Below are 57,671 nucleotides of genomic sequence, written 5' to 3'. Positions count from 1 at the left end.
GAGACTCAGCTGGCTGCCGGCGACTCCGACCATCGCGCCGAGCTCGTCGAGCGTGTATCCCCGGGCGAGGCGGTGGTGCCGGATGCGATGCCCCAGGGTGGTGAGTTCGAACGACGATGCCATTCCTTGACCATATCGAAAGAATGCCGATTCTTGCTGCTGATTTCGCCGGAAAGAACCCGCACGCACCCGCACCATGGAGGAAGACCACCGATTTCGCTCTCAACCGAGGAGAACGACATGGCACTCGCCGACATCTTCAGCTCCACCCCGCGCAACGCCGCGTCCCCCACCCGCGCCCCTCGTGCCGGTCACGGCGTGCGTCCGGCCGTCGAGGGCCCGGGTCTCGCCGCGCTGACCGCGTGGGTCGACCAGGTCGCCGCCCTCACGCAGCCCGACCGCATCCACTGGGTCGACGGCTCGGCCGCCGAGAACGACGCCCTGCTGCGCGAGATGGTCGACGAGGGCAAGCTCATCAAGCTCAACCCCGAGTGGCGTCCGGGTTCGTACCTGGCCCGCTCGCACCCCGGCGACGTCGCCCGTCTCGAGTCGCGCACCTACATCGCCTCCGAGAGCGAAGAGGATGCCGGGCCCACCAACAACTGGATCGCCCCGGCCGAGATCCGCGAGACGTTGAACGGCGTCTTCGAGGGTTCGATGCGCGGGCGCACGATGTACGTCGTGCCCTTCTCGATGGGCGCGGTCGGCGGCCCCCTCAGCCACATCGGCGTGCAGATCACCGACAGCGCCTACGCCGTGGCATCCATCGGTGTGATGACGCGCGTCGGCACGGCCGTCACCGAGCAGATCGCCGCCGGGGCACCGTGGGTCAAGACCGTGCACTCGGTCGGAGCGCCGCTCACCGCCGGTCAGGACGACGTCGCGTGGCCCTGCAACGACGAGAAGTACATCGTGCACTTCCCCGACACCCTCGAGGTGTGGTCGTTCGGCTCGGGCTACGGCGGGAACGCGATCCTGGCGAAGAAGTGCTTCGCCCTGCGCATCGCGTCGGTCATCGGCCGCGACGAGGGCTGGCTCGCGGAGCACATGCTGCTCATCCGCGTGATCGACCCGAAGGGCAAGGCGTACCACGTGGCCGCCGCTTTCCCCTCGGCCTGCGGCAAGACCAACCTCGCCATGCTCCGCCCCACCATCCCCGGCTGGCGCGTCGAGACCCTCGGTGACGACATCACCTGGATCCGTCCGGGAGAAGACGGGCGCCTCTGGGCCATCAACCCCGAGGCCGGCTTCTTCGGTGTCGCACCGGGCACGGGCGAGTCGACCAACGTCACCGCCATCGAGACGCTCTGGGGCAACACGATCTTCACCAACGTCGCGCTCCGCCCCGACGGAGACGTCTGGTGGGAGGGACTGACCGACGAGGCGCCCCCGCACCTCACCGACTGGGAGGGCAACCCCTGGACGCCCGCCTCGGGCCGACCCGCCGCGCATCCCAACTCCCGCTTCACGGTCGGCGCCGCGCAGTGCCCGCAGATCGCCGAGGACTGGGAGGCTCCCCAGGGCGTGCCGCTCGACGTCATCCTGTTCGGCGGCCGACGCGCCACGAACGTGCCGCTCGTGGTCGAGGCCACCGACTGGTCGCACGGCGTCTTCATCGGCTCGACGGTGTCGTCCGAGAAGACGGCCGCGCAGGAGGGCACGGTCGGCGAGCTGCGTCGCGACCCCTTCGCCATGCTCCCGTTCTGCGGCTACAACATGGGCGACTACTTCGGCCACTGGCTCTCCGTCGGCCAGAAGCTGCGTTTCGACCGCGCACCGCGCATCTTCCAGGTCAACTGGTTCCGCAAGGGCGACGACGGACGCTTCCTCTGGCCCGGCTTCGGAGACAACGCCCGCGTGATCGACTGGATCATCCGCCGCGTCGACGGTCAGGTCGATGCCGTCGAGAGCCCCATCGGTCGCCTTCCGCGCATCGAGGATCTGCAGCTGTCGGGTCTGGACCTGCCGGCCGCCGACCTCGACGAGCTGTTCTCGATCGACCGCGCTTCGTGGCTCGCCGAGGCCGACCTCACCGAGGAGTTCTACGACACGTTCGGCAGCCACCTTCCGGCCGCCCTGCGCGCCGAGCTCGCCGCGCTCCGCTACCGCTTGCAGCGCGCCTGAGCCCCCGCTCGTCCCGCGCCGCGAGACGAGCCCCGACTCCGATGCCCCTCCCGCTCTTGGCGCGCGCGAGGGGCATCGGCATGTGCGCGTGCCGGGGACGCGAGCGGAGGCTCAGGTCTCGGCGCCGGCGGAGCGCTCGCGCACCGCGCCACCGCGCGGAGGGCGACTCCGCTTCCGGCCGAGCCGCCGCCCTCACACCAGCAGCTGGTGCTTCGCCAGATCGCGGTAGAGCGGGGTGGATGCCACCAGCTCGCTGTGCGTGCCCTGTCCGACGACGCGGCCGTTCTCGAGCACCACGATCACGTCGCTGTCGACGACCGTCGACAGGCGGTGCGCGATGACCAGCAGCGTGCGGTCGGTGGCGACGGCGTCGATGGCTTCGCGCATGCGCTGCTCGTTGACGCCGTCGAGCGACGAGGTCGATTCGTCGAGCAGCAGCACCGGGGGAGCGGCCAGCAATGCTCGCGCGATCGCGAGGCGCTGACGCTCGCCGCCCGAGAGCATGACGCCGTCCTCGCCGACGGGCGCGTCGACGCCCAGCGGATTGCGCTCGAGCACGTCGCCGAGGTTCACGGCGTGCAGCACGCGCTCGCAGTCGGCGTCGGAGGCCGACGGCGAGGCGAGGCGCAGGTTGTCGGCGATGGTGCCGGCGAGCGTCGGGGCGTCCTGCTCGACGTAGCCGAAGCGGGCGCGCAGGGCGTCGCGTCCGAGGTCGCGGGCGTCCACGCCGTCGACGAGGATCGCTCCGCCGGTGGGGTCGTAGAAGCGCTCGACGAGCGAGAGGATCGTGCTCTTGCCGGCGCCCGACGGGCCCACCAGGGCGACGCGCGCCCCGCGGGGCACGGTGAACGACACGCCTCGCAGCACCTCGCGGTCGGTGTCGTCGACCTCGGTGCCGGCGTCGGCGGAGGCGGAGTCGAGGTGCACCTCGGCGAGCACCGAGCGTGCTTCTCTCGCCGCGGCCTCGCGGGCCTCGACGACGTGGTCGGGGTAGCGGAACCGCACGTCGCGGAACTCGATCGCCGCGGCATCCGCCACCGGCGACGCCCCGGCGGCGCGGTCGCCGTCGTCCTCGAGAGGCAGGTCGAGCACCTCTTGGATGCGTCCGAGCGCCCCGAGCGCCTGATTGACCGACGTGATGGCCCCGATCGCCGAGGCAAGGGGCTGCACGAGCAGGAACAGGAAGATGACGAACGTCACGAGGGCTGCCACGTCGATGGCTCCGGATGCCACGCGGAACCCGCCGACGCCGAGCACGACGAGCAGTGACACCTGCAGGGCGATCCCCGCGACGGGCACGATGAGGGCCGATACCTTGGCGATGCGCACGCCCGCGGCGTAGGCCTCGGTGGCGGTCTCGGTGACGGTGGCGGTCTCGCGCTCGGTGGCGCCCGCCGCGCGGATGGTGCGGATCGACCCGACCGCGCGCTCGACGCCCGACGACAGCTCGCCGACCTTCTCTTGCTGCACCGCCGATGCCGCGCGGATGCGCGTGCTCAGCCCGACGACCACCGCGATCGAGGCGCCGATCACGACGACGATGAGTCCGAGCAGCAGCGGGTCGATGAAGGCCATCGCGATGACGGCGCCGACCAGGATGAGGGCGTTGCCCACGGCATCCGCGAGTCCCTGCGTGAGTACCGCGTACAGCAGCGTGGTGTCGGTGCCCACGCGCGAGACGAGGTCACCCGTGCGGCGCGCGTCGAACTCGCTGATCGGAAGGCGCAGGATGCGGGCGATCAGGCGCCGACGGCTCGAGTAGACCACGGCGGTGCCGGTGCGCTGCAGCAGGTAGTGCTGGTAGCCCGAGATGAGCGACGACAGCACCACGAAGCCGATGAGCAGCCAGACCAGCGCCCCGAGGGGCACGGTGTTCTGCACGCGTTGGATGACCTCGCCCACCAGCAGCGGCTGCACCAGGGTGGTGGCGGCGCCGAGCACGCTCAAGATAGCGACGACGACGAGGGTGCGCTTGTGCTCGAGAAGGAAGGGCAGCAGCTGCCGGAACGACGCGCGCGGGCCCTGGGGCACGCGGCGGCCGCGCCGACCGCGCGCGGGAGCGGGAACGGACATGCTCACCTCGGGAAGAAGAAAGGGATGCTTCGACCGTACCTCGCGCCACCGACACCGCTCGGCACCTGGTCTCGCCCGTGTACCAAACTCCTGAGAAATCGGCCGCTCCCCCCGCGCACGGGTGCTTCCAGGTCCCGAGGAGCCGGAAACTCAGGAGTACGGCCCGCCCGGCCCGCTCGCCGGCCCGCCGCCCCGCCGCCCGCCCCGCGCAGCGACGACGGATGCCACGAGGCCCAGGCCCCGTGGCATCCGCTCTCCGAATAACCGGCGGTTACGGCGCGGTCGCTCCGGCGGCGATGTTGTCGTCGTAGTCGACGTCCTTGGTCTCGGGCGAGAGCACGAGCGCGATGAGCGTCAGCACACCCATGGCCGAGAGGTAGACGCCGACGAGCCACGGGTTTCCGTCGCCGGCCGCCCACAGGGCGACGGCCACGATCGGTGCCAGAGCCGCGCCGAGGATCGACGAGACGTTGTACGAGATCGCCGAGCCCGTGTACCGCACGTTCGTCGGGAACAGCTCGGGGAGCACGGCGCCCATCGGACCGAAGGTCGCGCCCATGAGCAGGAATCCGACGATGAGGAACGACTGCACGAGCACGCGGGTGAACGCGGGGTCGGCGTGCGGCACGAGGAAGAACGAGAACGTCAGGCCGAACACGATGATCGCGAGTGTCACGCCGATCAGCAGGCGCTTGCGTCCGATGCGGTCGGCGATCGGGCCCGAGAGCATCGTGAAGATGCCGAAGAACACCACGCCGATGATCTGCATGATCACGAAGTCGGTGTAGCCGAAGCCCAAGCCGGGAACGTAGGCGGCGGCGTCGAACGGCGTGCCGGCCTTCTCGGCCGCGGCCTGCGCGCCCTCGAGGGTCGCCTTGGTCCCGTACGACAGCGTGAAGCTCGTCATCAGATAGAACAGCACGTACGTCGCCAGCATGATGAACGTGCCGAGGATGAGCTGCTTCCAGTTGCGGCGCAGCGCTTCGCCGAGCGGGAACTTCTTGATCGCGCCGGTCTTCTCGGCCTTGGCGAACGACTCGCTCTCGACGAGGCGCAGGCGCACCCACAGGCCCACGATCACCATGACGGCCGAGAAGAGGAACGGCACGCGCCAGCCCCACGCGAGGAACTCGGCCGAGCGCTGCGCGGTGCCGTCGGGGTGCGGCAGAGCGAAGTTGATGAAGAGGAACACGCCGTTGGCGATGATGAAGCCGATCGGGGCACCCAGCTGCGGGAAGGTGCCGAACAGCGCGCGCTTGCCCTTCGGGGCGTTCTCGGTCGCGACCAGCGCCGCACCCGACCACTCGCCGCCGAGGGCGAAGCCCTGGGCGAGGCGCATCACCAGCAGCAGGATGGCCGCCCACACACCGATGTCGTTGAACGTGGGGAGCAGGCCGATGAGGAAGGTCGCGACACCCATCGTCAGCAGGGATGCCACGAGGGTGGCCTTGCGGCCGAACCGGTCGCCGAAGTGGCCGAACACCACCGCGCCGAGGGGACGCGCGACCATGGCCGCGCCGAAGACGCTGAACGACAGCAGGAGCGACGTGGTCTCGTTGCCGGTGGGGAAGAAGAGGATCGGGAAGACGAGCACCGCCGCGGTGGCATACGCGTAGAAATCGTAGAACTCGATCGTCGTTCCGATGAGGCTCGCGGTGATGACGCGCGAGCGCGGGTTCGCCGGAGTCGAGGAGGAACGGGTGGAGGGGGAAGAGGTGGTCATGACAGCCTGACGGGAGGGTCGATCGTTCGCGTCCGAGATGGGGCGCAGCGGTGGCGCGGAACGATCGCGGGGGTGTGCGAGATCGAGCGCGCGGCGGGGGCACCGGGAACGTCCCCGTGTGAGGGGCGTGAGGCGAACCAGTCTATGCGTGCGCTGAGCGTTCCTCGGGTTTCGCCTGGCAATGCGTCCCGCCCGTCGCGCGCTCAGCGCCAGATGACACCGTCACCGGCTCACACCGGGGCGGAGAATGTGCACCGGGGCGTCCGTTGACCGCCCCGGTGCACGTTCCGCGCCCCGAACCCGCCGCCCGCCGCGCCGCGAACCAACCGCCCGCCCGCCGCGCCGCGCCCGCCGCGCCCCGCCGCACCGCGCGTCAGCCGCGCAGCTCCCGCAGAACCAGGGCGGTGCGGATCGCCGCGTCGGCGGCCTCTTCGCCCTTGTCCTCCTTCGAACCCTCGAGCCCGGCCCGATCCAGACCCTGCTGCTCGTCGTCGAGGGTCAGCACGCCGAATCCGACGGGCTTGCCCGCGTCGAGGGCGACGCGGGTGAGGCCGTCGGTCGCCGCCGACGACACGAACTCGAAGTGCGGCGTGCCGCCCCGGATGATCACGCCGAGGGCGACGACGGCGTCCGCGCCCCCCTCGAAGGCGGCCCGGGCGGCGACCGGCAGCTCGAAGGAGCCCGGAACCCGCACGACGCGGTACGTCGCACCGGTGGCATCCAGAACGCGCTTCGCGCCCGCGATCAGGCCGTTCGTTATGACCTCGTGCCAGGTGCCGGCGATGACGACGACGTTCAGGTCCGACGCGTCGATGCCGCCGGTCTCGGGTGCTCCACTGCCGGCCATCAGGCGCTCTCTTCCTTCATGTGCGCGAGGGCGTCGCGCAGGTCGTCCTCGGCGATGATGTGACCCATGCGATCGCGCTTGGTCTCGAGGTACTGGTGGTTGTTGGGACCGACGCCCACGAGCAGGGGGACCTGCTCGACGACGTCGAGGCCGAGGGCGCGCAACTGCGACACCTTGTCGGTGTTGTTCGTCAGCAGGCGCACCTTGTCGACACCGAGGTCGGTGAGGATGCCGGCGGCGGCGGCGTAATCGCGGGCGTCGGCGGGCAGGCCGAGCGCGAGGTTGGCGTCGACGGTGTCGAGGCCGCGCTCCTGCAGGTTGTACGCGCGCAGCTTGTTGATGAGGCCGATCCCGCGCCCCTCGTGGCCGCGCATGTAGATGACGATGCCGCCGTCGCGGTCGATCGTGTCGAGGGCGGCGTCGAGCTGCGGGCCGCACTCGCACTTCAGCGAGCCGAAGGCCTCACCGGTCAGGCACTCGGAGTGCACGCGCACGAGCGGGGCCGCCTCGGTCAGATCGCCTGAGACGACCGCGAGGTGGTCGGTCCCGGTCACGCGGTCCTTGTAGGCGAGGAAGCGGAACGTGCCGTGCGAGGTGGGCACGTTGGACTCGGCCCGCAGGCTCACCCGGCGCCGCGCGGGAGCCGTGACCGGCAGCGGGTCGGTCTCGTTCAGGTAGCCGATGAGCTGCTCGATGGTGATGACCGGGATGCCGTCGCGCTCGCCGAGCTCGAAGAGTCCGGGCAGGCGCATCATGCTGCCGTCCTCGGCGACGACCTCGGCGATCGCGCCGACCGGCTCGAGGCCCGCGAGACGCATGAGGTCGACGGCGGCCTCGGTGTGACCGGCGCGCTCGCGCACACCGCCGTCGACGGCCCGCAGCGGCAGCACGTGCCCCGGACGGATGACGCTGGTCGGCACCGACGCGGGGTCGGCGAGCACGTTGAGCGTGCGCGCGCGGTCCGAGGCGCTGATGCCGGTGGTCACGCCGGAGGCGGCGTCGACGCTCACGGTGTAGGCGGTACCCCGGGCGTCTTCGTTCACCGCCACCATGGGCGGCAGATCCAGGCGGTCGGCCCACTCGCCCGGCATGGGGGCGCAGACGTAGCCGCTCGACCAGCGGACGGTCCAGGCGAGGGCCTCGGGGGTCGCGAGCTGGGCCGACAGGATCACGTCGCCCTCGTTCTCGCGGTCCTCATCGTCGGCGACCAGGATCGGTCGGCCCTGACGCAGGGCCTCCAGGGCCTCGGGGATGGTGGACAGGCTCATGCGGAGCCCCTCTCGGTCGATGCGGCCGCAGCCGCGGGATTCTCGGTCGTACGGAAGGCGAGCATGCGCTGCACGTGGCGCGCGAGGATGTCGGTCTCGAGGTTGACGGGGGTGCCGGCCTCAGCGCGGCCCAGGGTCGTCGCCTCGAGCGTCTCGGGGATGAGCGAGACCTCGAGCCACGGGTCGGACTCCGCGGCGTCGCTGACCGCGCTGACGGTGAGCGAGACGCCGTCGATCGCGATGGAGCCCTTGTCGACGACCAGGGGGGCGAGGTGAGCCGGGATGCCGACCCGCACGACGCTCCACTGCGCACCCGGACGCACCTCGCGCACCACCCCGGTGCCGTCGATGTGGCCCTGCACGATGTGACCGCCCAGGCGCCCGTGCGCGGCGGTGGCGCGCTCGAGGTTGACGGCGAGACCGGGGGCGACGCCGGCCAGCGTCGACATGTCGAGCGTCTGCTTCATGACGTCGGCGGTGAACCAGTCGTCGCCCTGGTCGACGACGGTGAGGCACACGCCGCTGACCGAGATCGAGTCGCCGTGGCCGGCATCCGATACCGACAGCGGCGCGCGCAGCGTCAGCCGCACCCCGTCGCCCGAGGGCTCGACGGCGGTGACGGCGCCGATCTCTTCCACGATTCCGGTGAACATCAGGATTGTCCCTCTCGATCAGAGCTGGGGTGGGCGACGATCAGCAGGTCGTCGCCGAGGTTCTGGATGGATGCCACGCTCAACCGACGGGCGTCGGCGATGGTCGGTACGCCCACGTCGCCGAGCGCGAGGCGCGATCCGCCGAGCAGCACGGGGGCGACGTAGACGAGCAGCTCGTCGGCGAGGCCCGCGCCGACGACCGCGCTCGCGAGCGTCGGACCGCCCTCGACGAACACCCGCTGAACGCCTCGCGCTCCGAGGTCGGCCATCACGGCGGTCACATCGTGGGTGGCGTAGAACAGGGGCTCCCGCGGGTGGCGGCGCACCGCGGCATCCGGGGCCGTGTCGCGTCGTCCGACGATCACGGGCGTGGGCTGCGCGTCGAGCAGCGAGCCGTCGTCGGCGCGGGCGGTGAGGGCGGGATCGTCGGCGTGCACGGTGCCGGTTCCGGCGACGATCGCGTCGGCGGCCGCGCGTCGCGCGTGCACGTCTCGCCGGGCGGCGGGGCCGGTGATCCACTGGCTCGTGCCGTCGTCGGCGGCGGCACGACCGTCGAGGCTCTGCGCCCACTTGACCGTGACGTGCGGGCGACCGGTGCGCGTGAGCGAGATCCAGTCGTGCACGACGGATTCGGCGGCATCGCGCTCGATCCCGGACTCGACGTCGACGCCCGCCCGGCGCAGGCGATCGGCTCCGCCCGATGCGGCGTCGGTGGGGTCGTCGAGGGCGTAGACGACGCGGGTCACACCGGCGTCGATGAGGGCGAGCGCGCACGGACCGGTACGGCCGGTGTGATTGCACGGCTCGAGGGTCACCACGGCGGTCGCGCCGCGGGCCGCGCCCGGGGCGAGCTGCGAGAGCGCGTCGACCTCGGCGTGCGCGGTTCCCGCGCCACGGTGGAAGCCCTCCGCCAGCACCTCGCCGGCGGGGGAGAGGATCACGGCGCCCACCTGGGGGTTCAGCCCGCGCGGGCCGCGCCGGGCGAGCTGCAGCGCTCGCCTCATGGCGTCGATCTCGACGGCGGATGCCATTCCCTTGTCCTTCCCGCGAAGTCGGGGCAGGGCCAGCGGGAAGGCGTGTCACGCCGTCCGTGCCGCCTCCTATCCGGACTAGCGACGGATACCCGTCGCATCACCGTCGGTCCCGGAATTCCACCGGATCGGCCCCACCACCGAGGTGGAGGGGTTCGCGGACTGTCACCGCCGGTTCGGATTCTCACCGACCCCGGAGCACGTTGTTGCTCTTCGAAGTCTAGTCAACGCAGCGTTTCGAGGTTCATTCCCGAAACGCAGGGACACGCGACGGGGGCTCCTCCGTGCCTCTACTTGAGCAGTCGCGACAGGCGCCGGTCGGCGAGGAGCTTGCCGCCGGTCTGGCACGTGGGGCAGTACTCGAGCGAGTTGTCGGCGAAGAACACACTGCGCACCTCGTCGCCGCAGACCGGGCATTCTTCGCCGCGCCGGCCGTGCACGCGCATGCCGCGGCGCTTCGCATCCTTCAGCTGGGCGGGCGGTTTGCCCCGAGCTTCGTGGATCGCCTCGGCCAGGGTCTCGGTCATCGCGGTGAAGAGGCGGTCGACCTCGTCGTCGGTGAGGGTCGCCGCCAGAGCATAGGGAGACATTCTCGCGGCGTGGAGGATCTCGTCGGAGTACGCGTTGCCGACGCCGGCGATGATCGACTGGTCGCGCAGCACGCCCTTGATCTGCGTGCGTCGCCCGGCGATCAGCGCGCCGAAGGCGGCGCGGTCGAAGCCCTCGCCGAGGGGGTCGGGGCCGAGCCGTGCGATGCCCGGCACCTCGTCGGGCGTGCGCACCGCGTACACAGCCAGCGACTTCTTGGTGCCGGCCTCGGTGAGATCGAACCCCGAGCCGTCGTCGAAGCCCACGCGCAGCGCGATCGGCGTCTTGCCGGGCTTGATGATCGTCGTCGGCAGGGCGTCGTACCACCGCAGCCACCCGGCCTTGGCGAGATGGAACACGAGATGGAGCCCGGCATCGGTCGTGACGTCGAGGAACTTGCCGTGACGATCGACGGCGGTGACCGTGGACCCCACCAGCGCGGTGAGCGGCGGGTCGTAGGTCTTCAGCGCGTTGATCGCCGACACGGTGGCTTTGTCGACGCGCAGCCCCGTGATGCGTCCGCGCAGGAACTCGACGAGTCCTTCGACCTCTGGCATCTCCGGCATGGGGCCATCGTGTCACGCAGCCCCGACATCGCGGGCGGGTCTTGCGCGCGGGCAGGATGCCGTGCGGCCGCTCCCCGCGGTCACCGGCGTCCGGTGACCGCCGCGTCGCTGCCGTTTCGCCGACGCCTGCGGGCGCGCACGACGACGAGTCCCGCGATCAGGCTCAGCACGCCGGCGCCGAGGGCGACGCCGTCGATCGACGTCCCGCTCTCGGCGAGCCGGCCCGGGGGAGGCGCCGCGGCCGGCGCGGCGGTCGGGTCGGGCGCGGGCACGGCGGTCGGTGTGGGAACGGACGTCGGCGTGGGCACGGACGTCGGCACGGGCGTGGGCGTCGGCGTCGGCGCGGGCGGCAGGACGGCGGCGACCGTCGCGACCGCGTCGGTCAAGCCGGCCCCCGAGAAGCGCGACGCCTCGAGCGTCGACGGCCACGGCGAGGCGAACGCGTCGGCGCGGGCACCGTCGACGAGCGCGGCACGCAAGGCAGCCGGCGTCGTGCCGGGTGCCGCCTGCACAGCGAGAGCGGCGACGGCGGCGACCGTGGGAGCGGCGGCAGACGTGCCGAAGAAGAGGTTCTGCTCACCGTCCATCGGCAGACTCACGGGCAGGCCGTCTACTCCCGCGAGCGCGGGACCGGGCACCGTCGTCGCCGTCGGCACGCCGAACAGGGTGGTGGCCGGGCCGGCCGACGAATAGGTGCCGAGCGTGAGGTCGGAGGCGTTGACCGCGGCCACGGCCAATGTCGCGGGGTCGGCCTCGTGGCCGATCAGGCTCGCCCCGATGTCGTCGGTCTCGGTGGAGTGGAAATACTCCAGAGCGGCGACCGCGAGGAACCTCACGACGTTCGGCATCACGATGCTGACCGCCGGCGTCGACGCCTCGGGTGTCACCCGACGCACGATCGACACCTCCCATTCGGTCGGATCCGCCGATCCGAGGCCCGACAACGCCGAGGGAACGAGCGGCCGCTCCGGATCGGAGGCCCAGACGACCTTCAGCTCTCCGGTCGAGAGGTTCTTGACGCCCAACCCCAGGTGCGTCGTGACGGAACCCGCTTTCTGCGCCCAGTGCAGGTTGGACAGGGTGGCGAAGCCCGGCAAGAGCGTCACCCCCAGACCCGGATCGCTCCCGGGGCCGGGGTCGACATCCATGCAGTCCACCGCGGTGATCTCCGGGGCCGAAGCGAGGGCGGACTGCTCGACATCGGCGGCGCAGGGCATCGGGCGGTACCGGGTCGAGGACCATCCCGAGACCGGGTAGCCCGCGCTGGGGTATCCCTCCGCGCCGGGACGGCCGAAGTTCCCCGCGGCGGAGACGTACAGGACGCCGGCGTCCACGGCTCGCTGGACGGCGTATCCCGCCGCGAGACGCTCGTACGCGAGATCGTCGTCGGCGGCGAGGTCGTCGACGATGATGTCGGCGCCCGCGTCGCGGAGGGCGTCGATGGCCACGGCGAGGCCCGCGTTGTCGCTCGTGGGGGGAGCGGCGAACATCAGCTCGGCCCCCGGCGCGATGCCGTGGACGAGCTGGGCCATCGCCCGGCCCTCGTCGCTCGCGCTCGTGGAATTATCGAGCACCACCCGCGTGGGCGTGGTCCATCCGCAGGGGTTGCCCGGCCCGGGAAGCCATCCCGCTGCGACGTCGGCGGCGACCACGTCCTCGCCGGCCGTGCCGAACGAGTCCGAGATGACGCCCACTCGCACACCGCTGCCGTCGACCCCGAACGTGCTCCAGGCATCACTGGCACGCAGGATGTCGGCCGCGGGCGTCGGCACGGGGCGACAGTCGGTGCGGGCGGCCGCCTGAGCGGTGGTCGGGACGCTCAGGCCGACCAGCGCGATCAGTGCGATGAGAGCGGCGCGGCGCGAGGACGTCGGCGAGGGCACGGGGACTCCTGTCGGGACGGCGTCCTGCCGTCGCGCCATCGTACCGTCGGCGTGGCGGCACGAACGCCCCGGCTCAGACGCGCCGCAGCAGCCCGATCTTGTCGTACACGTCGGTGAGGGTCTTCTCGGCGACGGATGCCGCCCGCTCGGCGTTCGTGGCGAGTACGCGGTCGAGCTCGGCGGGGTCGGACAGCAGCTCGAGGGCGCGCTCGCGCACCGGCTCGAACTCGTTCACCACGACCTCGGCGAGCCCCTTCTTGAAGTCGCCGTAGCCGCGACCGGAGTACTCGTCTTCGATCGAGGTGATCTCGCGACCGGTGAGGGCCGAGTAGATCACGAGGAGGTTCGAGACGCCGGGCTTCTCGTCGCGGTCGAAGCGCACGGCTCCCTCGGAGTCGGTGACCGCGCGCATGATCTTCTTGGCGCTCACCTTGGGCTCGTCGAGCATCCACAGCACGCCCGCGTCGGACTCGGCCGACTTCGACATCTTCGAGGTCGGGTTCTGCAGGTCGAAGATGCGGGCGGTCTCGCGCTGGATCATCGGCTTCGGCATGGTGAACGTCTGGCCGAAGCGCTGGTTGAAGCGCTCAGCCAGGTCGCGGGTGAGCTCGATGTGCTGCTTCTGGTCGTCGCCGACGGGCACGACATCGGTCTGGTACAGCAGGATGTCGGCGGCCATGAGCACCGGGTAGGTGAAGAGGCCGACGTTCGTGGCATCCGTGCCGTAGCGGGCCGACTTGTCCTTGAACTGCGTCATGCGCCCGGCCTCGCCGAAGCCGGTGAGGGTCGAGAGCACCCACTGCAGTTCGGCGTGCGCGGGGACGTGCGACTGCACGTACAGGGTGGAGCGCGAGGGCTCGATGCCGGCGGCGATGTACTGGGCCGCGGTGCGGCGGGTCTTCTCGCGGCGCTCGGCGGGGTCGCCGGGCTGCGTGAGCGCGTGCAGGTCGACGACCGAGAAGAACGCGTCGTATTCGTCCTGCAGCTCGCGCCACTGCAGCAGCGCACCGATGTAGTTGCCGATCTGGAGGCTGTCGGCGGAGGGCTGCATTCCGGAGTAGAGGCGCTGCTGAGTCACCCCTCGATCCTAGGCGTCGGTGCGGGGAGCACCGTTCGCGGGACGGTGTCGGCGGCGGGTGATGCCCCGAGCGCCACGCGGCGACGACGCGACGGCATCCGGATGCCGGTGAGACCGGCGCCGCTCAGGCGCCGGGCCTCAGGCGCCGAGCGTGTAGTCGACGATCACCGGAGCGTGGTCGCTCCAGCGGGTGTCGTACGAGGCGGCGCGCTCCACGTGATAGCTCGTGACGCGCTCCGCGAGGGCCGGAGTGGCGACGTGGTAGTCGATGCGCCAGCCGCTGTCGGTGTCGAACGCCTTTCCGCGCATCGACCAGAACGTGTACGGGCCGTCGACCTCGCCGACGGCGCGACGACCCACGTCGACCCAGCCGAGGCCCGCACCGGTGGAACCGTCGACGCCCTCGACCTGCTCGCCGGCCGGTCCGAAGAACCGGTCGAAGTACGCGCGCTCACGCGGGAGGAAGCCGGCGTTCTTGCGGTTGCCGCGCCAGTTCTTGATGTCGAGCTCGCGATGGCCGACGTTGAGGTCACCCGTGACGAGAGCCAGCTCGCGCTCCGAAGCCAGATCGGCCAACCGCTGCTCCATGGCATCGAGGAACACCCACTTCGCGTCTTGCTTGGGAGTGTCGACCTCGCCGCTGTGCACGTACGCGCTGACGATGGTGACGGTTTCGCCGTCGATGTCGAAGTCGGTCTCGATCCAGCGGCCCGAGGCGTCGAGCGGCTCGGGCCCGAGGTGGGTGCGCGTCGCGATACCGGGCAGCCGACTGATGATCGCGACACCGGCGCGGCCCTTCTGCAGGGCCTCGTCGTTGACGATCTGCCAGCCGGGCAGCGCCTCGGCCAGCTGTTCGGCGGTCGCCCGCACCTCTTGAAGGGTGACGATGTCGGCGCCGGAGGCGTCGAGCCATTCGGTCATGCCCTTGCGGACGGCGGCACGGATGCCATTGACGTTGACGGAGACGATACGTACGGAACGAGCCACCCGTCGAGCCTAGCCGCGGGGTCCGACATCGCCGCAGGTCTCGACGGGGCGCCCACCTCGCCGCTCTGCGTCAGTCGGGGATCAGCGACATGCGGCGGGGCGCGGGAACGTCCGCCTCGGCCCGGGCGAGGGTCTTCTCGGCCGCGGACAGCGCCCGCTTCGCGCGCCAGCGCCACGGCCACCGGGTGAGTGCCAGGGTCTTCTCGGCCTCGCGCACGCCCACCTGCGCCGCGATCACGAGGGCCGCCTGCTCCATGGCGCGACGGTCCTCGGGCGAGCGCAACGGAACGTCGCGGTCGCCCGCCGCCACCGCGATCCACGCCGCCGAGACCAGGATGACGATCCCGATGAGGCGGAACCACAGAAGGAAGCCGATCAGGACCGCGAACGTGCCGAGCAGCGGGTTCGTGGGGGAGTACACGACGAGGAATCCCGCGCCGACCTGCAGCAGCACCATGCCGGTCGCCCCGACCAGGGCTCCGGGCCAGGCGCGGCGCCACGTGAGGGTCGTGCCGGTGAGGAACCGGAACAGCGCGGCGAGGGCGACGGTGTTCACGGCGAACGCGACGAGCAGCGAGACGACCCGCGCGCCGACGGACCATCCGAGTGTCTCCCGGTCCCACCCGATGAACCCGAACACCAGGTCGACGGCACCGGTCGTGACCGAGCCGAGCAGGGCGCCCACGAGCAGCGCGAGCCCGAAGAGGATCGAGGCGACGAAGTCGCGGGCCTTGAGCAGCACGTAGTTGCGCATGTCGAAGGGAAGGCCGAAGGTGTCGCGCACCGCGCGACGTGTGAAGGTGACGAAGCCGATGGCCGTCCAGACGACGACGATCACGGCGACGATGCCGGTGATGGTGAGAAGCCGTCCGCTTTCCTGGGCGACGGATTCGACCTGCTCGCGATCGACGAGGCCGTTCTTGCTGATGATGCCGGGGATGTAGCTGTTGATGATCCCGATGAGCCCGTCGATGGCGCTCTTGCTGCCGCCGAGCCAGATGCCCACCCCGGCGAAGGCGAGGTACAGCGCCGAGAAGACGGCGAAGATCCCCTGGTAGCTCATACCCGCGGCGAGCAGGAAGCCGTTGTGCTGCAGGAAGTGCCGCCACACCCGGATCGGGAACCAGCGCGCGATTCGGGCGGCGCGGGCGATGGGCTGATCGAGGCGGCTGCGCACGGCGCTCTGCGCGGCCTCGAGCCGATCGCGCAGCGACGTGTCGTCCTCACGGACCGCGGGCAGCGGCCGCGGATCGGAGTGGGTCTCGGTCACCCGTCGAGCCTAATGAATGGATGCCGTGGCGTCGCCGCGCGCGGGGACGCACGCCCGTGACGGCCACCTCCGTCGACGCTGGGCGCCGGGGACGAACGCCGAACGGCGGGGCGCCGAAGCGCACCCGCCGTTCGAGGGGGAGGGGTCAGCGACCGCCGCGGAGGACGGCCTGCTTGACCTCGGCGATGGCCTTGGTGACCTCGATGCCGCGGGGGCACGCCTCGGTGCAGTTGAAGGTGGTGCGGCAACGCCACACGCCCTCTTTGTCGTTCAGGATGTCGAGACGCACGTCGCCGGCGTCGTCGCGCGAGTCGAAGATGAAGCGGTGCGCGTTGACGATCGCGGCGGGGCCGAAGTACTGCCCGTCGGTCCAGAACACGGGGCACGACGAGGTGCACGCGGCGCACAGGATGCACTTGGTGGTGTCGTCGAAGACCTCGCGGTCGACGATCGACTGCACGCGCTCTTTGCCGGCCTCGGGCTTCGAGCTCGAGATCAGGAAGGGCTGCACCTCGCGGTAGGAGGCGAAGAACGGCTCCATGTCGACGATGAGGTCCTTCTCGAGGGGCAGGCCCTTGATCGCCTCGACGTAGATGGGCTGCGAGATGTCAAGATCCTTGATCAGCGTCTTGCAGGCCAGGCGGTTGCGGCCGTTGATGCGCATGGCATCCGATCCGCAGATGCCGTGCGCGCAGGAGCGGCGGAACGACAGCGAGCCGTCGGTCTCCCACTTGATCTTGTGCAGCGCGTCGAGCACGCGGTCGGTGGAGTAGAGCTCCACGTCGTAGTCGACCCAACGCGGCTCGTCGTCGACCTCGGGGTCGAAGCGACGGATGTTGAAGGTGACGAGGAACGACTGGATCCCGGTGTCCTCCGGGGTCTGCTCGACCTTGTCGGAGGTGTCGACGCTCTCGATGACGGTGGATGCCATCTCAGTACTTCCTCTCAAGCGGCGGGTAACGCAACTCGCCCGCCTCGTTCTTGGTGAACACCACGGGCTTCCAGCCCAGCTCGATGTGATCGGCCGGGTGCGACGAGTGGGGGTCGCCCGACAGGTACGCCATGGTGTGCTGCATGTACTTCTCGTCGTCGCGCGTGGGGAAGTCGTCGCGCATGTGACCGCCACGGCTCTCTTCGCGGTTCTGCGCCGAGTAGACGACGACCTCGGCGAGGTCGAGCAGGAAGCCCAGCTCAACCGCTTCGAGCAGGTCGGTGTTGAAGCGCTTGCCCTTGTCGTCGACGTGGATGTTCTTGTAGCGCTCGCGCAGGTCGGCGATCACGTCGAGCACCTTCGAGAGCGAGTCGTGGGTGCGGAACACCTGCGCGCCCTTATCCATCTCGTCCTGCAGCGTCTTGCGCAGGACGGCGATGCGCTCGGTCCCGCTGTTGTTGCGGAGCCCCTCGATGAGTCCGCGCACCTCGGCGGCGGGGTCTTCGGGCAGGGGCACGAAGTCGGCCGTTTTGACGTACTCGACCGCGTTGCGTCCGGCGCGCTTGCCGAACACGTTGATGTCGAGCAGCGAGTTGGTGCCGAGGCGGTTCGAGCCGTGCACCGAGACGCAGGCGCACTCGCCGGCGGCGTAGAGGCCGGGCACGACGGTGTCGTTGTCGGCGAGCACCTCGGCCTTGATGTTGGTCGGGATGCCGCCCATCGCGTAGTGCGCGGTCGGCATGACGGGGACCGGCTCGACGACCGGGTCGACGCCCAGGTACGTGCGGGCGAACTCGGTGATGTCGGGGAGCTTGGTCTCGAGCACCTCGGCACCCAGGTGGGTGCAGTCCAGCAGCACGTAGTCGCGGTGGGGACCGGCGCCGCGGCCCTCCGAGACCTCCTGCACCATGCAGCGCGCGACGATGTCACGGGGCGCGAGGTCCTTGATGGTCGGGGCGTAGCGCTCCATGAAGCGCTCACCGCTGGCGTTGCGCAGGATCGCTCCCTCGCCACGGGCGCCCTCGGTGAGCAGGATGCCGAGACCGGCGAGGCCGGTCGGGTGGAACTGGAAGAACTCCATGTCCTCGAGCGGCAGGCCCTTGCGCCACACGATGCCGACGCCGTCACCGGTGAGGGTGTGCGCGTTGGACGTGGTCTTGAAGATCTTGCCGAAACCGCCGGTGGCGAAGACGACGGCCTTGGACTGGAAGACGTGCAGCTCGCCGGTGGCCAGGTCGTACGCGACGACGCCGGCGACCTGGGTCGCGCCCGCCGCGTCCTTGACCGTGATCAGGTCGAGCACGTAGAACTCGTTGAAGAAGTTGATGCCGAGCTTGACGCAGTTCTGGAACAGCGTCTGAAGGATCATGTGGCCGGTGCGGTCGGCGGCGTAGCAGGCGCGGCGCACGGGCGTCTTGCCGTGGTCGGCGGTGTGACCGCCAAAGCGCCGCTGGTCGATCTTGCCCTCGGGCGTGCGGTTGAACGGCAGGCCCATGTTCTCGAGGTCGATGACGGCGTCGATGGCCTCTTTGGCGAGGATCTCCGCGGCATCCTGGTCGACCAGGTAGTCGCCGCCCTTGATGGTGTCGAAGGTGTGCCACTCCCAGGAGTCCTCTTCGACGTTCGCCAGCGCTGCGGCCATGCCGCCCTGCGCTGCGCCCGTGTGGGAGCGGGTGGGGTAGAGCTTCGAGATGACCGCGGTCTTCGCACCGGGGCCGGCCTCGATCGCCGCGCGCATGCCTGCGCCGCCGGCGCCGACGATGATGACGTCGAACTGGTGGTAGTGGACACCGTCTTTGACGGTGGAGTCCGCGGTGGTCTGAGTGCTCACGTGTGCAATACCTCTGCTGTCGGTCGAAAGAAGGGATGCCGTCGGCTCACGCCGCCTGGCACACGTCCCACAGGGAGCTGCTCTCGGTCACGCCGAGGCAGGGGTCGAAGGTGAAGACCACGAGCGTGCCGAGCACGATCAGGAAGCCCGCCGACAGCCACAGCGACCACACGAGGATCTTGCGGACCGTGGCGTGCGTGACGTAGTCGTTGACGATCGTGCGCATGCCGTTGGCGCCGTGGATGAGGGCCAGCCACAGCATGAGGACGTCCCACCACTGCCAGAACGGCGAGGCGAGCTTGCCCGCGACGAACGCGAAGTCGATCTGGTGGATGCCGTCGCCCGTCATGAGGTTGACGAACAGGTGGCCGAAGATCAGGACGATCAACAGCACGCCCGAGGCGCGCATGTAGAGCCAGCCCCACTTCTCGAGGTTGGCGCCCTTCTTGCGCACACTGGGCGTGCGCGGAGCGGGGATCGTGGCGGCTTCTTGGGCGACGGACATCAGTGGCTCCCGGTGACGGCGCTGAAGACGTTGATCAGGTGGCGCGGCGTGAAGCCGAGCATCGTGACGACCCAGAGGCCGAGCACGCCCCACCACAGCTGGCGCTGGTGGCGCGTGGCCCACGGCCAGAAGTCGACCAGGATGATGCGCAGGCCGTTGAAGGCGTGGTAGGCGATCGCACCGACGAGGGCGACCTCGCCGAGACCCATGATGGGGTTCTTGTACGTGCCGATCACCGCGTCGTACGCCTCGGGGGACACGCGGATGAGCGCCGTGTCGAGGATGTGCACGAGCAGGAAAAAGAAGATCGCCACACCGGTGATGCGGTGCAGAACCCACGACCACATGCCTTCGCGGCCGCGGTACAGCGTTCCGCGCGGCCTCTTCGAGGTGGTCGCTTTCACTGACGGCGTGGCACGTGCTGGTGCTGACACGGTCGTCCTCCCTGATCGAACACGAGGTGAGGCCGACACAGGCCTCGAGCGTCACACGGGCGCTATTGAATACTACGTCCGGGCTATGAACGGCGGGGATTAGGGGCGCCTAACACTCTCTCGATGTCGAGATATCTCCGGTGCTGCGCCGCGCGCCCGGACGAGACCTGCGCCCACCTCACCCGGGTGGCGCTGCGCACCGCTTCTCGGGGGTGCGGGCCCTCGACCGCTAGGGTCGGGGCCATGGCTGACCCCGCTATCGAAGACTTCTACGCCGTGATCCCCGCCGGAGGCATCGGCAGTCGCCTCTGGCCGCTCTCGCGCGCCGACGCACCCAAGTTCCTGCACGACCTCACCGGGTCGGGGCAGACGCTGTTGCGCGACACGTGGGACCGGCTCGCGCCGCTCGCCGGCGAGGACCGCATCGCCGTCGTGACGGGCCGCGCCCACCGCGCCGCCGTCGAGCGGGAGCTCCCGGGCGTGCCCGACCACAACGTGTTCCTCGAGTCGGAGCCCCGCGACTCGTCGGCCGCCATCGGCCTCGCCGCCGCGATCCTCGTGCGCCGCGAACCCGACGTCATCATCGGATCGTTCGCCGCCGACCACGTCATCCGCCAGACCCGGCAGTTCGAGTTCGCCGTGCGCCAGGCCGTCGCCGTCGCGCGCGAGGGGTACATCTGCACCATCGGCATCCAGCCCAGCGAGGCCTCGGTGGGCTTCGGCTACATCAAGCAGGCCGGCGAGCTCATCGTCGACGGCGCCCCCGAGGCCTACATGGTGGAGCGCTTCGTCGAGAAGCCCGACCTCGACACGGCGAAGCAGTACTTCGAAGACCGCGCGTACCTCTGGAACGCCGGCATGTTCATCACCCGCGCCGACGTGCTGCTGGCGGAGCTCGCCGTCAACGAGCCCGAACTGCACGCGTCGTTGATCGAACTCGCCGACGCCTGGGACGACCGCGACCGCCGCGGTCCCGCGGTCGACCGCCTGTGGCCGAGCCTGAAGAAGATCGCCATCGACTACTCGGTCGCCGAGCCGGCCGCCGAGAAGGGGCGCCTCGCCGTGATCCCCGGCCACTTCGACTGGGACGACGTGGGCGACTTCGCCAGCCTGTCCAAGCTGAACTCGCACGGTGGCCGCAACGAGCTCGCCATCCTCGGAGAAGACGCCCGCGTGCTCTCCGACGCTTCGAGCGGCATCGTCGTCTCGCAGACCAAGCGCGTGATCAGCCTCATCGGCGTGCGCGACATCGTCGTCGTCGACACCCCCGACGCCCTCCTGGTCACCACCAGCGAGAACGCGCAGCGGGTCAAGGGCGTCGTCGACGCCCTCAAGCTCACGGGCCGCGGTGACGTGCTCTGAAACCGGATGCCACTGCTCGTGGCATCCGGTTCCGGTCCCCGTTGCTCGTGTGGCGGTCGCGTGACGCGAGATTGCGTCTTTGTAACCATTGGCGCGCACGGCGGCTCCCGGTGCGTGGGCACGACGACACAGTAGGTAACGTGACGGGATCGTCCCCCGAACCCGTTGGGGGCATCCGTCTTGGAGGACCATTCGTGAAGACCACGAAGAAGGCCGTCGTCAGCGGTCTCGCCATGATCGGCGCTGCCGTGCTGCTCGCCGGTTGCGGCGCAGCGCCCGAGAGCAACGGCGCGTCGGGCGGTGCCGGTTCCGGCGCCAGCGACTACCTGCCCTGCATGGTGTCGGACGCCGGCGGCTTCGACGACAAGTCGTTCAACCAGCTCGGTAAAGAGGGCGTCGACGCGGCCGCCACCGAGCTCGGCTCGAAGACCCCCATCGAGGTCGAGTCGCAGGCCGAGACCGACTACGCGTCCAACCTGCAGAACCTGGTCGACCAGGGCTGCAACACGATCGTCACGGTCGGCTTCCTCCTCGCCCCCGCGGCGCTCGAGTCGGCGAAGGCCAACCCCGACCTGCAGTACGTCTCGATCGACGACACCGTCGACAGCGACTTCGACGGCCAGACCGACGCGCCCAACATCAAGCCCATCATCTTCGACACCGCGCAGGCGGCCTACCTCGCCGGTTACCTCGCGGCGGGCACCTCGAAGACCGGCGTCGTCGGCACCTTCGGTGGCCTCAACATCCCGACCGTGAGCATCTTCATGGACGGCTTCGCCCAGGGCGTCGACAAGTACAACACCGACAACGGCACCAGCGTCCGCGTCGTCGGCTGGGACCGCGCCGCCCAGGACGGCTCGTTCACCGGTGGCTTCGAGGCGAACGACACCGCTCGCCAGACCGCGCAGGCGATCATCGACCAGAACGTCGACGTGCTCCTGCCCGTCGGCGGCCCGATCTACCAGTCGGCTGCCGTCGCCATCCGCGACGCCGGTCGCGAGATCGCCCTGGTCGGCGTCGACGCCGACGTGTACGAGACCGACCCCACCGTCGGCGACCTGCTGCTGACCTCGATCCTCAAGGGCATCGACGTCGGTACGAAGGACGCCATCGTCGCCGCCGGCAACGGCTCGTTCGACGCGGCTCCGTTCGTCGGCACGCTCGAGAACGAGGGCGTGGGCATCGCGGACTACCACGACTGGTCCGACCGGGTCCCCGCCGACCTCACGACCAAGATCGACGACCTCAAGGCCCAGATCGTCGACGGTTCGATCACCGTCGAGTCGTACCTCGCCGGCTGAGAGCACGTACTGTCTCGGGGAGGCCGGCGCATGCCGGCCTCCCCTCCCTTTATGGCCGCAGTGACGGCCGCCCCCTGCTCGGGTCGCGCGCGACGCGGCCCTCCTGTCGAACGCCTGCGTCGCGCGGCGTCGAGAACTTAGGATCGGGAACATGAAGCTCGAACTCCGCGGGATCACGAAAACCTTCGGGTCCCTCGTGGCGAACGACCACATCGACCTCACTGTCGAGGCCGGAGAGATCCACTGCCTGCTCGGTGAGAACGGTGCCGGCAAGTCCACCCTGATGAACGTCCTCTACGGCCTCTACCAGGCCGACGGCGGAGAGATCCTGCTCGACGACGCCGTCCAGCACTTCTCCGGCCCCGGCGACGCGATGCGCGCCGGCATCGGCATGGTGCACCAGCACTTCATGCTCGTCCCCGTCTTCACCGTGGCCGAGAACGTCATGCTCGGGCACGAGCCGACGAAAGCCGGCGGTCGCCTCGACATCGCGGCCGCGCGCGCCAAGGTGAAGGAGATCTCCGACCGCTTCGGGTTCGACGTCGATCCCGATGCTCTCGTCGACGACCTGCCGGTCGGCGTGCAGCAGCGCGTCGAGATCGTCAAGGCGCTCTCGCGCGACGCGAAGGTGCTCGTGTTCGATGAGCCCACCGCCGTGCTCACGCCGCAGGAGACCGACGAACTCATGTCGATCATGCGGCAGCTCAAGGCCGCGGGCACCTCGATCGTCTTCATCACCCACAAGCTGCGTGAGGTCCGCGAGGTCGCGGATCGCATCACCGTCATCCGCCTGGGCAAGGTGGTCGGCGAGGCCGAACCCACCGCCTCCAACGCCGAACTCGCCTCGCTCATGGTCGGCCGCGCGGTCGAGCTCACCGTGCAGAAGGACGCGCCCACCCTCGGCGAGGTCGGGCTGTCGGTGAAGGGCCTGACCGTGGTCGACGCGATCGGACAGGTCGTCGTCAACGACGTGAGCTTCGAGGTGCGCCGCGGCGAGGTCCTCGCCATCGCGGGCGTGCAGGGCAACGGCCAGACCGAGCTCACCGAGGCACTCGTCGGGCTGCAGGATCGGGTCGAAGGCTCCATCACGCTCGACGGCAAAGACCTCGCCGGTTCGACCGTCCGCGCGGTGCTCGATGCCGGTGTCGGCTTCGTCCCCGAGGACCGCAAAGAAGACGGCCTCGTGGGCGAGTTCTCGATCGCCGAGAACCTCATGCTCGATCGTGCCGACGGAGCCCCCTTCGTCAAGGGGGGAGCGCTGCAGCTGTCGACGCTGGCGGGCTTCGCCCGCGAGAAGGTGGCGGAGTTCGATGTGCGCACGCCCTCGATCGAGACGCCCGTCGGAAAGCTGTCCGGCGGAAACCAGCAGAAGGTCGTCCTCGCCCGCGAGCTCAGCCGCGAGCTGCGACTGTTCGTGGCGGCACAGCCCACCCGCGGTGTCGACGTGGGCTCGATCGAGTTCATCCACAAGCGCATCATCGAGACGCGCGACACGGGCGTGCCGGTGATCGTCGTCTCCACCGAGCTCGACGAGGTGACCGCGCTCGCTGATCGGATCATGGTCATGTACCGCGGCCGCGTGGTCGGCATCGTACCCGGCGACACCACCCGCGACGTGCTGGGCCTGATGATGGCCGGCGAAACACCCCAGAACGAAGGAGTCGCGGCGTGAGCGATCCGCATAGCCCGCACGACCCGAGTGCCACGCGCGCGGACCGCGCCGCCGAGGTCGCCGATCAGACCTCCGCCGGTGCTGCCCTCGAGGGCGCCGCCGAGGTCGACCCGGCCGCCGGCGCACGCGTCGTCGCCCCCGAGCCCGCCACCGAGGAGAACCGTTGGCGCCGCGCGTTGCGCGAGGTCGCCACCGGCAACGCCATCATCTCGGTCCTCGCCGTCATCCTCGCCCTCCTCGTGGGAGCGGTGATGATCGCGGCGACCGACGAGAACGTCCAGGCATCCGCGGTCTACTTCTTCGCGCGACCGGGCGACACCCTCGTCGCGATCTGGCAGTCCGTGTCGGGTGCCTACGCGTCGTTCTTCCAGGGCGCGATCTACAACTTCCGTCGCCCCGAGTTCGCGACCGGGATCCGTCCTCTGACCGAGACCCTGACCTTCGCGACGCCGCTCATCGCCGCGGGCCTCGGCGTCGCGCTCGCGTTCCGCGTCGGCATGTTCAACATCGGTGGTCGGGGACAGATGCTCGTCGCCGCGGCGGCCGGCGGCTATGTCGCGTTCGCCTTCGACCTCCCCTGGGGCCTGCACGCGCTCGTCGCGCTCGTCGCGGGCGTCGTGGCGGGTGCCCTGTGGGCGGGAATCGCGGGGCTCCTGAAAGCCCGCACCGGAGCGCACGAGGTGATCGTCACGATCATGCTCAACTACGTCGCGTTCTACCTCGTCTACTACCTGCTGCGCACCCCCGGCCTGCTGCAGGCCCCGGGATCCAGTAACCCCACCACGCCGGCGATGAAAGAGACCGCGGTCTTCCCCGACCTCTTCGGCCCCGCGTACAACCTGCACTTCGGGTTCCTCCTCTCCCTCGCCGCCGTCGTCCTGGTGTGGTGGATCCTCGAGCGCTCGTCGCTGGGCTTCCGTTTCCGCGCGGTCGGGCTCAACCCGAACGCCGCGCGCGTGGCCGGCATCAACGTCAAGTCGATGTACGTGGTCGCGATGCTGATCTCCGGCGGCCTCATCGGCCTCGCCGGCGTGGACCAGGTGCTCGGCACCGTGACGACGGGCTTCTCCAGCGGCATCGACGCCGGCATCGGGTTCGACGCCATCACGGTGGCCCTGCTGGGCCGATCCACTCCGGTCGGCGTGCTCGTCGCCGGCATCCTGTTCGGCGCGTTCAAGGCCGGCGGCTTCGCCATGCAGGCCGCGAACGGTGTGCCGATCGACATCGTGCTCGTCGTGCAGTCCCTCATCGTGCTGTTCATCGCCGCACCCCCGCTCGTGCGCGCCATCTTCCGTCTGCCCGCGCCCGGTGCGCGCGCGTCGAAGACCCGCGCCGCCAAGAAGAAGGAGGCGGTCAAGTGAGCACCACCGCACAGCACCACGGGGTGTCACCGCAGCCGGAGGCGCTCGACACGGCCGTCGTCATCAGCTGGAAGGCGCCGATCGTCTACGGCGTCATCACCGTGCTCGCCGCGGTGCTCTTCGTCGTCGCCCGCCAGGACGGCGACGCGGTGTTCCGCATCTCGAGCCCGGGGGAGTTCCTGCAACTGCCCGAGGTGGTGCTCGGAGGGGTCGTCACCGGCGCCGTCTGCACCGTCCTGCTCGCGCTCGTCACCGTCGCCAGCGTCCTGCTGGTGCGCGCGCACCGCCGGCCGCCGCTGTGGCTGGCCGTCATCTTCGCGCTGGTCTTCATGGTCGGCTTCCTCACCTGGGCCGCCGCCGGAGCCACCACCTCGGTGATCCCGTTGACGGGCCTGCTCGCCGGTGGCCTCAGCCTGTCGGTCCCGCTGATCTTCGGGGCGATGGCCGGTGTCCTGAGCGAGCGCGTGGGCGTGGTGAACATCGCGATCGAGGGCCAGCTCCTCGCGGGCGCGTTCACCTCGGCGATCGTCGCCACCGCGACCGGAAACCCGTTCATCGGGCTGCTCGCGGCCGGCGTCTCGGGCGTGCTCGTGTCGTTCGTGCTCGCGGCGTTCGCGATCAAGTACTTCGTCGACCAGGTGATCGTCGGTGTCGTCTTGAACGTGCTCGTGGTGGGGCTCACGAGCTTCCTCTTCTCTCAGCTGCTCGCCCCGAACGCGGCGACGTTGAACGCGCCGCCGCGCTTCCCGCGCCTGCCGATCCCGTTCCTCGCCGACATCCCCCTCCTCGGGCCCATGCTGTTCAACCAGACGATCATCGTGTATCTGATGTACGTCACGGTGGCGCTGGTGTACGTGGGCCTGTTCCACACGCGCTGGGGTCTGCGTCTGCGCGCGGTCGGCGAGCACCCGCAAGCCGCCGACACGGTGGGCATCAACATCGCCAAGACCCGCTTCTGGAACGTGGCGCTGGGCGGCGCGATCGCGGGCGTCGGTGGCGCGTTCTTCACGCTCGGTTCGGTCGGAGCCTTCAACAAAGAGATGACGGCCGGTGCCGGTTACATCGCTCTGGCGGCGGTCATCTTCGGCCAGTGGGACCCGATCCGAGCGACGCTGGCGGCCCTGCTGTTCGGCTTCGCCTCGAACCTGCAGAACACCCTCGGCGTCATCGGGTCGCCCGTGCCGAGCGAGTTCATGCTGATGCTGCCGTACGTCGTGACCATCTTCGCGGTCGCCGGTCTCGTCGGCAAGGTCCGCGGCCCCGCGGCCGCCGGCAAACCATATATCAAGGGCTGAACCCGCCCACTTCGCCTTCACGAGAGGACCCTGCACTCCACGATGACCGACATCGACTGGGATGAGTTGCGCTCCGCCGCGACCGACGCCATGCACCGCGCCTACGCGCCCTACTCCCGCTTCAAGGTGGGCGCCGCGGCGCTCGTCGCCGACGGCCGCATCGTCTCGGGATGCAACGTCGAGAACGCCTCGTACGGGGTGACGCTGTGCGCCGAGTGCGGGCTCGTCTCCGAACTGCACATGAGCGGTGGCGGCCAGCTCGTCGCATTCGTGTGCGTCGACGGCGAGGGCCGCACGCTCATGCCGTGCGGTCGCTGCCGCCAGCTGCTGTTCGAGCACGCCATCCCCGGGATGCTGCTCGAGACCGTCAGCGGCATCCGCACGATCGACGAAGTGCTGCCCGACGCCTTCGGACCCCGCGAGCTCGAGGAGGCGGCACGATGACCACCGTTCACCCGCACGACGCGGTCGAAGTCATCCGCACCAAGCGCGACGGCGGCGCGATCTCGGAGTCCGCGTTGCGCTGGCTCATTGAGCACTACACCAAGGGCTACGTCTCCGACGCGCAGATGGCCTCGTTCGCCATGGCCGTGCTGCTGCGGGGGATGGAACGCGACGAGATCCGCGTGATGACCGATGCCATGATCGCCTCGGGCGAGCGCATGGACTTCTCATCGCTCGGCAAGCCGACGGTCGACAAGCACTCCACGGGCGGGGTCGGCGACAAGATCACGCTTCCGCTGGCGCCCCTCGTGGCCGCGTTCGGCGTCGCCGTGCCGCAGCTCTCGGGTCGCGGCCTCGGACACACCGGCGGCACGCTCGACAAGCTCGAGTCGATCCCCGGCTGGCGCGCAGCGCTGTCGAACGACGAGATCATGGCGCAGCTCGCCGACGTCGGCGCGGTCATCTGCGCCGCGGGCACCGGGCTCGCCCCGGCCGACAAGAAGCTCTACGCCCTCCGCGACGTCACCGGAACGGTTGAGGCGATCCCGCTGATCGCGTCGAGCATCATGTCGAAGAAGATCGCCGAGGGCACCGACTCGCTCGTGCTCGACGTGAAGTTCGGCTCCGGCGCCTTCATGCAGGACATCGACCGCGCACGCGAGCTGGCCCGCACCATGGTGGCCCTGGGCACCGATTCCGGCGTCAACACCACCGCGCTCCTCACCGACATGAACACCCCGCTCGGCCTCGCCATCGGCAACGCCAACGAAGTGCGCGAATCGGTCGAGGTGCTCGCCGGCGGCGGCCCCGCCGACGTCGTGGAGCTCACGGTCTCGCTCGCCCGCGAGATGCTGACGCTCGCCGGTCAGCCCGACGCCGACGTCGAGGCGGCGTTGAACGACGGCCGCGCGATGGACGTCTGGAAGCGCATGATCCGCGCGCAGGACGGCGATCCGGATGCCGCCCTGCCCACGCCGCGCGAGACCCACACGGTCGTCGCCGACCGCTCGGGCATCGTCACGCGCATCGAGGCGTTGCCGTTCGGAATCGGCGCCTGGCGCCTGGGCGCCGGTCGCGCCCGTGCCGAAGACGCGGTCGTGCACGCCGCGGGCATCGACCTGCACGTCGCCGTCGGCCAGCCGATCACCGCCGGTCAGCCCCTGTTCACCCTTTCGGCCGACGACGGGGCCCGTTTCGAGCGGGCACTCGCCTCGGTCGATGGAGCGTGGGAGATCGGCGACACGGCGCCTGCAGCATCCCCGCTCGTGCGCGAGCGCATCACCGCGTGATGGCATCCGACCGAAGGAGCAGCACCATGGCCACCGACGACGTCCGCATCGAGGGTGTGAAGGTGCAGAGCCTGCCCAAGGTGTCGCTGCACGATCACCTCGACGGGGGACTGCGCCCGCAGACCGTCCTCGAGCTGGCCGATGAGATCGACCTCGACCTCCCCGCCGACGACGCGAAGGGCCTCGAGGCCTGGTTCTCGGACCACATCGACGGCGGATCGCTCGAGGACTACCTCGAGAAGTTCTCGGCGACGGTCGGGGTGATGCAGACCCGCGAGGGTCTCGTGCGCACCGCGAAGGAGTTCGTCGAGGATCTCGCCGCCGACGGCGTCGTCTACGGCGAGGTGCGGTGGGCGCCGGAACAGCACCTCACCCGCGGTCTCAGCCTCGACGACGTCGTGGATGCGGTGCAGGAGGGCATCGAAGCGGGGGAAGACGCCGCCGACGCCCGCGGACAGGACATCCGCGTGGGTCAGCTGCTCACGGCGCTGCGCCACAACGACAACTCCCGAGACATCGCCGAACTCGCCGTCTCGTGGCGCGGTCGTGGTGTCGTCGGCTTCGACATCGCCGGTCCCGAAGACGGGTTCCTGCCGTCGCGTCACCGCGAGGCGTTCGACTATCTGGCTGAGCAGTTCTTCCCCACCACGGTGCACGCCGGTGAGGGGGCGGGTCTGGCATCCATTCGTTCCGCACTCATCGACGGACGCGCCCTGCGCCTCGGCCACGGTGTGCGCATCGCCAACGACCTCGACGTCGTCTCGCGCGAGGGCGAAGAGGTGCAGGTCACCTTCGGCGACCTGGCGCGCTGGGTGCGCGACCGCGAGATCACGCTCGAACTGTCGCCGACCTCGAACCTGCAGAGCGGCGCCGTGACGGCCTGGGGCGACACGATGGACGCCCACCCGTTCGACCTGCTGTACCAGCTCGACTTCTCGGTGACGGTGAATGTCGACAACCGCCTCATGAGCGCGACGACGCTCACCCGTGAGCTGGGGCTGCTGGCCCAGGCGTTCGACTACGACCTGGGTGACCTCGAGGCGTTCCAGCTCAACGCCGCCGCCGGCGCATTCCTGCCGGTGGAGGAGCGCGAAGAGCTCATCGAGATCATCTCGGAGGGCTTCCAGGCCTGACGCGACCTCGGGCGCGCGTCGATGCCGGCGTGCGCCCGTCGTCGTTCCCGGGCCCGTTCCGAGGCGCCCGCGGGGGACGACCGGCCCCCCACACGTACGCGGTGGCGGCGAGCACGGACCCCGCGAGCACGAGGATCCACCACGGGAACGTGGGGATCTCGGGGCGGGTTCCTACGCCGTCGAGAGCGCCCTGCGGGGTCGGGATGACACGTTCGCCCGTGACGAGGATGCGGTGGCTGTTCACGCCCAGCGGGGTGCACGTCACGAGGGTGACGAGATCGCGCCCCACCACGGGGACCAGCGACTCGGTGTCTTCGGGTTCGACCACGAGGGTCTGCACGACGCGGTACACCAGCACCTCGCCGAACACCTCGATCGTGACGGTGTCGTCGACGGCTACCCGATCCAAGTGCGTGAACAGTTCCGCGGTGGCGAGCCCGCGATGCGCGGTGAGCACCGAATGGGTGGTCTCGCCGCCCACCGGCAGAGCGGTGCCCTCGAGGTGCCCCACGCCCTCGTAGAGGACCTGCTCGCTGGTGCCGTGGTACACGGGGAGGTCGACGTCGATCGAGGGGATCTTCACCCGTGCCATGAGCCCCGATTGATCGGAGCGAAGTTGCTCGGCGTAATCGGTCTGCTGATCGGCGGAGTTCGCCAGCGGGAGCCGCTCGTTCGCTGCGATCTCGGCGCCGCCGTCGACGAGCCGCGTGTTGTACTCCCGTGCCGCGTCGAGTCGGTCGGCGAGCGTATCGGCGCCGAGGTCGCGGATCTGATCCGAGTAGCCGTCGATGATCTGCGATTGGGCGTACTGGGCGAACCAGCCGGCGACGGTGGGGTACATCAGCAGGCAGACGCCCGCCAGCGCCCCCACCGCCAGAAGCAGCGAGACGATCGAGAGCCGCCAGCGCGGGCGTCGGCGGTCACGTCGTGCGGGTGGAGGGGAGTCCCGCGCATCGGGGCTCCCCTCCGGCGAGGGAGACGAGGCCGCGGCGCCCGGCCGCTGCGTCGTCCCCCCGCTCACCGATCGACCGTCCTCAGGCCGGAGCCTGGGCCGCGCGGGCACGCAGGCGAGCGACGACCAACGCCGAGCCCACCATGACCGTCAGCAGGGCCGCCCCGCCGACGCCGAACCAGAGGCCGCCGTCGCCACCCGTGATGGGCAGGGCGAACGCGGGCACCTGGTTGTGGGCGAACTCGAGGTAGTTGCGCACGGGAGCGGTGGTCGAGGTCGGGCCGGGCACCACGGCGGTCAGGATGCGGTCGGGCGACGGCAGCTGGTAGCCGGTGGGCGCCGTGATCTCGCGCACCCAGTAGTTGCCCGGTGTGATGATCGGGATGAGCACGTTGCCGTTGGCCAGGGTCAGCCAGTTCGTCTCGCCGTTGATCACGATCGGATTGGCACCGTTGATGGCATCCTGCTCCGTGAGGAACACCTGGTACGTCGCGCCGGCGAGCGGGACGCGCGCGCCGTTCGAGGTCGTGTATGCCGACACCGTGAGCTGGCCGATCGGCGTGCTGCCGGTGACCGACTCGGTGCTGCCGTTGATGTTCGCCGTCGCGGTGTTGACGATGACGCCGCTGGCCGGGATGGAGGTGGCCCTGGTCAGCACGTTGAACGTCACGGTGCCGCCGGGGAGTCCGGCGAGGCGGGTGCGTCCGGCCGGCGTGAAGGTCATCGTGAGAGCCCCGGCGGTGTTGGCGACGGTGTAGTCGGTGGTCTCGGTGAAGGTCTGCGCGACACCGGCGGCGTTGGTGACCACGACGTTCGACGGGGTGACCCCGGCCGGGACGGTGGCCGCCGTCAGGTAGGTCAGCTCGGACGGCAGGTTGTCGGTGAGAGTGAACACGTCGATGGCGTCACCGGCGGCGAGCGTCGGGATCGACGAGGCGACGGCCCAGCGGATCAGGTCGGGGTTGCGCTGCTCGACCGACCCGGCGGGTGCCGGAACGCGCGTCTTCGTCAGCTGCGTGACGGCGTTCTTGGGGTAGACGTGGACGTCGTAGATCCACTGGTTGGCCGGGGATCCGGCCGCGCCGGTCGGCGTGGGCAGCGTCACCAGGAAGGGGGCGGCCGGGTTGGTGGCGGTGGCCGGCAGTTGCGTCTCGGTGATGAGGTAGACGCCGATCGGCAGTCCGTTCGGATACAGCGCAGGGTCGGGGGCGAACGTCGCGAGACCGGCGGTGTTCGACAACGACGAGACGAAGCTGACCGTGTTGGGGCGCTGAGCGGCCTGCGCCGGCGTCAGCGTGGCGGCCTGGGACCACCCCGCGGAGGTGGTCAGGTCGACGCCCGACACGAGGGTGGCGGTGAACTGCGCGCCGGAGAGGGGGTCGGCGGGCGGGTTCGCCAGCTCCTGACCCGTCGACGTCGGGTTCAGCGGCGTCGACGGCCCCAGCGCGTGCTTGTGCAGCGTCAGGGTGCGGGTGACGGTGGAGTCGATGTTGCCCGGGAGTGTCACGGCCGATGCCGGTGCGACGGCACCGACGACGGTGAGGGCTCCGAGCGCGAGGACGCTCAGAACGGCGCCTGCTCTCTTTCGGATGGACATGTGCGTGCCTTTCGGAAGGTGGTGAAGGGTGGGAATCGAGAAGTCGTGCAGTCGGCGGTGTCGCGCGACGGGAGAGGTCATAGCGGAAGGCTTCCTCCCTTGCGTCTGCGGTGGATCACGGCGCCCCCGACGGTCAGGGCGAGCAGGAGACCTCCGGAGAGGAGGAAGGTGTCGGCGCCGAGACCGCCCGTCATCGGCAGGGCGGGGCCGGTCACGGGCGCGTTGACGAACCGGTACACGGCGCTCTGTCCCGCGGCGGGCGCGGTGATGCTCCGGCTCGCCACCGTGGTCCAGGTCGCTCCGTCTAGGCGCTCGAGGCGCAGCGTCTGGTACGCCAGGCGGGTTCCCGCGACCGTCGGCGCCTCCGACAGCGTGTAGCCGTGGCCCGGGCGCACCTCGAAGGTGCTCGCGGCGTTCCCGCCGACGGCGTCGTACGCCGCACCCACGCGACTCTGCGTCGGCAGGGACGCCCCGGCCAGCACCGCGGGGGTCGCTGTCACCGTCCACGTGGCCGGGACGAAGCCGGTGCTGGGGGTGAGCACGTCCTTCAGTACCGTCAGGGTCGCCGTCGCGTTGGTGACCGTGCAGGTGACCGCGGCTCCCGTTCGCAGAGTGACGTCGCCGGCCGTCGACACCGCGACGACGGTTCCCGTCGATTCGATGCAACGCCAGGCCCCCACCTGCAGATAGGTGGCGGTGGTCCCGGCTTCCGAGAGGCGGTACGCGCGGCCGGGGCTGACGGGCACGTTCGTCGTGGCGGCCGTTCCGGTGCGTCCGGTGGGGCCGGGCAGGGAACCGGTCGATGCGGCGGCGGTGAGCGTCCAGTCGGTCGCCGCGGCCGCGCCGAACGACACGGACTTCACCAGGGTGAGAGAGGTGACCGGCTGCGTGATGAGCGTGCACGCGACGATCGCGGACGGAGCGACGTTGGGCAGGGTGCCGCTGACCACGCCGCCCGCGGTGGTGAACGTGACGGCGACCGCCGTGCCGTTGACGGTGCACGCTCCGCTGACGAAAGTGAACCGGGTCTGCAACACCTCGGAGATCGTCAGCGTGGCGCGGGACGCCGCCGAGCCGAAGAGGACACTCCACACGGCGTTGCCGGAGGGATCCGAGTTCTGGCGCGGTGCTTCGCTGGGGAGCGCGGTGGCGGTTCCTGCGGTGGCCGCGGCCGCGGTGCCCAGGCTCCACCCGGCGACCGGGGTGGTCTGCCCCGTGGCCGGATCGAGCACGCGTGCGGTGAGAGTCACCGTCGCGACGGGGCTGGGGGAGTTGAAGAACGTGCACACGACGCTCGCGCCGAAGCGCTCGGGCATGGTGACGTCGGCGCTCGCGGAGCTCGCGCTCGTGATCCGGATGCCGTCGCTCCAGCACTCCACGCGGATGGTGTACGCCCCGATCGTCGAGGTCGAGCCCGCCGCCATGGTCTCGGAGACCGTCAGGGTCGTGCCCACCTGCACGGGGAACGGGCCGACCTGGGCCGATTGACGCCCGGTGGCGGCGCCCGTGGTGACGGCGGTGCCCACCGCGCCGCTGGCGTCGGACAGCGAGAGCTGGAACTGGTCGGCGGCCGCGGCGCGTCCCACGACGTTCTTCTGCACGGTGACGCTTCCGGGACCGGTGCAGCTGGCCAGGTCGCTGGCGGCGATGTCGAGGCGCGGCGACCCGGCGATGCGCGTCCACGACGTGGGGTCGAACTCGTAGGCGCTGGTGCTGCTGGCGAGGTAGACGGTGCCGCGCGGCGAGAAGGCGAGTCCTGTGACGCTGCCGAAGGCCGGTGCCGGGGTGGGGTCGATGCCGACGAGCGCGCGGGTGTTGGAGGTGTTCACGGCGAGCGTGCCGCCGCTGGCCGCGGCCAGGGTCTCGGTCGTGACGGTGAAGATGGCGGCGCTGCTGGCGTTGTTGACGGTCGCCGCGCCCAGCACGTAGAGGTTGCCGCGGGAGTCGAAGGCCATGTCGCCGTTGCCGTTGGGGGCGGTGCCCGCCGAGAAGGAGCCGAGGTAGGCGAACCGCGACGCGGTCGGCGCCGACTCGGTGAAGCTCCACAGGTGGAACGCGCCGTTGGTGAACTTGCCGAAGAGGTACCGGCCGGTGGAGAGGTCGACGGCGCCGGTGACGATGCTGCCGGCGACGGCGGTGCCCCCGGGTCCCGCGGTCGTGTACGCGGTGCCCGCGAGGGTTTCGAAGCCTCCGCTCGGCGTCCATTTGAGGATCGACAGCACGTTCGCGCCGTCGGTGGAGCGGTTCAGGGCGTACGCGGTGGTTCCGCCCGCGGAGATGCCGAGCGAGTTCGCGGCCGCGACGTTCGGCCAGGTGCCGACGGTCGTCTGGCCTCCGCCGACGATGTCGCCCTGCACGAGTGCGCCCGTGACGGTCAGGCCGTAGAACAACCCGCTGTCGCAGGCCAGGCGCGTCTGCTGCAGGGTGTTCGTGAAGGTGCAGACGATCTCGGCGCCCGCGTCATCCGGCATCCTGATCGTCCCCGAGCGCGACGTGCCGGTGGCCACGACCGTGCCGTCGCGGGTGCAGTCGTACGAGGCGGCGTAGCCGAGTCCCGTTCCCGAGGTGGGCGATTCACTGATCGTGTAGGTGCCGCCGGGGTTCACGATCAGGCGCGAGATCTGCGCCGACTGCACGCCGGAGCTGTTGCCGGTCGTCGTCGTCGTGGCCAGTGTGGCCGCGGAGGTGCGGATCGAGAGGGTGAACTGATCGGTCGAGGCGCCGCGCGCGGGCAGGTTCTTGCGCAGGGTGAGGCGAGTGGCGGGGGTGACGGCGAGCGTCGTCGCCTCGGTGGCGATGAGCGGGGTGACGACGTTGCCGGGGCCGTTCGTGTACGTGCCCTCGACGGATGCCACGACGTTCACCGTGATCGTGCACGAGGCGTTCGCGCTTCCCGCGGGGAGGTCGCCGCCGACGGCGGCGATGCTCGAGCCCCCTGCGAGGGCGGTGACGACGAAGGCCGTACCGGTGACCTGCGTGCACGTGCCGCCGATCGCCGGTGTCGGGGCGACGGTGAGTCCGGCGGGAAGGGTGTTGGTGAACGACCAGTCGTTCTTCGCCGCGCCCTCGGAGGTGTTGGTGACGGTGTAGGTGAGCGTCGAGGTCGAGCCGACGGCGACGCTGGCGGGCGAGAACGACAGGTCGAGACGGGGGGTGGCGTCGAGCACGCGCAGGTTGTCGATGCCGAAGGCGCTGCCGGCGCCGGTCGTCGTGTTCGTCAGGCGCACCTGGGCGGCGGAGATCTGCGCGGGCGTGAGCAGCGCCGCCGCCGTGCCCGTGTAGGTCGTGGCGCGGGCGGAGGTGCTGATGGTGGGATCGAGGATGCCGCCGATCGAGCCGCCCGGGGCGAGCACGGGCGTCGAGGTGTAGAACACGGGGCCGGTCGCCGCGCACGGGTTCACGGCGGTGGGGAAGGCGCTGAGCAGCGTCGTCGTTCCCGAGAAGAGTCCCGCCGACAGCGCGGGCGTGTTCGCCGAGCACGCGGCGGCGGCGGCGTCGAACCGCACGGTGTAGTAGCGGGATGCGGTCGCGCTCACGCCGATTCCGGCGGTGCTCTGGGCGAGCGTCGTGCCCCCGGTGACGGTGGTGTAGGGGAGGGCCACCACGGCGTGGTTGCCGCGGGTCGCGTCGGTGGAGCCGCTGGCCGGGGTGCCGGCGGCGGTCGATCCGGCGACGCCCGCGCCGAGCTGGCCGAGGACGTCGGCCAAGCGACGGACTTCGCGGGCGGAGAGCGACGAGTTCGAGACGATGCCCTGGTTGGGGCAGACCTGTGCGTTCGGGTAGGGGGCGGCGTACGCCAGCACCACGCCGGTGCAGGTGGAGCCACTCGCCCAGCCGGTCGAGGCGGTGAAGCGCCCGGTGGCGTAGCCGGTGATGGAGGTGAGCGTGGTCGGAGTCAGGCCCTGTTCGAAGCTCTCGGTCCACACCGTGGCGGGTGCCTCGGGAACCCCCGCCGCGAGGGCGTCGATGCGTGCGCTCGGCGGAGCGCGCTCCAGGGGCATGCCGGTGTCGGCGCCGTCGCGTGCCTCGGGGCCGGGGGTCGAGTCGGCGTCGCCGGGCGGGTCGGCCTCGTCGCCGGGTGAGGATTCGGCGGGCGGGTCGGGAGTCTCGCCGCCGTCCGGGGAGGGCGTCGACGGGACGTCGACGGCGTCGTCGTCGTCGGGGGCCGGTGAGGGAAGGGGGCGGTCGACGCCGGGGGTGGGGGCTGCGATCGTCGCCGACGCGCTCGGGCTCGCCGCGGGCGACGGCGTGCGGGGGGCGTCGCTCGGGCTCGGCATCGGTGATGGGGCGACGGTCGACTCACTCGGGTTCCCCGTGGGGGACGGCGGAAGGGGGAGCGCGCTCGCCGGAGCGACACCCGACCCCACCAGCACCGCCATGATCGCCAGCGTCGCCGCCGCGGAAGCGACGAGCGCGCGCGGGCGGCGCGCGCCGGGGGGACGCGAGTGATGCATGGGCCTCTTGCGCGACGCTCAGCGCCGCGGGGTCGCGAATCACCGACCGGGGGGTCGCGGCGATCCGGGGGGACGGGACGATCGGGGTCTCGTCCGCCTCATCTGCCTCGCGAGGACCCGTACGACCGATGCTACGAATCCGCTGAGCGGTCGGGAACAGACCGACTACGGGGTTACTACCGAGGCGACTACGGGGGTCGGTGAGGGGACGCGTCACCCGGCTGAGCCCGTGCGCGAGACGTCTTGCGCACGGCTCAGCTCACGACAGGGTGAGGGCGGGCCGGGGCACCGGACCGCCGCCCCGCGGGCCGCGCCCGTCATGCGCCGGGCTCGCCCCGCGGGCCGCGCCCGTCATGCGCCGGGCAGCGCGAGGTCAGCTCAGGGCCGAGGAAGGAAGCCGGCCAGCTGCTCGGCGATCACCCGGTCGACGTCGTCGGGATCGGCCGTGGGTGTGCCGTCGCCGGGCTGCGGGCCGTACGCGCCGAACGAGGCGTGCGATGCGCCGGGGATCTCGACGAACGTGGCGTTCGCGGGGAGCTCCTTCTTGGCATCCGCGATCTTCTGCGGGGTGCTCAGACCGTCTTCCGATCCCGAGAGGCTGAGGACGGGGAGTCCGGATGCCGTGAGGTCGTTCGCGCAGTACGAGGCGAAGAGCACGAGGGCGTCGGCGTCGGGTGCCAGCTGACAGGCGCGGACACCGCCGAGGGAATGGCCGCCGACCGCCCAGGTCGACACCCCCGGGGCGAGGTCGGTGAAGGTCGACAGCGGCCGCGGGTCGAAGAACGCGAGGTTCAGCCACGGCCGGGTGATGACGACGGTGATGCCGTCGTCGACGACGGTGTCGGCGAACGTGGCGATGTATCCCTCGGCCTCGACCTTGGCGCCCGGGATGAAGACCAGCCCCTGGCCCGTGGCGCCGGCGGTGGGCGAGAGCACGATCCCCGCGCCGTCGTCGGTGATCGTCAGCGCGGGGTCCGCCTCGGCCTCGGCGAGGGGGCCGGGCTCGGCGCCCATGACGCCGACCTGGGTGTAGATCAGGATCCCGGCGATCAGCAGCACCACGAGAGCGCCGATGCCGCCGAGGATCCAGCGCAGAACACGACGACGCCGGCGGGGCGCTCGGGGCGCTCCGCCGGCGTCGGACGGGGTGGTGTCGGTCACCTCACGAGCGTAACGCTGCGTGTCGTGAGGAGATCGGGGTTGTCACGCGGCCAGGGCTGCCTGCCGTGCGGCGACGATCTCGACGATCCGGGCGTGCAGCGGGTGCTCGGGAGTGAGCCCCGTCACCTCTGCCGTGAAGGCCTCGGCGTCGAGCTCGCGCAGCAGACGCTGCAGGTCGACGGCCTGGGTGTCCTCGGTATCCGAGAAGTCGAGGGCGGCGGCCATGGCCGCGACCAGCGCGTCGACCGGGAGACCCCGCTCGATCGCCTCGGCGGCGGGCCCGACGAAGCGCTCGTGCCGCGAGAGCTTGCGCAGCGGCTGGCGACCCACCCGCCAGACGGTGTCGGGAAGCGCCGCGTTGCGGAAGCGGCGCAGGATCGTCGCGCGGTACTCGCCCTGCACGTCGGGGTCGAGCTCGTGCTTCTGGACCAGCAGGGCGCTGGTTTCTTCCAGCGCGGCCTCGACCCGTGCCGAGATCGCAGGGTCTGCCAGCGCGTCGGAGATGCGGTCGATGCCGGCGCGCGCGCCGAAGTACGCCGTCGTGGCGTGGCCCGTGTTCACCGTGAAGAGCTTGCGCTCGATGTAGGGCTCGAGGTCGTCGACGAAGTGCGCACCGGGGATGTGCGGAGGGGTGTCGCCGAAGGGCCCGCGCTCGATCGCCCACTCGTAGAACGGCTCGACGGTGACGTCGACACCGCCCTGCGCCTGGGCGGGAACGATGCGGTCGACCGCCGTGTTGGCGAACACCGCGCGGGCGGCCAGGGCGTCCCACGACTCGCCGGCCAGCTCGACGATGTGCTCGCGCAGCTGGTCGGTCGCGCCGATCGCGTTCTCGCACGCCATGATCTGCAACGGGGCGAGCGAGGGGTCGCGCAGCGCGAGCCCCGCGACGATGTGCGGAGCCACGAACTTCAGGATGGTGGGACCGACGGCGGTGGTGACCACGTCGGCCGTGGCGATCTCGTCGACGAGGGACTCGGCATCCACCGAGCTGTCGATGGCACGGAAACCGGTGACCGTCTTGTCGACGCCGCCGTCTCCCACCTCGTGGACGGTGTACGACGAGGCGTCGTTGATGGCCGCGACCAGAGCCGCCGAGACGTCGGAGAAGACGAGCTCGTAGCCGCCCTCGTGCAGCAGCAGTCCGACGAAGCCGCGACCGATGTTGCCCGCGCCGAAGTGGACGGCCTTCATGCGTTGACGGACCCGGACAGGGCCTGGAAGAGCTCCTCGGGCGAGGAGGCCGCCTTCAGACGCGCGACGTCATCGTCCTCGGAGAAGAGGATGGCGATCTGCGACAGGATCTCGAGGTGCTCGTCGCCCTTGCCGGCGATGCCGATGACGAAGCTGACGGGCTCTCCGCCCCAGTCGACGCCGCCGTCGTAGCGCACGACCGACAGGCCGGACTCGAGGATGGCCTGCTTGGTCTCGTTGGTGCCGTGGGGGATGGCGAGCTCGTTGCCCATGTAGGTCGAGACGGTCTCTTCGCGCTGCTGCATGGCGGCGAAGTACTCGCCCGTGACCGAGCCCGTGGCCTGCAGCAGGTCGGCCGCCTCTTTCATCGCCTCCTCGCGGGTGGCGCTCCCGGGGTGGATGCGGACGGATTCGATGCGGAGGACGTCGTGTGACATGGTTCTCGCCTTTCTCGTCGTGCTGTCCAGCCTCGCAAAGATCGGGCCGGACGGGAAGGCGGAGGGGCCGGCGCATGTGCTCCGGCCCCTCCGTGATAGTGGATTACTTCGCGTCGTGCTGGGCGCGCACCATCTCCACGACCTCGTCGTACTTCGGCGAGTTCATGAAGTTGTCGACCGAGACGTGGATCGAGTCGGGCGACTGCGACTTGGCGCGGTCGGTGAGCTGGTTCTGCGTGATGACCAGGTCGGCCGAGCCGTCGAGGTTCGCGATCGCCTGGTTGGTGACCGTGATGCCGTCGATGCCCGCCTTCTTGATCTTGTTGCGCAGGACGCTCGCGCCCATCGCCGACGAGCCCATGCCCGCGTCGCACGCGAACACGATGTTGTTCAGCTGCTTGGTCGCGACAGCGCCGCCCTCGAGGCCGCCCAGGGCGCCCTCGACGTCGCGGTCCGCCGAGGCGTTGACGTCGTTCGAGGTGCGGGTGCGCAGGGCCCCGAGCGTCGAGGACTCCTTGCCCTTGTTGGCCTGGGTCTGGTCGATGGCGGCGGCGAACTTGTCGTCGCCCCCCTCGGCGGCCAGGTCGCGCTTGCGCGAGGCCCGCAGGATGACGCCCGCGACAAGGAAGGTCACGGCGGCGGCGATGATCACCGAGAGGTAGACCACGAGCACGTTCGCGATGCCGCCACCGGCGGCCGCGGCCGTCACGGCGATGATGCTGCCGGGAGCGGCCGGGAAGAGCAGGCCACCGCCGAAGATCATGTTCGTGGCGACACCGGCAGCGCCACCGGCGATCAGGGCGAGGATCGTCATCGGCTTCGCGAGGGCGTACGGGAAGTAGATCTCGTGGATGCCGCCGAAGAACTGGATGATGATCGCACCGGGAGCCGAAGCCTTCGCCGCGCCGACACCGAAGAAGGTGAACGCGAGCAGCAGGCCGAGGCCGGGGCCGGGGTTCGCCTCGATGAGGAACAGGATCGACTTGCCCGACTCCGCCGCCTGCTCGATGCCGAGCGGGGTGAAGACGCCGTGGTTGATGGCGTTGTTGAGGAACAGCACCTTCGCGGGCTCGACGATGATCGACAGCACCGGCAGCAGGTTGAACTGCACGAGGAAGGCGACGATGCCGCCGAGGAAGGCGCTGATGCCGAGGAACACCGGACCGAAGGCGAAGAAGCCGACGATCGCGAGGATCATGCCGAGGATGCCGGCCGAGAAGTTGTTCACGAGCATCTCGAAGCCGGGGCGGATCTTGCCGTCCCACAGCTTGTCCATCTGCTTGGTGACGTAGGCCGCGAGCGGGCCCATGATCATCGCGCCGAGGAACATCGGGATGTTGGTGCCGGCGATGACGCCCATGACCGCGATCGTGGCGACCACGCCACCGCGCGCACCGTAGACGATGCGTCCACCGGTGTTGGCGATGAGCAGGGGCAGCAGGTAGGTGATCATGACGCTGACCAGGCCGACGTAGCCCTGGTAGGTGCCGGCGTCGCCCTCGGTGAGGGCGGTCATGGCGCCGGGCCAGCCGATCGTGGCGGCGTCACCGCCGCCGCCGAGGATCTCGGCGACCGGCTCCCAGTGCCAGCCGAACGGGCTGCGCGCCCCGAAGAAGCCGTCGGGGATGAAGAGCATGGTGATGAAGCCCCATGCGATGAAGGCCGCGATGTTCGGCATGATCATGCCGGAGAGGAACGTGCCGAATCGCTGTACCGCGACCCGTGCCCCTCCCGGCTTCTTGGTGGGTGACGTCGTCGTCATTGCTGTGTCTCCTTGGTGTGGTGCGCAGCGGGGGCCACGCAGTGGGGAAGCGGCTGGTGCCGCCGGTGTTCGAGGAAGCGACCGGGGTCGTTTCACGTGGTCAGGACAAGGCGGGAGCCGCTTCCCGGGCTGCCGAGACGGCCTGGGCCGCCTCTCGGGCGGAGGCCGCGTCATCGGCGGCCAGGGCGGCCTCGGCGATGCGGAGCGCATCGTCGAGAGTGTGGGTGAGCAGGGTGGCGCGCACGTCGGCGAGGGCGGTGGGGGCCATCGACAGCGTGGTGGCGCCGAGACCGACGAGCACGACGGCGAGCAGCGGGTCGGCCGCGGCCTCACCGCAGATGCCCACGGGCTTGTCGTAGGTGCGTCCGGCGGCGCCGACCTCGCGGATGAGGCGCAGGACGGCCGGATGCCACGGGTCCTGGAACGACGCGACCGAGCCCAGCAGCCGGTCGGCGGCGAGGGTGTACTGCGTCAGGTCGTTGGTGCCGATCGAGGCGAAGTCGGCGATCTGCAGGATGCGGTCGGCCAGCAGCGCCGAGGAGGGGACCTCGACCATGACGCCGGTGGTCTTCAGGCCGTAGTCCTTGGCGAGCGCCGTGAAGTACCGGGTCTCTTCGACCGTCGAAACCATCGGGGCCATGACCCACAGGTCGGCGGGGCCCGCCTCGGTCTTGCGGGTCGCGGCATCCGCTTCGGCCAGGGCCGTGAGCTGCTCGCGCAGGATGTCCTCGCTCGCGCGCAGGGCGCGCAGGCCCCGAAGGCCCAGCGCCGGGTTCTCCTCGTGGGCGTCGTTGAGGAAGGGCAGGGGCTTGTCGGCGCCGGCGTCGAGCACGCGCACGACGACCTTCTTGCCGGGGAACGCCCCGAGCAGCTCGGTGTACGCGGCGCGCTGCTCCTCGACGGTGGGGGCGGAGCTGGAGCTCAGGAAGAGGAACTCGGTGCGGAACAGGCCCACGCCCTCGGCGCCCAGCTCGACGGCTTCGGCGGCTCCGCCGGGCTTTCCGAGGTTGGCCAGCAGGGGCACCTTGGTGCCGTCGGCGAGCGCGCCGTCGGTGATGGGGGCGGATGCCGCGGCGGCACGGGAGGCTGCGCGGGTGAGCGCGCGCGCCTTCTCGTCGTCGGTCGGGTCGAGGGTCACGACACCGGCGGCGGCGTCGACGATCACGGACTGGCCGTCGACGAGGTCTTTGGCGCCGGCCGCGCCGACGACGGCGACGATCGACTTCTCACGGGCGAGGATCGCCGTGTGCGAGGTGGGCCCGCCCTCGGTGGTGACCAGGGCCAGCACCTTGTCGAGGTCGAGCAGCGCGGTGTCGGCGGGGGCGAGGTCCTTGGCGACGAGCACGAACGGGTGGCCGGGGTCGGGGATGCCGGGGGCGGCGACGCCGCGGAGGCGGGCGATGACCCGCTGGGCGACGTCGTCGAGGTCGGCGGCGCGCTCGCCGAGGTAGCCGCCGAGGGCGACGAGCTGCTCACGGAACGAGGCGAAGGCGTCGTGCACGGCGAACTCGCCGGTCTTGCCGGTCGCGAGACGGCTGTCGACCTCGGCCTCGAGGGTGGGGTCTTCGGCGATCATCGCCTGGGCTTCGAGCACGTCACGGGCGGCGCCGCCGGCCTGTGCTCCTCGGGCTTCGAGCTCGCGGGCGACGGCTGCGATGGCCTCGCGCACGCGGGTGGTCTCGGCCTCGACCGACTGCGCGCTCTTCTCGTCCTTCGGGGCGGGCAGGGGCTCGGCCATGCGCGCCACGGGTCCCTGGGCGACGCCCAGTCCGATTCCGACTCCACGGAGTTCCGTCATGGTGCTGTTTCCTTTACTCGGTGTCGTGGTCGGTGGTCAGCAGTTCGCTGAGGCGGTCGATGACGGCCTCGGCGCTGTCGCCGTCGGCGGTGAGGGTGACGTAGTCGCCGTACTCGAGACCCAGCGCGATGATGCCGAGGATGCTGGCGGCGTTGACCGCGGCGCCCGCGTCCTTGGCGATCGTCACGGGGATGCCGGAGTCCTTGGCGGCCTGGGCGAAGAGCTTCGCGGGGCGCGCGTGCAGCCCGTGCGTCGATCCGATGCGGACGGTGCGGGTGAGGTGGGGCATGGGGATCCTTTCCGTCGGTCTCAGATCGTGTCCGCGCCCGGGCGGGCGCGCAGGGCCTCTTCGACGAGCGCGAGCGTGCGGATGCCGCTGCGGTCGGTGAAGACGTCATCGGGGAGCAGGGCGACCAGGACGTCCCGTGCGGCGGCGTCCTGCCGGATGCGCTCCAGGTCTGCGGCCAGGTGAGGTCCGACGAGCACGATGTCGGCCTGGTCGAGGTCGATCGGCAACGAGCGGACGGTTCCCGCCGAGGCGGAATAGGCGAGGCCCTTGTCTTGCGCAGCATGACGAACGCGTTGCGCGACGAACGTGCTCGACGCACCCGCTCCGCACACCACGAGGATCCTCATCGACCGGCCTTTCTCCCTCTCGATTGTCCGCACCGCGCTCCCAGCAGACAACCAGGTTCGTTTCCCACCCCCCGGAACATGGATGCCGCCCACCCGCGCCGGGGGAGGGGGTGCGTGGTTGGATGGAGGGAGCGCTGCCACACTCGGTGCGGCGCGGAGGACGGATCGTGACGACGAAAGCTCGCCAAGACCGCCTGCTGGCCCTGTTGCTGCGGGACGGGGAATGGTCGACCGCCGCGTCCTTGGCCGATGCGTTGGGCGTCACCCCGCGCAGCGTCCGGTCGTACGTGACGGCCGTCAACGCGCGCGTGGCGGGAGGCGCCGCCATCGAATCGGGCCCGCTCGGGTACCGCGCGGGAGCCGACGCGGCCGCCGCGCTGCGGGCGATCTCGGGATCGGATGCCGGAACCCCCCGCGACCGCCTCCACACCCTCGTGCGGCGCCTGCTCGACTCCGCCGACGGCATCGACGTCTACTCGACCGCCGACGCGCTGCACGTGAGCGCCGCGACCCTCGAAGCCGATCTGTCGCGCGTGCGCGGCCTGCTCGGCGGCACCGAACTGACCCTGGAGCGCTCGGCATCCACCGCCCGCCTCCGTGGGACCGAAGTCGCCCAGCGCCGACTGCTCTCGAAGCTCGCGCACGACGAGATGGATGCCGGGCACTTCGACCTCGACGCCCTGCGGCGCACGCTCGGGGAGCGTTCGGTGGGCGCGCGCGCCTTCGGACCGTTCAAGGCCGAGCTGGTGTCGGAACTCGGATCCCTCGGGTACTACGTCAACGAGATCGGCATCGGCGACGTCGTCATGCACATCGCCATCGCCGCCGACCGCACCACCCGCGACCGCGCGCTGGGATCTCCCGGCGGCGATTCGTCGGACGCCGCCGCCGCCGTGGCGGCGCTGCTCGACCGGTTGACGCTCAAGCACATCGGCGTGCAACTGGGCTCCGGCGACCTGCGCCATCTCGCGACCCTCGTGCTCACGCGCATCGTCGCCCCCGGCTCGCCGGCCGTCGACGACGTGCGCTCGCGCCTCGACCCCGCGGTGGAGGTGGCCGTGCGGCGGGTCGTCGAGAACGCGGCATCCGAGTTCCTCGTCGACATCGCGCACGACGACTTCATCCTGCGCCTCGCGCTGCACGTGCAGAACCTGCTGCACCGCTCGCGCGAGCAGGCCTGGTCGCGCAACCCCCTGACCCGTTCGCTGAAGTCGACGTACCCGATGATCTTCGAGGTCGCCGTCTACATCGCCAAGGGACTGCAGGACGGCCTGGGCATTCCGATCCTCGACGACGAGATCGCCTACATCGCGATGCACGTGGGCGGGCGCCTCGAGCGCAGCCGTCGCGCCGACCAACTGCTGACGGCGACGATCGTGTGCCCCGGGTACTACGAGCTGCACGAGCTGCTGCGCTCCAGCGTCGACCGCTCGCTCGGGCAGGCCATCGAGGTCGTCGGTGTCGAGACGCGCATCGACCCGGCCTGGGACGCGATCGACACCGACCTGGTGCTCACCACGATCGACCCGCCGCGCCCCGGTGACCGCTTCGTGCGGATCCAGCCCTTCCTCACCGACGCCGACGTCGAGCGCGTGCAGGCCGCGGCCGGTCGCATCCGCCGCGGGCGTCGCCTGGCGCGGCTGCGGGCCGAACTCGAGCGGTACTTCGCGCCCGGGGCGTTCGTGCGGGGCCTGGATGCCACCGACGGCGAGGCCGGCGTCATCCGGCTCCTCGGCGGGCTGCTGGTGGAGCAGGGGGTGATCGACGACGCCTATGTCGTGCGCGCCGTGGAGCGCGAGGCGATCTCGTCGACCGCGTTCACCGACGCCCTCGCCGTGCCGCACGCGATGGGCATGACCGCGACGCAGACGCGCATCGCGATCGGCATCGCCGACCCCTCGATCACGTGGGGAGAGGGCCGCGTGCAGGTCGTGGCGCTGGTGGCGTTCAGCGAGACCGACCGCGAGGCGTTCCAGACGGTGTTCGAGCAGTTCGTCGAGGTCTTCAGCGAGCGCGACAGCGTGCAGCGGATCGTGCGCAAGGCGACGAGCTTCCCCGCGTTCCTCGACGAGCTGGTCGCGGTGATCGACGGCTGACACGTCGGCCCCTTCGGCCGTGCGGTGCCGTGCCGTGCCGTGCCGCCGTGCCGTGCGGTGCCGTGCCGCCGTGCCGTGCCGCGCGGCGTCGCCTGGTGTGGGGCGGGTTCGGTGCAACGGGGCGGTCATTGCGCGCCCCGGTGCACCGATCGCGCCCCGCCGCGCGGAGGAGTGATGCCGAAGGCCGCGAGGCGGAGGCCGAGCGTGGCCGCGTCGCCGAGATCCTCCCAGCCCCACCGGACGACGTGGCGCCGCGTGGTCCCGCGGATCCAGTCCTCTCGGCGCTTCTCCTCTTCGATGACGTGCTGAGGGGTCTTGCCTTCGGCCGCCGCGATACCCCGGTACTTCACGCGACCGTCGAACTCGCCCCACGCGTCGACATCGTCGAGGCCGAAGTCGACCCAGTAGGTCGTGCCGTTCGGTCCGGGAACCCCGACCTGGAGGGACGGCGGTGCGAAGCCGAGGTCGTGCAGCCGCAGACGGCTCACGCTTTCACCGGGCAGCTGGGCGCGCCCGTCGGCGAAGAGCAGGACCTTCTCGGCGGCGCGACGACCCCGGGGCGACGTGCGCGCCCAGCTCAACGCCTCTTCGCGGAGGCGCTCCGCGTCATCGACGTCGTAGCGGCCGGGTGAGGGGAACGCCCGAGCTCGGAGTGCCGCATCGGCGATGCTGACCGAGACCTCCCGCGTCTCCGCCCGCGCGACATCCGCCATCGTTCGCGCGAGAGGCGTGCAGCGCAGCCCCGCCACCTCCACCAGCTCCGTCCCCTCGGTGAGGGAGCGATGGCGCACCACCCCCGCGCCGGCGCTCGGGCGAGATTCGGCCGTGAGGACGTGCAGACCGCCGTCGTCTCGCAGGCAGGGCAGCCCCAGCAGAGCCGCGGCGGTGAGTCCGCAGAACACCGGCGGGGACCCGCTCGTGCGGGCCAGCGCTCGAGCCTTCACGACGATCTTCTCTTCGCGGCTGAGCCCATCCACGTCGGCCGCCCGGGCGTACATCCCCGGGCGGATGGCGCGCAGGAACCCGACGTCGAGCTCGCGTCGGACGCGGCGGGAGTGCCATCCACGCTCGACGAGATCGGCACGTCGAAGAAGCGGCACGGCGTGGGGGTCCATTGACCCACTGTGTCTTCTTCGCGGGGCGGCTCTCACACAGATCGGACCGTCTGGGGACGGGGCCGCGAACCTGCCCGCGGGGGAGGAACCGTGCGGAGCCCGGGATAGGGGCGCGATCAGTGCAATGGGGCGATCATCGACCGCCCCGTTGCACCGATCGCGCCCCGTTCGCGCCGCGCCGCGCCGCGCCGCCCGGCCCCGCGCCCCTCAGCGCATCGACACCAACAACGCCTCCGCCCCCGCGCGCAGCGCGGCGAGGCGACGGGTCGCCTTCTTGGCCGACGTGCCGCGCACGTCGAGGTAGAGCTTGAGCTTGGGCTCGGTGCCGCTGGGACGCACGATCAGGCGCGAGCCGTCGTCGAGCCACAGGCGCAGCACGTCGCCCGGCGGGAAGCCGTCGACGCCGTCGAGCAGGTCGTCGATGCGCGTCACCGCGGTCTCGCCGATCGCGGACGGCGGCTGGGCGCGGAGGGATGCCATGATCCCGCCGATCTCGCTCACGTCGCTGACGCGGATCGAGATCTGATCGCTCGCGAACGCGCCGAACGTGTCGCGGAACTCCTGCAGCAGGTCGGCGACGGTGCGGCCCTGGCCGCGGGCATCGGCCGCCATCTCGAGCAGCGCGACGGCGGCGGAGATGCCGTCCTTGTCGCGCACGGTGCCGGGGTTCACGAGGTACCCCAGGGCCTCTTCGAAGCCGAACACGATGCCCGGTGCCCGCGAGATCCACTTGAAGCCGGTGAGCGTGGAGTGGAAGTCGAGTCCGTAGTGCTCGGCGACCGCCTGCAGGCCCGGTGACGACACGAGCGAACAGGCGAGGGATGCCGGGGCCCCGGCGTCCGCGTCCCGGGCGTCGTGCGCCGCGCCGTCGTGCGCGGCAGCCGCGGCCCGCGCCGCGCGCCAGCCCAACAGCAGCCCGATCTCGTTGCCGGTCAGGCGGCGCCAGCCGGCCTCGGCGTCGGGGTCGGGGATCGCGACGGCGAGGCGGTCGGCATCGGGGTCGTTCGCGATGACGAGCTCGGCGTCCGCCTCGCGCGCGGTCTCGAACGCGAGGTCCATCGCGCCCGGCTCCTCGGGGTTGGGGAACGCCACCGTCGGGAACCGCCCGTCGGGGTGGATCTGCGCGTCGACGACCGTGGGCTGCGGGTACCCCGCCTCGGTGAGCACGCGTGAGACGGTCTCCCACCCGACGCCGTGCATCGCGGTGTAGACCCACCGCAGGCCCGCGGCTCCCGCGGGGGCGGGGGCGACGGCCGCGGTGGCCGCGACGTAGGCGTCGACGACCGACTCGGGGGCGTTGGCGTATCCCACCGACCGGGGGAGCACCGTGACGTTGCCCTCGTCGGCGATCCGCTGGATGTGGGCGGCGATCTCGGCGTCGGCGGGCGACACGATCTGCGCACCCTGGTCGACGCCGCCGAGGTACACCTTGTACCCGTTGTCGTCGGGCGGGTTGTGGCTCGCGGTCACCATGACGCCGGCGTCGGCGCCCAGGTGACGCACCGCGAACGCGAGCACGGGGGTGGGCAGCATGCGGGGGAGCAGGATCGCGTTCAGCCCCGCTCCCGTGAAGATCTCGACCGAGTCGCGCGCGAAGACGTCGGAATTGCGACGCCCGTCGTAGCCGACCACCACGGTCGGCGTTCCGGGGCGATGCTCGAGCAGGTACGCGGCGAATCCGGCCGCGGCCTGCGCGACGAGCACGCGGTTCATGCGGTTGGAGCCGGCGCCGAGGGTTCCGCGCAGGCCCGCCGTGCCGAACGCCAGGCGGGTCGAGAAGCGGTCGTCCAGATCGGCCTCGGCCTCGGCATCCCCCGTCTCCACCCGGGCGATGAGCTCCGACAGCTCGTCGCGGGTCACGGCATCCGGATCCTGCGCGAGCCAGGCGCGGGCCGCGTCGAGGTACGCGCTCACAGCGCGCCGATCACGCGCGCGAGCAGCGCCGAGATCACGGGCTCGGCCTCGCGGCCGGCCTCGAGCACCTCGGCGTGGCTCAGCGGCGTCTGCTGGATGCCGGCGGCCAGGTTCGTGATGAGCGAGAAGCCCAGGATCTCCATGCCGGCCTGGCGCGCGGCGATCGCCTCGAGGGCCGTCGACATGCCGACGATGTGTCCGCCGATGGTCTTCGCCATCTGCACCTCGGCCGGGGTCTCGTAGTGCGGACCGCGGAACTGCGTGTAGACGCCCTCGTCGAGCGTGGGGTCGATCTCGCGCGCGATGGCGCGCAGCCGCGCCGAGTACAGGTCGGTGAGGTCGATGAAGGTCGCGCCCTCGAGCGGGGAGTCGGCGGTGAGGTTGATGTGGTCGCTGATGAGCACGGGCTGCCCGGGGGTCCACGTCTCGCGGATGCCGCCCGCGCCGTTGGTGAGGATCATCGTGGTCGCCCCCGTGGCGGCGGCCGTGCGGACGCTGTGGACGACCCGGCGCACGCCGTGACCCTCGTAGTAGTGCGTCCGCGCGCCGATGACCAGCACGTTCTTGCCGCCGGGGGTGCGGACGCTGCGGAGCGTGCCGACGTGCCCCTCGAGGGCGGGCTTCGAGAAACCGACGACCTCGGTGGCGGGGAACGACGCCGTCTCCTCGCCGATGAGCTCGGCGGCGCGTCCCCACCCCGACCCGAGGGTCACGGCGATGTCGTGGTGCTCGACCCCGGAGAGGCGGGCGATGTCGGCCGCTGCGGCCGTGGCGACCTCGAACGGGTCGACCGCCGGGTCATCGAGCGGGTGAGAAGTGCTGTTGGACATGCCTCCACTCTAGAAAGCGCGGAGGCTCCGGGGCCAGACGCGGGCACAACGGGTCGTTCGCGTGTCGCCGACGCAGACGACGCTGACACAATGGATGTCATGGTGCAGAGCTTCGAGCGCAAGCAGTCCGTCGCGATCGTCGGGGGCGGCCCCGGCGGCTACGAGGCGGCCCTGTCCGCCGCGCAGCTGGGCGCCGACGTGACCCTGGTGGAGCGCGCGGGCGTGGGCGGTTCGGCCGTGATCACCGACGTCGTCCCCTCGAAGACCCTCATCGCCACCGCCGATGCGGCCGTCGCGATCCGCGGGGCGAGCGACCTCGGCGTGCAGCTGTTCGCCCGCGACGACCGCGGCAAGCCCCTCACCCCCGAGGTGGCCATCAACCTCGCCGCCGTCAACCAGCGCCTGCTTTCGCTGGCCCGTCAGCAGTCCGATGACATGCGCAGCTCGCTCCTCGAGGCGGGCGTGCGCATCATCTCGGGTCACGGCCGGCTCGACGGCGGTTCCGCGGTGGTGGTCTCGACCGAGGCCGGCGGCACCGACTTCGACCGCATCGAGGCCGAGACGCTCGTCGTCTCGGTGGGCGCCTCGCCGCGCGAGCTCCCCTCGGCGCAGCCCGACGGTGAGCGCATCCTGACGTGGACGCAGCTGTACAACATGAAGTCCGTGCCCGCGCACCTCATCGTGGTGGGCTCGGGCGTCACGGGCGCCGAGTTCGCGTCGGCGTACATGAACCTCGGTGCCAAGGTCACGCTCGTCTCGAGCCGCGATCAGGTGCTGCCCGGTGAGGACCAGGATGCCGCGGCCGTGCTGGAGCGCGTGTTCCAGCGCGGCGGCATGACGCTGTTGGCGAAGGCGCGGGCCGAGTCGGTCGTCAACACCGGCGACGGCGTGCTCGTCACCCTCGCCGACGGACGCACGATCGAGGGCAGCCACTGTCTGATGGCGGTCGGCTCGATCCCCAACACCGCCGGCATCGGTCTCGAGCAGGCCGGTGTGCAGATGACCCCCGGGGGCAACATCCGCGTCAACCGCGTCGCGCGCACCTCGGTGCCGAACATCTACGCGGCCGGTGACTGCACGAACTTCGTGCCCCTGGCATCCGTCGCGTCGATGCAGGGCCGTCAGGCGATCTTCCACGCGCTCGGCGACATCGTCATCCCGCTCGAGACCCGCCGCATCACGGCCAACATCTTCACCGCCCCCGAGATCGCCACCGTCGGCTTCAGCGAGCAGGACGTGACCGAGGGACGCTTCAAGGGCGTCGTGAAGAAGCTTCCCCTCTCGGCCAACCCGCGCGCGAAGATGCAGGGCATCACCGACGGCTTCGTCAAGATCATCGCCCGGCAGGGCAGTGGAACGGTCATGGGCGGCGTCATCGTCGGGCCCAAGGCGTCGGAGCTCATCTACCCGTTGGCGATCGCCGTGGAGCGCCGCCTCACCGTCGACCAGGTCGCCCGCGTCTTCGCGGTGTACCCGTCTCTGACCTCGAGCATCACCGACGCCGCGCGCGCGATGCACATCGTCGACCGCGACGATCCCGGCGAGGACTGAGCCTTCCGGATGCCGCGCTCCGCGGCATCCGTCCCCCGCTGCGCGCTGCGCGCCCCGCCCGAGCCCGCGCTCGTGCCGCGCGCAGACACGCATAAACGCCGTTCCTGCGCATAAACGGAGTGCGTGAGCGTTTCTCCGCAGGATCAGCGTTTATGCGGATGTGGGACCCTCGCGTCACTCGCTCGGCGTACGTCGCGGCGGGGCGCACCCCCGCGCACCAACCGACCCCGCGAGGAACGACGACGCCGCACCCCGAGAGGGATGCGGCGTCGAACGGATGCGGTGCGTCTCAGCTGATCAGCAGCAGCTGATGCCCGGCCGACACCGTGGTGCCGGCGGTGGCGTCGATGCCGGTGACGGTTCCGTCTTTGTGGGCCTGCAGGGGCTGCTCCATCTTCATCGCCTCGAGAACGACGACCAGGTCGCCCTTGACGACCTGCTGGCCCTCTTCGACGGCGACCTTGACGATCGTGGCCTGCATGGGCGACTTGACCGCGTCGCCCGTGGCGCCGGCGGCGGGCGAGGCGGCGTGCGAGCGTCGGGACGGCGGGGCCGCGGCCGGGCGGCCCACCTGCGGAGCGGCGGCCGAGATGCGGTCGGGCAGGCTCACCTCGAGGCGCTTGCCCGCGACCTCGACGACGACGGTGTGCCGGCCGGGGGCGGCGGCGGGAGCCTCGAGCTCGCCATCCCACGCGGGGATGTCATTGTCGAACTCGGTCTCGATCCACCGCGTGAAGACGCCGAACGTGCCGTCCTCGGCGGTGAAGGCGGGGTCGCGGACCACCTTGCGGTGGAAGGGGAGCACGGTGGGCATGCCGGCGACCTCGAACTCGTCGAGCGCGCGGCGCGAACGCTCGAGCGCCTCGGCGCGGTCGCGGCCAGTCACGATGATCTTCGCCAGCAGCGAGTCGAACGCGCCCGAGACGCTGTCGCCCGCGGTCACGCCCGAGTCGAGGCGGATGCCGGGGCCGCCGAACGTCTTGAAGACGTGGATCGGACCGGGCTGGGGCAGGAATCCGCGACCCGGGTCTTCTCCGTTGATGCGGAACTCGATCGAGTGTCCGACCGGGGCGGGGTCGTCGTAGCCGAGCTCCTCGCCCTCGGCGAGGCGGAACTGCTCGCGCACGAGGTCGAGGCCGGTGACCTCTTCTGAGACGGGGTGCTCGACCTGCAGGCGCGTGTTGACCTCGAGGAACGAGATGGTGCCGTCGGCGCCGATCAGGAACTCGCAGGTTCCGGCACCGACGTAGCCGACCTCGCGCAGGATCGCCTTGGATGCCGTGTAGAGGATCTCGTTCTGCGCGTCGGTGAGGAACGGCGCCGGCGCCTCTTCGACGAGCTTCTGGTGGCGACGCTGCAGCGAGCAGTCGCGCGTCGACACGACCACGACGTTGCCGCTCGCGTCGGCCAGGCACTGGGTCTCGACGTGGCGCGGCTTGTCGAGGTACTTCTCGACGAAGCACTCGCCGCGGCCGAAGGCGGCGACGGCCTCGCGCGTGGCCGACTCGAACATCTCGGCCACTTCGTCGAGTTCGCGCGCGACCTTGAGCCCGCGTCCGCCGCCGCCGTAGGCGGCCTTGATGGCGATGGGGAGCCCCACCTGCTCGGCGAAGGCGATGACCTCGTCGGCGCCCGAGACGGGACCGGGCGTGCCGGGGGCGAGCGGGGCGCCCACCTTCTCGGCGACGTGGCGGGCGGTGACCTTGTCGCCGAGGGCCTCGATGGCATCCGGGGACGGACCGATCCACACGAGCCCCGCCGCGATCACGGCGCGGGCGAAGTCGGCGTTCTCAGCGAGGAAGCCGTAGCCGGGGTGCACGGCGTCGGCGCCGGAGCGCCGGGCGATCGAGAGGATCTTGTCGATGGAGAGATAGGTGTCGGCGCTGGTGGCGCCGTCGAGGGCGTAAGCCTCATCGGCGAGGCGGGTGTGCAGGGCGTCGCGGTCCTGGTCGGCGTAGACGGCGACGGACGCCTTGCCCGAATCCCGGGCGGCACGGATGATTCGGACGGCGATCTCGCCGCGGTTGGCGACAAGGACCTTGGCGATCTTCGGCATCCTCCCAGCCTAGCGAGGGGTCCCCCCTCCCTTTTGACCCTCCTCGACAAGAAACGCCGAAAAACGTGTGCGGGAGTCTACGAACGGTTCCAGAGGTCCGTCCACGAGCCGCCGAGTTCGCGTACCAGTCGGCGCACGGTCGACAGTGACATCCCGACGACGGTCGACGGGTCGCCCTGCACCTCCCGGATGAACGCGCCCCCCAGGCTGTCGACGGTGAACGCCCCGGCCACCAACAGGGGTTCGCCGCTGGCGACGTAGGCCGCGATCTCGTCGTCGTCGACGTCGTCGGCGAAGGTGACCGAGGCCTCGGCGACGGCGGACGCCTCGGTGGGCGCGGCGCCGGGGGAGAGGCGGAACACGCTGTGCCCCGAGTGCAGCACCCCGGTGCGTCCGCGCATCGCGCGCCAGCGCACGGTCGCCGCCTCGGGCGTGTAGGGCTTGCCGAGGATCTCGTCGCCGAGCTCGAACATCGAATCGCCCCCGATGACGAAGCCCTCGAAGTCCGGGTCGTCGGCCCTCAGGCGCTGAGCGACGTCGGCGGCCTTGCGCCGCGCGAGCAGCAGCACGTGCTCGGCGGCGGGCAGGCGTCGCCCCTCGGCGGCTTCCACCTCGGCGATCACGGCCTCTTCGTCGACCTGCGGCGCGCGCGCCTCGGGTTCGATCCCCGCTTGGCGCAGCAGCATCAGTCGGGCGGGGGAAGTGGATGCCAGGCACACGCGCATGCGTCCACGCTATCCACGTGCGGGCACACCGCCGGGCGGCACCCGACCCGTCGGGGCCGTCGCAACCGCCCCGGCCGTTCGACAGGCTCCCGGTGCTCCGTCCGCGGCGCCGGTGCCGCGCGGTGTCCCGGCGGCATGTGACAGGCTCGGAGGATGCACGACGGCGACCTCATCGATCTCGACATCACCGGTATCGCGCACGGCGGCGTCTTCGTCGGGCGGCACGAGGGGCGCGTGGTGTTCGTCTCCGACACCCTGCCCGGCGAGCGCGTGCGCGCGCGTGTCACCGACACGCGCAAGAAGGCGTTCTGGCGCGCCGAGGCCGTCGAGGTGCTCGACGCCGCCGTCGAGCGGCGACCGCACGTGTGGGCGGCGGCCGACATCGACGTCGATCCGGCAGAGCGTCCCGGCGGTGCGGAGTTCGGGCACATCGCCCTCGAGCACCAGCGCGCGCTGAAGGAGCGGGTCATCCGCGAGTCCCTGGAGCGCGTGGGTCGCCTCGACCTGCCGGTCGAGGTGCGTTCCGCCGGCGATGACGCCGACCCCGAGTCCGCCGACGGCACGGGGTGGCGCACCCGCGTGAGCCTGCACGTCGACGAGAACGGCCGCGTCGGCGCGTACGCCGCCCGTTCGCACCGCGTGATCGAGACGCCCGACCTGCCCCTCGCCACCGCCGAGGTCGCCCGCGCCGCCGCCGCGCTGCGGGGGAGTGAGCCGGGCCGCATTGATCTCGTCCAGCCGGCCGACGGCCGCGTCCGCGTGCTCGTGCGTCCCGACGGCGTGAAATCGCGTCCCGCGCCCGAGGTCGTCGAGGAGCGCGTGGGGGATCGCGTGTTCCGCGTCGACGCCGGCGGCTTCTGGCAGGTGCATCGCCTGGCGGCGCGCACCCTCACCTCGCTGGTCTCCGAAGAGATCGCGGCCATCGGCGGGCTCGATCCCGAGGCACTGCACCTCGACCTGTACGGCGGGGTCGGTCTGTTCGCCGCCACCCTCGGCGATCTCGGTGGCCCCTCGACGCGTGTCGTCAGCGTGGAGTCCGACCCGCGCGCCACCGAGCACGCGGGCGAGAACCTGGCCGAGTGGATCGGTGCGCGCGCCGAGACGGCTCGCGCCGACCGCTTCGTCGCGAAGCTCGCCGCCGACGCCTCGGAGCGCGAACGCGAGCGCCTCGGGCGCGGGGTGGTGCTGCTCGACCCGCCGCGCGCGGGGGCGGGCCGCGAGGTCGTCGAGGGCATCGCCGCACTGGCCCCCTCGACGGTGGTCTACGTCGCGTGCGACCCGGTGGCGCTGGCCCGCGACCTGTCGACGTTCGCCGACCTGGGGTACCGCGCCGATCGCGGAATCCGCGGCGTCGACCTGTTCCCCCACTCGCATCACGTCGAAGCCGTGGCCGTTCTTCGCCGATGACCCGCCGATCGGCGGGTCTGCAAGCCCTCGCACGACGACTCCGCATGGATACGATGAACCAATGACGCGCGTCGCCCTCATCGATGATCACGAGTCGGTCCGGCTCGGACTCGAAGCCGCACTGACGCGCACCGAAGCCACCGATGTGGTCTTCTCCGGCGCGAACGTCTCGTCCTACCTCGCCTGGCGTCGCGCTTCGGCCACGTCGCCGGCCGATGTCGTCGTGCTCGACCTCACCCTCGGCGACGGCACCACGGTGTCCGAGAACGTCGACCGCGTCGTGCGCGACGGCTCCAGCGTCATCATCCACAGCGTCGCCGATCGTGCCGCCGCGGTGCGCGAGGCGCTCGCCGCGGGAGCGGCCGGCATCGTGAGCAAGTCGTCTCCGACGCACGAGGTCCTGGGCGCCATCGCCGTGGTCGCCCGCGGAGAACTGCTCGACAACGTCGAGTGGGCCAGCGCTGTCGAGGGCGACCGCGAGTTCGCCGATGCCCAGTTGTCGGCGCGCGAGCGCGAGGTCCTGCGGCTGTACGCGGCCGGATTGCCGCTCAAAGCCGTCGCGGAGCGGCTCGGAGTGGCGTACTCGACAGCGAAAGAGAACATCACGCGCGTGCGGGTGAAGTACGTCGAGGTCGGACGCCCGGCGCCGACCAAGGTCGACCTGCTGCGGCGCGCCATGGAAGACGGCATCCTGCACGACGCGCCCGACGCCCCCGCGGGCCATGGGTGAGAACGACCGGTCGGTCCTGGACGAAGCGTGGGGGCGCATCCCCCACACTCGTGAGGTCCAAGCCGACACGGGTTCCTTCACGCAGACCCGCATCGAGCGGGTGCTCACGATCATCGTGGGACCGGCGTCCCTCGTCTTGGGGGCGCAGGCGTTCGTCGCCGCGTTCGTCCCGGGCGACGAGGCCGCGGGATGGCATCTGCCCCTCGTCGTAGGCGTGTTCGTGCCGCTCGTCGCCATGATCGTGGCGTGCGCGGTGGGGCGTTTCGCCCGCATCTTCTCGGGGGTCTTCGCCGTTCTCTTCCTGGTCGCGCTGGCGCTCTGGCCGGTGGCCACGGCTGGCGGTCCGACCCCCGTGCCCACCGAGAACCCGTGGATCTTCTACCTCGTCAACGTCGCGACGGTCGCCGCGGTCGTGGCCTTCCCGCTGCCGTTCCAGATTGCGTGGACGATGGCCGCACCTCTGCTGTTCGGCGTCGTCCGGCTGGTGCAGGCCGGCGGGCGGCCCGAGTTCATCGTGCCGATCCTGCTCGACGTGTCGTTCGCGCTGATCCTCGGCAGCGTGCTGCTCACCCTGGCGTGGATGTACCGCTCGATCGCGGCCAACGTCGACCAGGCCCGCACGCTCGCGGTGTCGAGCTACGCGACCGCGGCGGCCACCGCCGCCGGCGAGCACGAGCGCATCGCGGTGGCGGCCCTGATGCACGACAGCGTGCTGGGGGCTCTGCTGGCCGCGGAGCGCGCCGGCACCCCGCGGGAGCGGACCCTCGCGGTCAGCATGGCGCGTGAGGCTCTCACGCGTCTGGCCAACGCCGAGAAGGACGCCCTCGAGGGCAGCGACGAGCCGGTCCCCGCCTCGAGGCTCGCCGACGACATCGAGATCGCCGCGCGCGACCTGGGCGTGGAGATCGAGGTGGCGCGCCGCGTCGAGGAGGGCACTCCCCGCGTGCCCGGACGCGTGGCCCGTGCGCTCGTGCTCGCGGCGATGCAGGCCGTCGCGAACGCCGTGCAGCACGCCGACGCGCAGGGGCTGACCGTCCAGCTCACCGGTGATGCCGCGCCCGGAGGCGTCGCCGTGCGCGTGCGCGACTCCGGAGGCGGATTCGCCCTCGACTCGATCCCGCCCGATCGTCTCGGCATCCGGGGCTCGATCATCGCCCGCTTGACGGCGGTCGGGGGACGCAGCGACATCGAGTCGGGTCCGACGGGCACCACCGTCACGCTCGAGTGGGAGAGCGGTGACCGCTGGTGACCGTCCGTTCCATCCTCTCGGGGATCGCCCTCGCCTTCACCGCCTATCTCGCGGCGCGCGGTCTGCTGTGGACCGAGCCCGACACCGTCGAACGCGGGTGGCTGATCGTGGCCGCGCTCGTGCTGTACCTGCCGGTGACGTGGCTGTGGGTCTTCGCGATCGGCACGGGCACCCCCGAGCAGTCCGCCGAACCCCGGGTGGCGCGGCGCGTGCCCAACTGGGGCGTGGCGCTGGCGCTGCTGGCGGCCGTCGTCGTCCCCAACGCGACCTTCTTCGCGGTGACCGAGGCGGGCCGGACGCAACCGTTCGTGACCTGGGTGATCGGCGCCATCGGCGCGTTGATGACCATCATCATGAT

The 57,671-nt window shown here is 70.9% G+C and carries 46 protein-coding genes (2 of these 46 only partly in view); 15 read left to right on the top strand and 31 right to left on the bottom strand.

Annotated elements, in window-relative coordinates:
- On the bottom strand, positions 1–123 hold the 5' end (the start) of the coding sequence (locus BJP65_RS05020; RefSeq protein ID WP_070408412.1) for a helix-turn-helix transcriptional regulator. The gene continues 1,317 nt to the left of window position 1, outside the view; only the first 123 of its 1,440 coding nucleotides appear in the window; the start codon lies at positions 121–123; its stop codon lies off the left edge, out of view.
- A gap of 117 nt (positions 124–240) precedes the next feature.
- Between BJP65_RS05020 and BJP65_RS05015 the strand changes: the two genes are divergently transcribed.
- Entirely contained in the window at positions 241–2,124 is a 1,884-nt protein-coding gene (locus tag BJP65_RS05015; protein ID WP_055834318.1) for a phosphoenolpyruvate carboxykinase (GTP), read from the top strand.
- A gap of 192 nt (positions 2,125–2,316) precedes the next feature.
- On the opposite strand, the gene BJP65_RS05010 is transcribed toward BJP65_RS05015, so the two are convergent.
- The 15 genes from BJP65_RS05010 to sdhC form a co-directional block, all read right to left on the bottom strand.
- Positions 2,317–4,197 carry an ABC transporter ATP-binding protein gene (locus BJP65_RS05010; RefSeq protein ID WP_070408411.1) on the bottom strand — a complete coding sequence of 627 codons (1,881 nt, stop codon included), beginning with the start codon at positions 4,195–4,197 and terminating at the stop codon, positions 2,317–2,319.
- A gap of 271 nt (positions 4,198–4,468) precedes the next feature.
- Positions 4,469–5,920 carry an MFS transporter gene (locus BJP65_RS05005; protein ID WP_070408410.1) on the bottom strand — a complete coding sequence of 484 codons (1,452 nt, stop codon included), beginning with the start codon at positions 5,918–5,920 and terminating at the stop codon, positions 4,469–4,471.
- Positions 5,921–6,293: 373 nt separating this feature from the next.
- Positions 6,294–6,767: a 6,7-dimethyl-8-ribityllumazine synthase gene (ribH, locus tag BJP65_RS05000; RefSeq protein ID WP_055834329.1), complete on the bottom strand. Its 474-nt coding sequence runs from the start codon at positions 6,765–6,767 to the stop codon at positions 6,294–6,296.
- Positions 6,767–8,035: a bifunctional 3,4-dihydroxy-2-butanone-4-phosphate synthase/GTP cyclohydrolase II gene (locus tag BJP65_RS04995; RefSeq protein ID WP_070408409.1), complete on the bottom strand. Its 1,269-nt coding sequence runs from the start codon at positions 8,033–8,035 to the stop codon at positions 6,767–6,769. The genes ribH and BJP65_RS04995 overlap by 1 nt, the downstream gene beginning before the upstream one ends.
- The gene (locus BJP65_RS04990; RefSeq protein WP_055834337.1) at positions 8,032–8,688 is read right to left on the bottom strand and encodes a riboflavin synthase; all 657 of its coding nucleotides are present in this window, start codon (positions 8,686–8,688) and stop codon (positions 8,032–8,034) included. Before BJP65_RS04990 ends, BJP65_RS04995 begins: the two co-directional genes overlap by 4 nt.
- Positions 8,688–9,719 carry a bifunctional diaminohydroxyphosphoribosylaminopyrimidine deaminase/5-amino-6-(5-phosphoribosylamino)uracil reductase RibD gene (ribD, locus tag BJP65_RS04985; RefSeq protein ID WP_070408408.1) on the bottom strand — a complete coding sequence of 344 codons (1,032 nt, stop codon included), beginning with the start codon at positions 9,717–9,719 and terminating at the stop codon, positions 8,688–8,690. Before ribD ends, BJP65_RS04990 begins: the two co-directional genes overlap by 1 nt.
- 290 nt (positions 9,720–10,009) lie before the next feature.
- Positions 10,010–10,873, bottom strand: coding sequence for an Fpg/Nei family DNA glycosylase (locus BJP65_RS04980; protein WP_070408407.1), 864 nt, complete (start codon positions 10,871–10,873; stop codon positions 10,010–10,012).
- Between the two features lie 80 nt (positions 10,874–10,953).
- A complete protein-coding gene (locus BJP65_RS04975; protein WP_070408406.1) occupies positions 10,954–12,756 on the bottom strand; it encodes a S8 family serine peptidase in 1,803 nt (600 codons plus the stop codon).
- Positions 12,757–12,829: 73 nt separating this feature from the next.
- On the bottom strand, positions 12,830–13,807 hold the full coding sequence (trpS, locus tag BJP65_RS04970) for a tryptophan--tRNA ligase (protein ID WP_070409856.1): 978 nt from the start codon (positions 13,805–13,807) through the stop codon (positions 12,830–12,832).
- A gap of 165 nt (positions 13,808–13,972) precedes the next feature.
- Entirely contained in the window at positions 13,973–14,821 is an 849-nt protein-coding gene (locus BJP65_RS04965; protein ID WP_055834352.1) for an exodeoxyribonuclease III, read from the bottom strand.
- Between the two features lie 70 nt (positions 14,822–14,891).
- On the bottom strand, positions 14,892–16,091 hold the full coding sequence (locus BJP65_RS04960) for a YihY/virulence factor BrkB family protein (RefSeq protein ID WP_083285709.1): 1,200 nt from the start codon (positions 16,089–16,091) through the stop codon (positions 14,892–14,894).
- 145 nt (positions 16,092–16,236) lie between these two features.
- Entirely contained in the window at positions 16,237–17,022 is a 786-nt protein-coding gene (locus BJP65_RS04955) for a succinate dehydrogenase iron-sulfur subunit (RefSeq protein WP_055834355.1), read from the bottom strand.
- 1 nt (position 17,023) lies between these two features.
- Positions 17,024–18,853, bottom strand: coding sequence for a succinate dehydrogenase flavoprotein subunit (gene sdhA / locus BJP65_RS04950; RefSeq protein WP_055834358.1), 1,830 nt, complete (start codon positions 18,851–18,853; stop codon positions 17,024–17,026).
- A gap of 46 nt (positions 18,854–18,899) precedes the next feature.
- Positions 18,900–19,358 (bottom strand): succinate dehydrogenase hydrophobic membrane anchor subunit, encoded by a 459-nt coding sequence (locus BJP65_RS04945; RefSeq protein ID WP_055834361.1) that lies wholly within the window; start codon positions 19,356–19,358, stop codon positions 18,900–18,902.
- Positions 19,358–19,792, bottom strand: coding sequence for a succinate dehydrogenase, cytochrome b556 subunit (gene sdhC, locus BJP65_RS04940; RefSeq protein WP_082509292.1), 435 nt, complete (start codon positions 19,790–19,792; stop codon positions 19,358–19,360). The genes BJP65_RS04945 and sdhC overlap by 1 nt, the downstream gene beginning before the upstream one ends.
- Positions 19,793–20,035: 243 nt before the next feature.
- On the opposite strand from sdhC, the gene BJP65_RS04935 reads away from it, so the two are divergent.
- The 8 genes from BJP65_RS04935 to BJP65_RS04900 all read left to right on the top strand — a co-directional run bounded on the left by BJP65_RS04935 (position 20,036) and on the right by BJP65_RS04900 (position 29,649).
- Entirely contained in the window at positions 20,036–21,154 is a 1,119-nt protein-coding gene (locus BJP65_RS04935) for a mannose-1-phosphate guanylyltransferase (protein WP_055834364.1), read from the top strand.
- A 233-nt stretch (positions 21,155–21,387) separates the two neighbouring features.
- Positions 21,388–22,455, top strand: coding sequence for a BMP family protein (locus tag BJP65_RS04930; RefSeq protein ID WP_055835885.1), 1,068 nt, complete (start codon positions 21,388–21,390; stop codon positions 22,453–22,455).
- Between the two features lie 151 nt (positions 22,456–22,606).
- Complete coding sequence (locus BJP65_RS04925; protein ID WP_055834367.1) at positions 22,607–24,127, top strand: ABC transporter ATP-binding protein; 1,521 nt, start codon at positions 22,607–22,609, stop codon at positions 24,125–24,127.
- Positions 24,124–25,488 carry an ABC transporter permease gene (locus tag BJP65_RS04920; protein ID WP_181015987.1) on the top strand — a complete coding sequence of 455 codons (1,365 nt, stop codon included), beginning with the start codon at positions 24,124–24,126 and terminating at the stop codon, positions 25,486–25,488. Before BJP65_RS04925 ends, BJP65_RS04920 begins: the two co-directional genes overlap by 4 nt.
- Positions 25,485–26,783, top strand: a complete 1,299-nt coding sequence (locus BJP65_RS04915) for an ABC transporter permease (RefSeq protein WP_083285708.1) — start codon at positions 25,485–25,487, stop codon at positions 26,781–26,783. The genes BJP65_RS04920 and BJP65_RS04915 overlap by 4 nt, the downstream gene beginning before the upstream one ends.
- 42 nt (positions 26,784–26,825) lie before the next feature.
- Positions 26,826–27,227, top strand: coding sequence for a cytidine deaminase (locus BJP65_RS04910; protein WP_055834370.1), 402 nt, complete (start codon positions 26,826–26,828; stop codon positions 27,225–27,227).
- A complete protein-coding gene (locus BJP65_RS04905) occupies positions 27,224–28,516 on the top strand; it encodes a thymidine phosphorylase (protein WP_070408405.1) in 1,293 nt (430 codons plus the stop codon). The genes BJP65_RS04910 and BJP65_RS04905 overlap by 4 nt, the downstream gene beginning before the upstream one ends.
- Before the next feature lie 26 nt (positions 28,517–28,542).
- Complete coding sequence (locus BJP65_RS04900; protein ID WP_070408404.1) at positions 28,543–29,649, top strand: adenosine deaminase; 1,107 nt, start codon at positions 28,543–28,545, stop codon at positions 29,647–29,649.
- Here BJP65_RS04900 and BJP65_RS04895 read toward each other — a convergent pair.
- From BJP65_RS04895 to BJP65_RS04850, 10 genes are all read right to left on the bottom strand, one after another.
- Positions 29,624–30,670, bottom strand: coding sequence for a class C sortase (locus BJP65_RS04895; protein WP_156784814.1), 1,047 nt, complete (start codon positions 30,668–30,670; stop codon positions 29,624–29,626). The genes BJP65_RS04900 and BJP65_RS04895 overlap by 26 nt on opposite strands.
- Before the next feature lie 13 nt (positions 30,671–30,683).
- Positions 30,684–32,279, bottom strand: coding sequence for a SpaH/EbpB family LPXTG-anchored major pilin (locus tag BJP65_RS04890; RefSeq protein ID WP_258027524.1), 1,596 nt, complete (start codon positions 32,277–32,279; stop codon positions 30,684–30,686).
- Positions 32,276–36,652 carry a DUF11 domain-containing protein gene (locus tag BJP65_RS04885; protein ID WP_070408402.1) on the bottom strand — a complete coding sequence of 1,459 codons (4,377 nt, stop codon included), beginning with the start codon at positions 36,650–36,652 and terminating at the stop codon, positions 32,276–32,278. The genes BJP65_RS04890 and BJP65_RS04885 overlap by 4 nt, the downstream gene beginning before the upstream one ends.
- A 378-nt stretch (positions 36,653–37,030) precedes the next feature.
- Complete coding sequence (locus BJP65_RS04880) at positions 37,031–37,813, bottom strand: alpha/beta hydrolase (RefSeq protein ID WP_070408401.1); 783 nt, start codon at positions 37,811–37,813, stop codon at positions 37,031–37,033.
- Between the two features lie 42 nt (positions 37,814–37,855).
- Complete coding sequence (locus tag BJP65_RS04875; RefSeq protein WP_070408400.1) at positions 37,856–39,007, bottom strand: mannitol-1-phosphate 5-dehydrogenase; 1,152 nt, start codon at positions 39,005–39,007, stop codon at positions 37,856–37,858.
- Positions 39,004–39,444 carry a PTS sugar transporter subunit IIA gene (locus tag BJP65_RS04870; RefSeq protein ID WP_055834388.1) on the bottom strand — a complete coding sequence of 147 codons (441 nt, stop codon included), beginning with the start codon at positions 39,442–39,444 and terminating at the stop codon, positions 39,004–39,006. The genes BJP65_RS04875 and BJP65_RS04870 overlap by 4 nt, the downstream gene beginning before the upstream one ends.
- 103 nt (positions 39,445–39,547) lie before the next feature.
- Positions 39,548–41,206 (bottom strand): PTS mannitol transporter subunit IICB, encoded by a 1,659-nt coding sequence (locus BJP65_RS04865; RefSeq protein ID WP_070408399.1) that lies wholly within the window; start codon positions 41,204–41,206, stop codon positions 39,548–39,550.
- Positions 41,207–41,306: 100 nt separating this feature from the next.
- On the bottom strand, positions 41,307–43,004 hold the full coding sequence (gene ptsP, locus BJP65_RS04860; RefSeq protein ID WP_070408398.1) for a phosphoenolpyruvate--protein phosphotransferase: 1,698 nt from the start codon (positions 43,002–43,004) through the stop codon (positions 41,307–41,309).
- Between the two features lie 13 nt (positions 43,005–43,017).
- A complete protein-coding gene (locus BJP65_RS04855; RefSeq protein WP_055834397.1) occupies positions 43,018–43,293 on the bottom strand; it encodes an HPr family phosphocarrier protein in 276 nt (91 codons plus the stop codon).
- A gap of 20 nt (positions 43,294–43,313) precedes the next feature.
- On the bottom strand, positions 43,314–43,640 hold the full coding sequence (locus BJP65_RS04850) for a PTS sugar transporter subunit IIB (RefSeq protein WP_055834402.1): 327 nt from the start codon (positions 43,638–43,640) through the stop codon (positions 43,314–43,316).
- Positions 43,641–43,807: 167 nt separating this feature from the next.
- On the opposite strand from BJP65_RS04850, the gene BJP65_RS04845 reads away from it, so the two are divergent.
- On the top strand, positions 43,808–45,736 hold the full coding sequence (locus BJP65_RS04845) for a transcription antiterminator (RefSeq protein ID WP_181015986.1): 1,929 nt from the start codon (positions 43,808–43,810) through the stop codon (positions 45,734–45,736).
- A 125-nt stretch (positions 45,737–45,861) separates the two neighbouring features.
- Here BJP65_RS04845 and BJP65_RS04840 read toward each other — a convergent pair whose 3' ends face one another.
- From BJP65_RS04840 to BJP65_RS04830, 3 genes are all read right to left on the bottom strand, one after another.
- Positions 45,862–46,851, bottom strand: coding sequence for a hypothetical protein (locus tag BJP65_RS04840; RefSeq protein WP_070408397.1), 990 nt, complete (start codon positions 46,849–46,851; stop codon positions 45,862–45,864).
- A gap of 207 nt (positions 46,852–47,058) precedes the next feature.
- On the bottom strand, positions 47,059–48,765 hold the full coding sequence (locus BJP65_RS04835; RefSeq protein ID WP_070408396.1) for a phospho-sugar mutase: 1,707 nt from the start codon (positions 48,763–48,765) through the stop codon (positions 47,059–47,061).
- Complete coding sequence (locus tag BJP65_RS04830) at positions 48,762–49,595, bottom strand: purine-nucleoside phosphorylase (protein ID WP_055834410.1); 834 nt, start codon at positions 49,593–49,595, stop codon at positions 48,762–48,764. The genes BJP65_RS04835 and BJP65_RS04830 overlap by 4 nt, the downstream gene beginning before the upstream one ends.
- Positions 49,596–49,685: 90 nt before the next feature.
- Here BJP65_RS04830 and BJP65_RS04825 point away from each other — a divergent pair, with 90 nt between their 5' ends.
- Positions 49,686–51,146 carry an NAD(P)H-quinone dehydrogenase gene (locus BJP65_RS04825; RefSeq protein WP_070408395.1) on the top strand — a complete coding sequence of 487 codons (1,461 nt, stop codon included), beginning with the start codon at positions 49,686–49,688 and terminating at the stop codon, positions 51,144–51,146.
- A gap of 289 nt (positions 51,147–51,435) precedes the next feature.
- On the opposite strand, the gene BJP65_RS04820 is transcribed toward BJP65_RS04825, so the two are convergent.
- A complete protein-coding gene (locus BJP65_RS04820) occupies positions 51,436–53,202 on the bottom strand; it encodes a biotin carboxylase N-terminal domain-containing protein (RefSeq protein ID WP_070408394.1) in 1,767 nt (588 codons plus the stop codon).
- A 77-nt stretch (positions 53,203–53,279) separates the two neighbouring features.
- Complete coding sequence (locus BJP65_RS04815; RefSeq protein WP_070408393.1) at positions 53,280–53,927, bottom strand: nucleoside triphosphate pyrophosphatase; 648 nt, start codon at positions 53,925–53,927, stop codon at positions 53,280–53,282.
- 153 nt (positions 53,928–54,080) lie between these two features.
- Between BJP65_RS04815 and BJP65_RS04810 the strand changes: the two genes are divergently transcribed.
- From BJP65_RS04810 to BJP65_RS04795, 4 genes are all read left to right on the top strand, one after another.
- Positions 54,081–55,334 (top strand): class I SAM-dependent RNA methyltransferase, encoded by a 1,254-nt coding sequence (locus tag BJP65_RS04810; RefSeq protein WP_070408392.1) that lies wholly within the window; start codon positions 54,081–54,083, stop codon positions 55,332–55,334.
- Positions 55,335–55,395: 61 nt separating this feature from the next.
- Complete coding sequence (locus BJP65_RS04805; RefSeq protein ID WP_055834424.1) at positions 55,396–56,064, top strand: response regulator transcription factor; 669 nt, start codon at positions 55,396–55,398, stop codon at positions 56,062–56,064.
- Positions 56,057–57,313, top strand: a complete 1,257-nt coding sequence (locus tag BJP65_RS04800; protein WP_083285707.1) for a sensor histidine kinase — start codon at positions 56,057–56,059, stop codon at positions 57,311–57,313. Before BJP65_RS04805 ends, BJP65_RS04800 begins: the two co-directional genes overlap by 8 nt.
- Positions 57,310–57,671, top strand: the start of a protein-coding gene (locus tag BJP65_RS04795; protein ID WP_083285706.1) for a hypothetical protein. The gene runs 673 nt beyond the window's last position; only the first 362 of its 1,035 coding nucleotides appear in the window; it begins with the start codon at positions 57,310–57,312; the stop codon falls past the right edge of the window. Before BJP65_RS04800 ends, BJP65_RS04795 begins: the two co-directional genes overlap by 4 nt.

This window comes from Microbacterium sp. BH-3-3-3 (assembly GCF_001792815.1).
In the GTDB taxonomy this organism is placed as follows: domain Bacteria; phylum Actinomycetota; class Actinomycetes; order Actinomycetales; family Microbacteriaceae; genus Microbacterium.
Note: the sequence above shows the minus strand (reverse complement) of the source record. Positions and strands in the feature narration are given on the sequence as shown.

What these genes read in the sequence shown, in the direction of transcription:
- BJP65_RS05015 (WP_055834318.1), top strand. Translation starts at nt 241, where the DNA reads ATGGCACTCGCCGACATCTTCAGCTCCACCCCGCGCAACGCCGCGTCC.
- BJP65_RS05010 (WP_070408411.1), bottom strand. Translation starts at nt 4,197, where the DNA reads ATGTCCGTTCCCGCTCCCGCGCGCGGTCGGCGCGGCCGCCGCGTGCCC.
- BJP65_RS05005 (WP_070408410.1), bottom strand. Translation starts at nt 5,920, where the DNA reads ATGACCACCTCTTCCCCCTCCACCCGTTCCTCCTCGACTCCGGCGAAC.
- ribH (WP_055834329.1), bottom strand. Translation starts at nt 6,767, where the DNA reads ATGGCCGGCAGTGGAGCACCCGAGACCGGCGGCATCGACGCGTCGGAC.
- BJP65_RS04995 (WP_070408409.1), bottom strand. Translation starts at nt 8,035, where the DNA reads ATGAGCCTGTCCACCATCCCCGAGGCCCTGGAGGCCCTGCGTCAGGGC.
- BJP65_RS04990 (WP_055834337.1), bottom strand. Translation starts at nt 8,688, where the DNA reads ATGTTCACCGGAATCGTGGAAGAGATCGGCGCCGTCACCGCCGTCGAG.
- ribD (WP_070408408.1), bottom strand. Translation starts at nt 9,719, where the DNA reads ATGGCATCCGCCGTCGAGATCGACGCCATGAGGCGAGCGCTGCAGCTC.
- BJP65_RS04980 (WP_070408407.1), bottom strand. Translation starts at nt 10,873, where the DNA reads ATGCCGGAGATGCCAGAGGTCGAAGGACTCGTCGAGTTCCTGCGCGGA.
- trpS (WP_070409856.1), bottom strand. Translation starts at nt 13,807, where the DNA reads ATGCAGCCCTCCGCCGACAGCCTCCAGATCGGCAACTACATCGGTGCG.
- BJP65_RS04955 (WP_055834355.1), bottom strand. Translation starts at nt 17,022, where the DNA reads ATGGCATCCACCGTCATCGAGAGCGTCGACACCTCCGACAAGGTCGAG.
- BJP65_RS04945 (WP_055834361.1), bottom strand. Translation starts at nt 19,358, where the DNA reads ATGTCCGTCGCCCAAGAAGCCGCCACGATCCCCGCTCCGCGCACGCCC.
- BJP65_RS04935 (WP_055834364.1), top strand. Translation starts at nt 20,036, where the DNA reads ATGGCTGACCCCGCTATCGAAGACTTCTACGCCGTGATCCCCGCCGGA.
- BJP65_RS04930 (WP_055835885.1), top strand. Translation starts at nt 21,388, where the DNA reads ATGATCGGCGCTGCCGTGCTGCTCGCCGGTTGCGGCGCAGCGCCCGAG.
- BJP65_RS04925 (WP_055834367.1), top strand. Translation starts at nt 22,607, where the DNA reads ATGAAGCTCGAACTCCGCGGGATCACGAAAACCTTCGGGTCCCTCGTG.
- BJP65_RS04910 (WP_055834370.1), top strand. Translation starts at nt 26,826, where the DNA reads ATGACCGACATCGACTGGGATGAGTTGCGCTCCGCCGCGACCGACGCC.
- BJP65_RS04905 (WP_070408405.1), top strand. Translation starts at nt 27,224, where the DNA reads ATGACCACCGTTCACCCGCACGACGCGGTCGAAGTCATCCGCACCAAG.
- BJP65_RS04900 (WP_070408404.1), top strand. Translation starts at nt 28,543, where the DNA reads ATGGCCACCGACGACGTCCGCATCGAGGGTGTGAAGGTGCAGAGCCTG.
- BJP65_RS04890 (WP_258027524.1), bottom strand. Translation starts at nt 32,279, where the DNA reads ATGACCTCTCCCGTCGCGCGACACCGCCGACTGCACGACTTCTCGATT.
- BJP65_RS04885 (WP_070408402.1), bottom strand. Translation starts at nt 36,652, where the DNA reads ATGCATCACTCGCGTCCCCCCGGCGCGCGCCGCCCGCGCGCGCTCGTC.
- BJP65_RS04875 (WP_070408400.1), bottom strand. Translation starts at nt 39,007, where the DNA reads ATGAAGGCCGTCCACTTCGGCGCGGGCAACATCGGTCGCGGCTTCGTC.
- BJP65_RS04870 (WP_055834388.1), bottom strand. Translation starts at nt 39,444, where the DNA reads ATGTCACACGACGTCCTCCGCATCGAATCCGTCCGCATCCACCCCGGG.
- BJP65_RS04865 (WP_070408399.1), bottom strand. Translation starts at nt 41,206, where the DNA reads ATGACGACGACGTCACCCACCAAGAAGCCGGGAGGGGCACGGGTCGCG.
- ptsP (WP_070408398.1), bottom strand. Translation starts at nt 43,004, where the DNA reads ATGACGGAACTCCGTGGAGTCGGAATCGGACTGGGCGTCGCCCAGGGA.
- BJP65_RS04855 (WP_055834397.1), bottom strand. Translation starts at nt 43,293, where the DNA reads ATGCCCCACCTCACCCGCACCGTCCGCATCGGATCGACGCACGGGCTG.
- BJP65_RS04850 (WP_055834402.1), bottom strand. Translation starts at nt 43,640, where the DNA reads ATGAGGATCCTCGTGGTGTGCGGAGCGGGTGCGTCGAGCACGTTCGTC.
- BJP65_RS04840 (WP_070408397.1), bottom strand. Translation starts at nt 46,851, where the DNA reads ATGGACCCCCACGCCGTGCCGCTTCTTCGACGTGCCGATCTCGTCGAG.
- BJP65_RS04830 (WP_055834410.1), bottom strand. Translation starts at nt 49,595, where the DNA reads ATGTCCAACAGCACTTCTCACCCGCTCGATGACCCGGCGGTCGACCCG.
- BJP65_RS04825 (WP_070408395.1), top strand. Translation starts at nt 49,686, where the DNA reads ATGGATGTCATGGTGCAGAGCTTCGAGCGCAAGCAGTCCGTCGCGATC.
- BJP65_RS04820 (WP_070408394.1), bottom strand. Translation starts at nt 53,202, where the DNA reads ATGCCGAAGATCGCCAAGGTCCTTGTCGCCAACCGCGGCGAGATCGCC.
- BJP65_RS04815 (WP_070408393.1), bottom strand. Translation starts at nt 53,927, where the DNA reads ATGCGCGTGTGCCTGGCATCCACTTCCCCCGCCCGACTGATGCTGCTG.
- BJP65_RS04810 (WP_070408392.1), top strand. Translation starts at nt 54,081, where the DNA reads ATGCACGACGGCGACCTCATCGATCTCGACATCACCGGTATCGCGCAC.
- BJP65_RS04805 (WP_055834424.1), top strand. Translation starts at nt 55,396, where the DNA reads ATGACGCGCGTCGCCCTCATCGATGATCACGAGTCGGTCCGGCTCGGA.
- BJP65_RS04800 (WP_083285707.1), top strand. Translation starts at nt 56,057, where the DNA reads ATGGGTGAGAACGACCGGTCGGTCCTGGACGAAGCGTGGGGGCGCATC.